The sequence below is a fragment of the Lacticaseibacillus sp. 866-1 genome (assembly GCF_016861825.1).
In the GTDB taxonomy this organism is placed as follows: Bacteria; Bacillota; Bacilli; order Lactobacillales; family Lactobacillaceae; genus Lacticaseibacillus.
This window is the reverse complement of record NZ_BOLU01000010.1, coordinates 1-55340: the sequence shown is the minus strand read 5'-3', so window position 1 is coordinate 55340 and position 55340 is coordinate 1. Positions and strand designations below refer to the sequence as shown.

61 protein-coding genes, 1 other RNA gene and 1 other annotated feature (1 of these 63 running past the window's edge) are annotated in these 55340 nt (G+C 56.8%); of the genes, 44 read left to right on the top strand and 18 right to left on the bottom strand.

Translation table 11 applies throughout. The features are described 5' to 3' along the window. Both JUE30_RS04600 and JUE30_RS04595 read right to left on the bottom strand, forming a co-directional pair. Positions 1-80, bottom strand: partial view of a M57 family metalloprotease gene (locus JUE30_RS04600; protein ID WP_203623827.1) — the start only. 652 nt of this gene lie to the left of the window's left edge; only the first 80 of its 732 coding nucleotides appear in the window; it begins with the start codon at positions 78-80; its stop codon lies beyond the left edge, outside the window. 150 nt (positions 81-230) lie between these two features. After that, complete coding sequence (locus tag JUE30_RS04595) at positions 231-842, bottom strand: sugar O-acetyltransferase (RefSeq protein ID WP_203623826.1); 612 nt, start codon at positions 840-842, stop codon at positions 231-233. Positions 843-1148: 306 nt separating this feature from the next. Between JUE30_RS04595 and spxB the strand changes: the two genes are divergently transcribed. Next, positions 1149-2936 (top strand): pyruvate oxidase, encoded by a 1788-nt coding sequence (gene spxB, locus JUE30_RS04590; RefSeq protein ID WP_125757269.1) that lies wholly within the window; start codon positions 1149-1151, stop codon positions 2934-2936. A 121-nt stretch (positions 2937-3057) separates the two neighbouring features. On the opposite strand, the gene JUE30_RS04585 is transcribed toward spxB, so the two are convergent. After that, positions 3058-3903, bottom strand: a complete 846-nt coding sequence (locus tag JUE30_RS04585; RefSeq protein WP_125757271.1) for a helix-turn-helix transcriptional regulator — start codon at positions 3901-3903, stop codon at positions 3058-3060. 64 nt (positions 3904-3967) lie between these two features. Between JUE30_RS04585 and JUE30_RS04580 the strand changes: the two genes are divergently transcribed. After that, on the top strand, positions 3968-4684 hold the full coding sequence (locus tag JUE30_RS04580; RefSeq protein WP_203623825.1) for a PAS domain-containing protein: 717 nt from the start codon (positions 3968-3970) through the stop codon (positions 4682-4684). A gap of 1 nt (position 4685) precedes the next feature. Next, positions 4686-5600 (top strand): FAD:protein FMN transferase, encoded by a 915-nt coding sequence (locus tag JUE30_RS04575; RefSeq protein WP_203623824.1) that lies wholly within the window; start codon positions 4686-4688, stop codon positions 5598-5600. A gap of 56 nt (positions 5601-5656) precedes the next feature. On the opposite strand, the gene JUE30_RS04570 is transcribed toward JUE30_RS04575, so the two are convergent. Beyond that, a complete protein-coding gene (locus tag JUE30_RS04570; RefSeq protein ID WP_203623823.1) occupies positions 5657-6097 on the bottom strand; it encodes a GNAT family N-acetyltransferase in 441 nt (146 codons plus the stop codon). A 168-nt stretch (positions 6098-6265) separates the two neighbouring features. Between JUE30_RS04570 and JUE30_RS04565 the strand changes: the two genes are divergently transcribed. The 7 genes from JUE30_RS04565 (at position 6266) to JUE30_RS04540 (ending at position 12463) form a co-directional block, all read left to right on the top strand. Beyond that, positions 6266-7048, top strand: a complete 783-nt coding sequence (locus JUE30_RS04565; protein WP_203623822.1) for a hypothetical protein — start codon at positions 6266-6268, stop codon at positions 7046-7048. Positions 7049-7185: 137 nt separating this feature from the next. Next, entirely contained in the window at positions 7186-8085 is a 900-nt protein-coding gene (locus JUE30_RS04560; RefSeq protein ID WP_203623821.1) for an ABC transporter ATP-binding protein, read from the top strand. Next, positions 8078-9313: an ABC transporter permease gene (locus JUE30_RS04555; protein ID WP_203623820.1), complete on the top strand. Its 1236-nt coding sequence runs from the start codon at positions 8078-8080 to the stop codon at positions 9311-9313. The genes JUE30_RS04560 and JUE30_RS04555 overlap by 8 nt, the downstream gene beginning before the upstream one ends. Positions 9314-9474: 161 nt before the next feature. Further along, the gene (locus JUE30_RS11285; protein WP_255533273.1) at positions 9475-9609 is read left to right on the top strand and encodes a hypothetical protein; all 135 of its coding nucleotides are present in this window, start codon (positions 9475-9477) and stop codon (positions 9607-9609) included. A 44-nt stretch (positions 9610-9653) separates the two neighbouring features. Beyond that, positions 9654-10169, top strand: coding sequence for a GNAT family N-acetyltransferase (locus JUE30_RS04550; RefSeq protein ID WP_203623819.1), 516 nt, complete (start codon positions 9654-9656; stop codon positions 10167-10169). A 243-nt stretch (positions 10170-10412) separates the two neighbouring features. Further along, complete coding sequence (gene proB, locus JUE30_RS04545; protein ID WP_203623818.1) at positions 10413-11225, top strand: glutamate 5-kinase; 813 nt, start codon at positions 10413-10415, stop codon at positions 11223-11225. Beyond that, positions 11222-12463: a glutamate-5-semialdehyde dehydrogenase gene (locus tag JUE30_RS04540; RefSeq protein WP_203623817.1), complete on the top strand. Its 1242-nt coding sequence runs from the start codon at positions 11222-11224 to the stop codon at positions 12461-12463. The genes proB and JUE30_RS04540 overlap by 4 nt, the downstream gene beginning before the upstream one ends. A 62-nt stretch (positions 12464-12525) precedes the next feature. On the opposite strand, the gene JUE30_RS04535 is transcribed toward JUE30_RS04540, so the two are convergent. Then, positions 12526-14175, bottom strand: coding sequence for a DNA mismatch repair protein MutS (locus JUE30_RS04535; protein WP_203623816.1), 1650 nt, complete (start codon positions 14173-14175; stop codon positions 12526-12528). Between the two features lie 188 nt (positions 14176-14363). Here JUE30_RS04535 and JUE30_RS04530 point away from each other — a divergent pair, with 188 nt between their 5' ends. From JUE30_RS04530 to JUE30_RS04515, 4 genes are all read left to right on the top strand, one after another. After that, a complete protein-coding gene (locus JUE30_RS04530; protein WP_203623815.1) occupies positions 14364-15371 on the top strand; it encodes a serine hydrolase in 1008 nt (335 codons plus the stop codon). A 212-nt stretch (positions 15372-15583) separates the two neighbouring features. Continuing rightward, positions 15584-15835: a hypothetical protein gene (locus JUE30_RS04525; RefSeq protein WP_125755873.1), complete on the top strand. Its 252-nt coding sequence runs from the start codon at positions 15584-15586 to the stop codon at positions 15833-15835. A 74-nt stretch (positions 15836-15909) separates the two neighbouring features. Beyond that, positions 15910-16188, top strand: coding sequence for a hypothetical protein (locus JUE30_RS04520; protein WP_125755871.1), 279 nt, complete (start codon positions 15910-15912; stop codon positions 16186-16188). Positions 16189-16283: 95 nt separating this feature from the next. Then, entirely contained in the window at positions 16284-16520 is a 237-nt protein-coding gene (locus tag JUE30_RS04515; RefSeq protein ID WP_125755869.1) for a CsbD family protein, read from the top strand. A 43-nt stretch (positions 16521-16563) separates the two neighbouring features. Here JUE30_RS04515 and JUE30_RS04510 read toward each other — a convergent pair whose 3' ends face one another. Continuing rightward, entirely contained in the window at positions 16564-17367 is an 804-nt protein-coding gene (locus JUE30_RS04510) for a hypothetical protein (RefSeq protein ID WP_203623814.1), read from the bottom strand. Between the two features lie 114 nt (positions 17368-17481). On the opposite strand from JUE30_RS04510, the gene JUE30_RS04505 reads away from it, so the two are divergent. Continuing rightward, on the top strand, positions 17482-18159 hold the full coding sequence (locus tag JUE30_RS04505) for a 2,3-diphosphoglycerate-dependent phosphoglycerate mutase (RefSeq protein WP_203623813.1): 678 nt from the start codon (positions 17482-17484) through the stop codon (positions 18157-18159). 65 nt (positions 18160-18224) lie between these two features. Here the strand turns inward: JUE30_RS04505 and JUE30_RS04500 are convergent, their stop codons facing one another. Both JUE30_RS04500 and JUE30_RS04495 read right to left on the bottom strand, forming a co-directional pair. Next, positions 18225-19571, bottom strand: a complete 1347-nt coding sequence (locus tag JUE30_RS04500) for an aminopeptidase C (RefSeq protein ID WP_203623812.1) — start codon at positions 19569-19571, stop codon at positions 18225-18227. Positions 19572-19701: 130 nt separating this feature from the next. Next, entirely contained in the window at positions 19702-19992 is a 291-nt protein-coding gene (locus tag JUE30_RS04495; protein ID WP_125755862.1) for a GNAT family N-acetyltransferase, read from the bottom strand. 129 nt (positions 19993-20121) lie between these two features. On the opposite strand from JUE30_RS04495, the gene JUE30_RS04490 reads away from it, so the two are divergent. From JUE30_RS04490 to JUE30_RS04450, 9 genes are all read left to right on the top strand, one after another. Continuing rightward, positions 20122-20661 carry a dUTP diphosphatase gene (locus tag JUE30_RS04490; RefSeq protein ID WP_125755860.1) on the top strand — a complete coding sequence of 180 codons (540 nt, stop codon included), beginning with the start codon at positions 20122-20124 and terminating at the stop codon, positions 20659-20661. 21 nt (positions 20662-20682) lie between these two features. Then, positions 20683-22062 (top strand): DNA repair protein RadA, encoded by a 1380-nt coding sequence (gene radA, locus JUE30_RS04485; protein WP_203623811.1) that lies wholly within the window; start codon positions 20683-20685, stop codon positions 22060-22062. A gap of 19 nt (positions 22063-22081) precedes the next feature. Further along, a complete protein-coding gene (locus JUE30_RS04480; protein ID WP_203623810.1) occupies positions 22082-23245 on the top strand; it encodes a PIN/TRAM domain-containing protein in 1164 nt (387 codons plus the stop codon). A gap of 139 nt (positions 23246-23384) precedes the next feature. Beyond that, a complete protein-coding gene (gene gltX / locus JUE30_RS04475; protein WP_203623809.1) occupies positions 23385-24875 on the top strand; it encodes a glutamate--tRNA ligase in 1491 nt (496 codons plus the stop codon). A gap of 119 nt (positions 24876-24994) precedes the next feature. Beyond that, positions 24995-26758, top strand: coding sequence for a DNA helicase RecQ (recQ, locus tag JUE30_RS04470; RefSeq protein WP_203623808.1), 1764 nt, complete (start codon positions 24995-24997; stop codon positions 26756-26758). A gap of 221 nt (positions 26759-26979) precedes the next feature. Then, complete coding sequence (cysS, locus tag JUE30_RS04465) at positions 26980-28383, top strand: cysteine--tRNA ligase (RefSeq protein ID WP_203623807.1); 1404 nt, start codon at positions 26980-26982, stop codon at positions 28381-28383. Continuing rightward, a complete protein-coding gene (locus tag JUE30_RS04460) occupies positions 28380-28808 on the top strand; it encodes a Mini-ribonuclease 3 (RefSeq protein WP_203623806.1) in 429 nt (142 codons plus the stop codon). Before cysS ends, JUE30_RS04460 begins: the two co-directional genes overlap by 4 nt. Beyond that, complete coding sequence (gene rlmB / locus JUE30_RS04455; RefSeq protein ID WP_203623805.1) at positions 28780-29577, top strand: 23S rRNA (guanosine(2251)-2'-O)-methyltransferase RlmB; 798 nt, start codon at positions 28780-28782, stop codon at positions 29575-29577. Before JUE30_RS04460 ends, rlmB begins: the two co-directional genes overlap by 29 nt. Beyond that, the gene (locus JUE30_RS04450) at positions 29578-30132 is read left to right on the top strand and encodes an NYN domain-containing protein (RefSeq protein ID WP_203623804.1); all 555 of its coding nucleotides are present in this window, start codon (positions 29578-29580) and stop codon (positions 30130-30132) included. Between the two features lie 57 nt (positions 30133-30189). On the opposite strand, the gene JUE30_RS04445 is transcribed toward JUE30_RS04450, so the two are convergent. Genes JUE30_RS04445 through JUE30_RS04425 form a run of 5 tightly spaced genes read right to left on the bottom strand, consistent with a single transcriptional unit; the run spans position 30190 to position 35396 of the window. Beyond that, positions 30190-31161, bottom strand: a complete 972-nt coding sequence (locus JUE30_RS04445) for an aliphatic sulfonate ABC transporter substrate-binding protein (protein WP_203623803.1) — start codon at positions 31159-31161, stop codon at positions 30190-30192. Then, positions 31151-32680, bottom strand: coding sequence for an AMP-binding protein (locus JUE30_RS04440; protein ID WP_203623802.1), 1530 nt, complete (start codon positions 32678-32680; stop codon positions 31151-31153). The genes JUE30_RS04445 and JUE30_RS04440 overlap by 11 nt, the downstream gene beginning before the upstream one ends. After that, the gene (locus JUE30_RS04435; RefSeq protein WP_239061359.1) at positions 32677-33861 is read right to left on the bottom strand and encodes an acyltransferase; all 1185 of its coding nucleotides are present in this window, start codon (positions 33859-33861) and stop codon (positions 32677-32679) included. The genes JUE30_RS04440 and JUE30_RS04435 overlap by 4 nt, the downstream gene beginning before the upstream one ends. Beyond that, a complete protein-coding gene (locus JUE30_RS04430) occupies positions 33854-34588 on the bottom strand; it encodes an ABC transporter ATP-binding protein (protein ID WP_203623800.1) in 735 nt (244 codons plus the stop codon). Before JUE30_RS04430 ends, JUE30_RS04435 begins: the two co-directional genes overlap by 8 nt. After that, positions 34581-35396: an ABC transporter permease subunit gene (locus JUE30_RS04425; protein WP_203623799.1), complete on the bottom strand. Its 816-nt coding sequence runs from the start codon at positions 35394-35396 to the stop codon at positions 34581-34583. The genes JUE30_RS04430 and JUE30_RS04425 overlap by 8 nt, the downstream gene beginning before the upstream one ends. Before the next feature lie 461 nt (positions 35397-35857). Between JUE30_RS04425 and JUE30_RS04420 the strand changes: the two genes are divergently transcribed. Next, positions 35858-36400 (top strand): sigma-70 family RNA polymerase sigma factor, encoded by a 543-nt coding sequence (locus JUE30_RS04420; protein ID WP_203623798.1) that lies wholly within the window; start codon positions 35858-35860, stop codon positions 36398-36400. A 78-nt stretch (positions 36401-36478) separates the two neighbouring features. On the opposite strand, the gene JUE30_RS04415 is transcribed toward JUE30_RS04420, so the two are convergent. The 4 genes from JUE30_RS04415 to JUE30_RS04400 form a co-directional block, all read right to left on the bottom strand. Then, the gene (locus JUE30_RS04415) at positions 36479-37456 is read right to left on the bottom strand and encodes a polyprenyl synthetase family protein (protein WP_203623797.1); all 978 of its coding nucleotides are present in this window, start codon (positions 37454-37456) and stop codon (positions 36479-36481) included. Then, positions 37453-38016: a Gx transporter family protein gene (locus JUE30_RS04410; RefSeq protein ID WP_203623796.1), complete on the bottom strand. Its 564-nt coding sequence runs from the start codon at positions 38014-38016 to the stop codon at positions 37453-37455. The genes JUE30_RS04415 and JUE30_RS04410 overlap by 4 nt, the downstream gene beginning before the upstream one ends. Then, on the bottom strand, positions 38013-38438 hold the full coding sequence (locus tag JUE30_RS04405) for a NusG domain II-containing protein (RefSeq protein WP_203623795.1): 426 nt from the start codon (positions 38436-38438) through the stop codon (positions 38013-38015). Before JUE30_RS04405 ends, JUE30_RS04410 begins: the two co-directional genes overlap by 4 nt. Positions 38439-38558: 120 nt before the next feature. After that, positions 38559-40457, bottom strand: a complete 1899-nt coding sequence (locus JUE30_RS04400; protein ID WP_203623794.1) for an NAD(P)/FAD-dependent oxidoreductase — start codon at positions 40455-40457, stop codon at positions 38559-38561. Between the two features lie 315 nt (positions 40458-40772). Between JUE30_RS04400 and pplA the strand changes: the two genes are divergently transcribed. From pplA to rplL, 16 genes are all read left to right on the top strand, one after another. After that, positions 40773-41696: an extracellular electron transfer flavoprotein PplA gene (pplA, locus tag JUE30_RS04395; protein WP_125755822.1), complete on the top strand. Its 924-nt coding sequence runs from the start codon at positions 40773-40775 to the stop codon at positions 41694-41696. 94 nt (positions 41697-41790) lie between these two features. Continuing rightward, complete coding sequence (locus JUE30_RS04390) at positions 41791-42864, top strand: FAD:protein FMN transferase (protein WP_203623793.1); 1074 nt, start codon at positions 41791-41793, stop codon at positions 42862-42864. A gap of 18 nt (positions 42865-42882) precedes the next feature. Continuing rightward, complete coding sequence (locus JUE30_RS04385) at positions 42883-43827, top strand: 1,4-dihydroxy-2-naphthoate polyprenyltransferase (RefSeq protein WP_203623792.1); 945 nt, start codon at positions 42883-42885, stop codon at positions 43825-43827. After that, positions 43824-44816, top strand: coding sequence for a UbiA family prenyltransferase (locus JUE30_RS04380; RefSeq protein WP_203623791.1), 993 nt, complete (start codon positions 43824-43826; stop codon positions 44814-44816). The genes JUE30_RS04385 and JUE30_RS04380 overlap by 4 nt, the downstream gene beginning before the upstream one ends. A gap of 30 nt (positions 44817-44846) precedes the next feature. Next, on the top strand, positions 44847-44996 hold the full coding sequence (gene rpmG, locus JUE30_RS04375; protein ID WP_125755814.1) for a 50S ribosomal protein L33: 150 nt from the start codon (positions 44847-44849) through the stop codon (positions 44994-44996). Positions 44997-45008: 12 nt separating this feature from the next. After that, positions 45009-45179 carry a preprotein translocase subunit SecE gene (gene secE / locus JUE30_RS04370; protein WP_203623790.1) on the top strand — a complete coding sequence of 57 codons (171 nt, stop codon included), beginning with the start codon at positions 45009-45011 and terminating at the stop codon, positions 45177-45179. Positions 45180-45279: 100 nt separating this feature from the next. Beyond that, a complete protein-coding gene (nusG, locus tag JUE30_RS04365; RefSeq protein ID WP_125755810.1) occupies positions 45280-45825 on the top strand; it encodes a transcription termination/antitermination protein NusG in 546 nt (181 codons plus the stop codon). Position 45826: 1 nt separating this feature from the next. Beyond that, positions 45827-46660 carry an alpha/beta hydrolase gene (locus JUE30_RS04360; protein ID WP_203623789.1) on the top strand — a complete coding sequence of 278 codons (834 nt, stop codon included), beginning with the start codon at positions 45827-45829 and terminating at the stop codon, positions 46658-46660. 119 nt (positions 46661-46779) lie between these two features. Next, a complete protein-coding gene (rplK, locus tag JUE30_RS04355; protein WP_125755805.1) occupies positions 46780-47205 on the top strand; it encodes a 50S ribosomal protein L11 in 426 nt (141 codons plus the stop codon). An 89-nt stretch (positions 47206-47294) separates the two neighbouring features. Beyond that, the gene (gene rplA / locus JUE30_RS04350; RefSeq protein WP_125755803.1) at positions 47295-47984 is read left to right on the top strand and encodes a 50S ribosomal protein L1; all 690 of its coding nucleotides are present in this window, start codon (positions 47295-47297) and stop codon (positions 47982-47984) included. A gap of 180 nt (positions 47985-48164) precedes the next feature. Next, a complete protein-coding gene (locus JUE30_RS04345) occupies positions 48165-49379 on the top strand; it encodes a betaine/proline/choline family ABC transporter ATP-binding protein (protein WP_203623788.1) in 1215 nt (404 codons plus the stop codon). Then, positions 49372-50007: an ABC transporter permease gene (locus tag JUE30_RS04340; protein WP_203623787.1), complete on the top strand. Its 636-nt coding sequence runs from the start codon at positions 49372-49374 to the stop codon at positions 50005-50007. The genes JUE30_RS04345 and JUE30_RS04340 overlap by 8 nt, the downstream gene beginning before the upstream one ends. A gap of 2 nt (positions 50008-50009) precedes the next feature. Next, positions 50010-50933: an osmoprotectant ABC transporter substrate-binding protein gene (locus JUE30_RS04335; protein ID WP_203623786.1), complete on the top strand. Its 924-nt coding sequence runs from the start codon at positions 50010-50012 to the stop codon at positions 50931-50933. Then, complete coding sequence (locus JUE30_RS04330; RefSeq protein ID WP_203623785.1) at positions 50933-51592, top strand: ABC transporter permease; 660 nt, start codon at positions 50933-50935, stop codon at positions 51590-51592. Before JUE30_RS04335 ends, JUE30_RS04330 begins: the two co-directional genes overlap by 1 nt. Positions 51593-51688: 96 nt before the next feature. Then, positions 51689-51808 (top strand) — a sequence feature (ribosomal protein L10 leader region). 32 nt (positions 51809-51840) lie between these two features. After that, positions 51841-52347 (top strand): 50S ribosomal protein L10, encoded by a 507-nt coding sequence (gene rplJ, locus JUE30_RS04325; protein ID WP_125755793.1) that lies wholly within the window; start codon positions 51841-51843, stop codon positions 52345-52347. Between the two features lie 61 nt (positions 52348-52408). Beyond that, entirely contained in the window at positions 52409-52780 is a 372-nt protein-coding gene (gene rplL / locus JUE30_RS04320; RefSeq protein WP_125755791.1) for a 50S ribosomal protein L7/L12, read from the top strand. An 87-nt stretch (positions 52781-52867) separates the two neighbouring features. Here rplL and JUE30_RS04315 read toward each other — a convergent pair whose 3' ends face one another. Beyond that, positions 52868-53674, bottom strand: a complete 807-nt coding sequence (locus tag JUE30_RS04315) for a hypothetical protein (RefSeq protein ID WP_203623784.1) — start codon at positions 53672-53674, stop codon at positions 52868-52870. A gap of 272 nt (positions 53675-53946) precedes the next feature. Between JUE30_RS04315 and JUE30_RS04310 the strand changes: the two genes are divergently transcribed. The 3 genes from JUE30_RS04310 (at position 53947) to ffs (ending at position 55167) form a co-directional block, all read left to right on the top strand. Next, on the top strand, positions 53947-54543 hold the full coding sequence (locus JUE30_RS04310; protein ID WP_203623783.1) for a class I SAM-dependent methyltransferase: 597 nt from the start codon (positions 53947-53949) through the stop codon (positions 54541-54543). Positions 54544-54552: 9 nt separating this feature from the next. Next, positions 54553-55059, top strand: a complete 507-nt coding sequence (tadA, locus tag JUE30_RS04305) for a tRNA adenosine(34) deaminase TadA (protein ID WP_203623782.1) — start codon at positions 54553-54555, stop codon at positions 55057-55059. A gap of 10 nt (positions 55060-55069) precedes the next feature. Continuing rightward, positions 55070-55167, top strand: an RNA gene (gene ffs / locus JUE30_RS04300) — signal recognition particle sRNA small type. Positions 55168-55340: the final 173 nt, after the last annotated feature.

Genomic DNA, 55340 nt, shown 5'->3' with positions numbered 1-55340 from the left:
GAAAGCGGACTGTCCTGACTGTACAGGCCGAAACCGGCTAAGGCGATGACGAGCAGGCTGATCAATCGTTTATGGCGCATGGCGCTACCCTCCTTTATCAGGGCTTTATCATAGCAGAAAACGGCCATCTTGCGCGCCGCCGCGGTGAAAATTTAAGATTGATATCGCTGTCAGGACAAGTTGTCAGTGATTGAAAAAGTGCCTCATGCCAGGCTGGCATGAGGCACCTTTTAGGCGCGTCCAGAGTCAATTTTTCGCTGCTTGAAGTAATACTCGCGGTCGTGCTCACTGATCGGGCGGGCGACTTTGCAGGGATCGCCGTAAGCAATGACGTTGGCCGGCAGGTCATGCGTGACGATGCTGCCGGCGCCGACGACTGTGTTGGCGCCAATCGTCACCCCAGACAACACGGTGACGCCCGCACCAAGCCAGCAGTTGTTCCCGATGTGGACTGGGGCACTGTACTGATAGCCATGCTGGCGCAGCGGCGGGTCAATCGGATGGCCGGTGGTGGCGATGGTGACGTTTGGCCCGAACATGGTGTGGGCCCCGACAAAAATGTGGGTGTCGTCAACTAGCGTCAGATTGAAGTTGGCGTACACGCCGTCGCCAAAGTGGACGAAGCGGCCGCCCCAGTTGGCGTGAAGAGGTGGCTCCACGTAACAGTCCTTGCCCAGCGCCGCAAACATTTGCGCGAGCAGCTGCTGGCGGCGCGCGGTTTCGTGCGGCCGGGTCTGGTTGAAGTCGTATAACAACTCAAGGGCCTGCTGTTGCTGGTACACTAGATCTGGGTCATTAGTCAAGTACAGCGACCCATCATGCAGTTCTGGATGATCAGTCATCGAAAGGGGGCTCCTTTTTCTCAGTCTAGGGGATGGTTTAGGTCTATTGTACGCCTCTTATCGCAGCGCCGGCGACCGACCCAGACCACTGAATAGGTCCTTGTGATACAGTTCACTATTTTTAAATATTACAGATGGTGCAAAATAAGCGACTAATCAAGATAGAATTGGGTATGGCCAACTCGAAGAAAAGGGTTACAATAAAGTTGTGCAACGCTTACAGAAGCGGAGACGTGATTGCTCCGACTTTTGAACGACGGTACAGATTGTAGAAATTAGGAATACAGACAAAGTGGAGGGATTCAAATGGTTCAAACCATTAGCGGTTCAGATGCAGTCCTCAAGGTCATCGAGTCTTGGGGCGTTGATCACGTTTACGGTTATCCTGGTGGTTCGTACGATTCCGGCATGAACGCCCTGTATAACCAGAAGGACAAGATCAAGTTTATTCAGGTGCGCCACGAGGAAGCTGGCGCTTTGGCGGCGTCGGCTGACGCCAAGTATTCTGGCAAGATCGGCGTTTGCTTCGGCTCCGCCGGCCCTGGTGCCATCCACCTGTTGAACGGCTTGTACGATGCTAAGATCGACCGGGTGCCGGTTTTGGCCATCGTTGCCCAGGTACCGTCCACCAACATGAATATCGACTACTTCCAGGCGATGAACGAAGAGCCAGCCTTCACTGACGTGGCGGTGTTCAACCGCACTGTCATGACGGCTAAGAGCCTGCCAAAGGTGATCGATGAAGCCATCCAGCAAGCTTACGAAAAGCGTGGTGTGGCTGTCGTCACCATTCCTAAGGACTTCGGTTGGGCACAGATTCCGGATACGTATGTGTCCAATGCAAACACGCAGATCGCCCCTTACGCAATCACCCCGGACCCGGTCAAGATCGACCAGGCGGTCAAGATGATTCAGGCCGCCAAAGGGCCGGTGATTTACTTTGGGATGGGCGCCAAGAATGCGCGCAAGCAGTTGATGAAGGTGTCTGAGAAGTTCAAGATGCCGCTGATTTCATCTGTGCTGGCCAAAGGCGTCCTGGATGAAGATTACCCGGCTTACATGGGGTCGACTGGCCGGGTCGCGCCAAAGCCTGGCGTCGAGGCCGCAATGGCCGCCGACCTGATCTTGTGGGTCGGCAATGATGTGCCGTTTGCCAGCATGTTGTTCTCGCCAAAAGCCAAAGTCATTCAAATTGATATTGAAAGCACGAAGCTGGGCAAGCGGCACCATGATGATATCGCGATCCTGGCCGACGCAAAGGAAGCCCTCAAGGCGCTTTATAAGGCTGGCAAAGAGCGCGCTAACACGCCGCTTTACGATGCCTGCATCGCCAACAAGAAAAACTGGACCGACTGGCAGGATTCCTTCAAGGATTCGACCGAAAGTCCAGTTCGCCCAGAACCGATTTTTGACGTGCTGAACAAAGAAGCCTCTGATCAGGCGGTCTTTGCAGTTGACGTCGGCAACACCAACATCAACTTTGAGCGGCTGATCGACATCAAGCACACGCAGAAGTGGAGCACCTCAGGTAAGTACGCGACCATGGGCTGGGGGCTGCCGGCGGCGATTTCCGCTAAGATCCTTTACCCGGAGCGCGATGTTTACGCCCTTTGCGGTGACGGTGCGTTTGCCATGATGATCGAAGAGGTACTGACCCAGTACAAGTACAAGTTGCACGTCATCAACATCGTCTTTTCAAACGAGACACTGGGCTTCATCGAAGCTGAGCAACGCGACGACAGTCACCAGCCGCTTTCTGGCGTTGATCTGCCGGATACCGACTGGGCCAAGGTCGCAGAAGGTATGGGCGCTAAGGGCTACACGGTGCGCACCAAGGCGGAGTTCCAGGCGGCCATTGAAGACGCGAAGAACACCGACCTGCCAGTCGTGATCGACGTCAAGTTTACGCACAAGATGCCATTCACCACGCAGCACATGTACCTGGATCCGGCTTATCAGGATCAGAAGAAGATTGCCGAGTTCGTCGAGCAGTACGACGCGCAGGCACTGCGGCCGCTGCGTGACTTCTTGAAGGAAGCCAAGGCGGCGCAGGCGAGCAAGCAGGCGAAAAAGGACGCAAAAAGCGCCAAGTAAGCTTGCCGGCCGTCCGGCGCAAAAGCACCGATTGCTTGGCCGTTGGCTGCGGGCGCTGAACCCGCTGACCAAGCACTTCGCGGTGAAGACAAGCAAAAAGCCCCGCCACGCGAGGCTTTGATCACGGCTTGAACGCTCGGCGATAGGCCGTTGGCGACTGGCCGAAGAAGGCTTTAAAGTGCCGGTCGAAGTTGGCCGGGTTCTTATAGCCGACTGCCAGCGCGATGTCCGCAATGCTTTGGGTCGTCAGCTCCAAGAGCTTTTTGGCCTGATTCATGCGGATGAAGCGGAGCTCTTCAGTGAATGACTTGGCATACAGCTGACGGGCCAGTCGCGAAAAGTAGTTGGGTTCGTAACCGAAGTGCGCGGCCGTGCTGGCCAGGGTGACCTTGGCCAAGTTAGTGGTCATATAGTTTAAAATGACCGCCGCCTGCCGGGTTTTCGGGGCATGGCGCAATGCCTCTTCCGGGAAAGCCGATTCGATGATCATCATCGCGTTGAAATTGCCTCGGGAGAGTTCGGTCAGCAGCAGATGACACAGCGTGCTTTTCTCGTAGCTCAGGACCGCGTCTTGCGGCTGCACTGCCTCAAGCCGCGCCAGTTGGTCGCAGTAGGCGTCGCACAGCGCGTGGTTGATGCGCCGAAAAACAATGTGTGCGTCCTCAGTGGTCGCCAGCATCGAGGCAATCAGCTCGTTGGGCCCGAAGTCCGAATCCTTTGCTAAGGCGATTTGAAAGACGCGCACGGCTAAGGCGGCTGGGGCAACTGGCAACAAGTCAGCCCCTTGACTGGCCCGGAGCAGCACAATGTCGCCCTCGCGCAGGTCAAGGGTCCGCGCAGTCAGTTTCAGCGCGCAGGCGCTTTGGCACTGCAGGATCGCAAACGGGATTCGTGTGGTCGCACTGACCGGCGTTGTTCGAATCAGCGTCAAATGTTGGGGCTCAGACCCCTGAAAAGTTTCTAACATGGCGTCCCTCCACCACTCAGAATAATGGAGTGCCGCAGAAGACGCAACTAAGGAGAAGATATCAATGGCAAAACCAGAATATGACGGTGCCTACATTAACATGGAAACAGGGCGACTGTCCCTGCTTGAGGTGCAACAGATTTTTAGCACCATTCCGTTTGAAATCGATCTGATCGATCACGACGATCACTTCAGCTGGTATTCAAACAAGCCGAACAGAGAGCACGTTCGTCACACGACGGAACTTGGCGAAAACGTGCAGGACTGCCATCCCGCTAAAGTGTGGCCGATCGTCAAAGGCATTATCGACAGCTTCAAGGACGGTTCTCGCGATTCCGTCGCCCGGCCGCTGGTCATGCACGGCCACCGCGTGCTGATCCGTTACTACGCCCTGCGTGATGAGGACGGCAACTACCTGGGGACAATCGAGTTCACGGGCAGCGTTGAATCGATTTTGCAGACGTACGAAAAGGGCGGCTGGTCTGACGCGTCGACTGGCGCTTCCAAGGCTGACGGGACCACCGGCCAAGACGCTGACGCTTCAACTGGCGCTTCCGAAGAAACCCCGGCCGCTGCCGACGCTTCAACTGGCGCCTCCGAAGAAACCGCAACACCGGATGCGTCAACTGGCGCCTCTGAAGAGACTGCGGCGCAACCTGACGCGTCGACCGGCGCCTCTGAAGAAACCGAAACACCGAAGGCTGATGCCTCGACTGGGGCTTCGGCAACCGGCCCTGTCGGCACAGATCCAAAGGCCGGCCCGTTCGATTACGACCTGTAACATGGACAAGCGAGTAAAAACGCTGCACGCCTTGGGGACACGCATCAATCTCACCGTTTTCGGTGAGGGGGATGATGCCCCCTTGCGCGCTGCGGCAACGTTAATCCAGCAGGAAGAAGACCGGTTGACTGTCAACCGGCCGGTTTCAGAAGTCATGGCGGTCAATCACGCCGCCGGCAGTCAGGCGGTGCCTGTCTCATCGGGGACGTATACCTTGATTGCCCAAGCCGTGGCCGCCAGTCGCGAGAATTTTGGCTTCAACGCTTTGATTGGCCCGCTGGTCAAGCTGTGGAAAATCGGTTTTCCAGGCGCCAATGTGCCAGCCGAAGCCGACATCAAGGCGCGGCTGAAGCTGATCGATCCCGCCGCAGTCACGCTTTCGCCGGCTGATCACACAGTGGCGCTTAAGCAGCCGGGGATGGAATTGGACCTCGGCGGCATCGCTAAGGGCTACATCGCCGATCAGATCAAAACGCTGTGGCAGGCGTATGGGGTTTCAGCCGGCATCATTGACCTCGGCGGTAATCTGCTGACGGTGGGCGGCTCGCCGCGGCGGGCTGATGGCCGCTGGGTGATCGGGGTGCAGGATCCGGCTAAACGCCGCAACGTCGACCTTGGGGTCACGGTGGTGCCGGCATGTTCGGCGGTGACGTCAGGCATCTACGAGCGCTTTTTGATCAAGGACGGCAAGCAGTATCATCACCTGCTCGATCCACGGACTGGCCACCCGCTGCAAACGCAATTGGCAGGAGTGACGGTGTTCACCAGCACCTCGCTGCAAGGCGAGGTCGAAGCCAAGCGCTTGTTCTTCCACGGCGGGGTGCCGAGCGGTTGGTTGGATGACCCGGCTCACCTTGGGGCAGTGTTTGCCTTCCAGGATGGCCACCACGAGTCGTTTGGGGTAACGCTTGCCTGAACTAAAGGTGCGGAAATTAAAATCAGGTCAGCTGCAAAAGCGGTTGGCCTGATTTTTTATTGTTTCAACATGTCGACATGGGGGATGCCGTCTTCCAGGTAGACACTCGAGGTGGCGGCAAAGCCGAATTCGGCGTAAAAACCGCGCAAATAGTTTTGCGCCTGAATCTTGATGGGCTTGCCCGAAGCGCGCCGGCTGATTTCTGCCAGTGTTGCTTGCAGCAGCTGGCGGGCTAATCCGCGGCCGCGCGCCGCTTTCACCACCAGCACCCGGCCAAAGCTGATCGCATTCGGATCGGCGCTTTCGACAATGCGCGCGTAAGCCACCAGTTGGCCGTTTTCGCGGAGCATAACGTGTACCGCCTGGCGGTCCTTGTCATCGACTTCCTGGTACGCGCAAGCCTGTTCGACGACGAAGACGCGGACGCGGGCCGCCAGAATTTCCAGCAGTTCGGCCGGCAGCAGCTCGTCTGTTGGTTTGATTTCGGTCGTCAGCAAGGCTTATCCCTCCTTTTGATGCGGCAAATGGGTTCCTGAGCATCCTAGCATATCAATGTCCGCGGGACAACAGTGTGAGGCTTAGCTCAAAAGGCCCGCACTTTGTTGAATAAGTTAATGACAGCGTTTTCTTTCGGGTGTATGTTTAAATTAGAAAGGGGTGGGGAGATGAGGAGAATTCACTTACTGCTGCCATTGGCGCTGCTGGTATTAGCCGCGGGCTGCGGTCAAAAGCAAAGTCAGTCTGCGGTCGAGACCACCACGGTCAAGGTCGCCAGTGCCGCCAAGCAAACCAACGCGCAAAAGCCCGCCGCGGCGGCGAAGATTGCGGGCGATGACGACGCCCAGGTGACCAAGCGGTTAACCGTGCTTCAAGCCTATACCGAAAAGCAGATCCCTGGCGTCAAGTTTCCGGCGTTCACTCCGTTTGCCGCGCGTGATGGCATTAATGCTGCCGCGAAAGGCGACGTCGGCGATTACACCGTTTACTTTAGCACCAGCTCGCAGGAGCTGACGCCTCACGCCGCGCCGCTTGCGCTGCACAAGCAAACGCCAACCAGCACCGCCGAAGCCGACAATGCCTATGCCGCACTGGCCTACCAGCCCGTTGGCAAGGCTCAAGGCCAAACTGGGCTCACCGGGGATGTGCGGGCCTTGCTGCGAACTGACGCCAAAGGCACCAGCCTGATCTGGGATCAGGGAAAGTACTCGCTCACTGTGCGGGCAGCCGCGCATGAAACCGCGGCGGCGAAGACGTTTGCCGAGAAAATCGAGGCCATCGTGGCGCAGAACCCGCTACCCAAAACCGAAACTCACGGGGCCATTGTGCTGAATCTCGAAAAGCACAGTGGGCGTCTGAACACCGTCAGCTGGCGGGAAGGCAGTGCCTATTACACCATCAGCGGTCAAGACGCGATGGCGACTTTAAAATTGGCGATTGCGGTGAGCTAGCAAACTTTGAGCGGCTGGTGCTGACTGGCTGCTTTTTTCGTGTTTCTAGATGTCTAAGGCGGCAATAGGGAGTTGACGGCGCTTTCTTAAACCATTATGTTCAAATAAGCGACGAATTAGTTCAGGGGAGGTACGGGATGTTAGAGTTAACAGGAATCACGAAGCGGTTCGGCCAGCAGCTTGCAGTTGCAGACGAATCGTTCACCGTTCAACCTGGGGAGATTTTTGGCCTGATTGGTCAAAACGGGGCGGGTAAAACCACCACGTTCCGGATGATTTTGGGGTTCATCCGACCGGACGAAGGTGACGTGCTGTGGGATCATCAGCCAATCGCGCAGATCAACCGCGACATCATCGGCTACTTGCCGGAAGAGCGGGGGCTCTATCCCAAACTGACGGTTGAAGCGCAGGTCCAGTTTTTTGGTCAGCTGCATGGTATGAGCAAAGCTGAGGTCAATGCGGCACTGCCAGACTGGATGGCCCGCTTTGAGGTCAAGGGTAAAAAAACCGACAAAGTCAAGGACTTGTCAAAAGGCAACCAGCAGAAGATTCAATTAATATGCGCACTGATTTTTCAGCCGCGACTGCTGATCTTGGACGAGCCGTTTTCCGGCCTGGATCCGGTCAATGCGGGCCTGCTGGAGGATGGCATCCGCGCGCTTCAGGCCAGCGGGGCGGCCATCATTTTTTCCAGTCACGATATGAGCAACGTCGAGGCGCTGTCGGATCATTTGGTGATGCTGAAAAATGGCCGCACGGTGCTGTCCGGCACGGTGGATGAGATTCGCGATTCATACGGCCGCACGCGTATTAGCTTGGAGCGGCCAGGCTTGGACGAGTCAGCGCTCAAGGCCCTGCCCGGCGTTTCGTCAGTGGCCAAGCACGGCGACCGCTATCTGCTTCACCTGACCGATCCGGGCGCGGGGCGGGCGATTTTTCAGGCGGTCAGCAAGGACGGCTACATTGCGGAGTTTTCCCAGCAGGCACCGGATCTGGACGAGATCTTCCGCATGAAAGTGGGTGAAGGCGATGCATAAAATGAATTTGATTGCCGGCCAGGTGCTGCGCAAGAACCTGCGCGGGTTCTCGTGGTGGCTGATGGTGCTGATGCCGCTGCTGGCCGTGGCGGTGGTCGCAGGCATTGTGTGGTACATGACCTCGACGAGCCAGGCTGCGCGGGTGGTCGTGGTCGCACCGCAGCCAGTCGCAGCTGCGCTGAAACAGCAGCGTTCCAGCACTCAGGAGTACGTGCCAGTCAAAAGCGAGGCGGCTGGGCGCCGGCAACTGAGCGACGAGGAAGCAGACGGAATGCTGGTGGTCAAAAGTACCGCCAGTGCCAAGCTGTACCGCCGCGATGACGGTCAAAGTATCTCGACTGGTGAAATTACCCAGGCGCTTGCCGGGTTGAACACGGCGGCGGTGGCTCAGTCGCTGGGGCTCTCCCAGGCTCAGCTGGGGCGGCTGCTGGCTTCGCCGAAGCTGGCGACGCGGTCGGTGGTGTTCACCGATAGCGGCAAAATGACCAGCACGGCGGGTAAAAGCGACGCGATGAAGCAGGGTCTGTCCACCGCGGTCGGCTTTTTGATGTACATGTTTTTGATGAGCTACGGCAGCATTATCGCCGCTGAAATTGCAACAGAAAAAGGGTCACGCATTGAGGAATCGATCCTCGTCGCCATCCGGCCTCAGACACAATTCTACGGCAAAATTCTGGGCGTTTCGGCACTGCTTGGCCTGCAGGTGGGGATCTATGCCATCCTGGCTGGGGCCGTTTGGCTGCTCCGCGACACCATCCCGCTGGTCAAGGACCTGCTTGCCAGCATTGATTTCTCGCAGATTGGCTGGGCCTTTGTCCTGATCTCTGTGATCTTTTTCCTGGTCGGGATATTAAGCTACACGGTGCTTGCCGCCATGTGCGGCTCGCTGGTCGCCAATCAGGAGCAGGCCGGCCAAGCACTGCAGCCGGTTATCCTACTGGCGATGGTCGGCTACTTTGCTTCACTCATGACGGCTAACGCGAACGGCTCGGTGATCGGGATTCTCAGCTACGTGCCGTTTCTCAGCCCCATGATCATGCCGGCCCGCTTTGGGATCGGCCAGGCGGCGCTGGGGCCGGCGCTTATCAGCCTGGCCATCAGCATCATCTTTCTTGGCGCTTTCACGGTGCTGGCCGAGCGGATATACGCCGGCAACGTGTTGACTTATAGTGAAGGGGGCATCTTCAAGGCCCTGCGCAAGAGCCTGACGCTGCTGCGAGCCAAATAATGGGTTTGACGCTGCCGTTAACGCTGCCTTTACATTGGCTACGTTAACGGTTGTTTTTTTTACTCAATTGATGCGTGACCCGCGTCATTTTTTTACGTTTGCGGCGGATACTGAAGGCGTTCTCAGATAGCCGGAAAATGAAGGAAAGCGGGCGAAGAAACATGGCGGCACTTGGTGGCTTATTGACGGGGCTCGGGCTGTGGCTATTGAGCTGGTGGGCGATGGGCGAACGCGCCACCCGGCTGATCGCGCAACATGAAGTCATTCGCCTATTTGCGGATGAAGTGGCCGAGTGAAAATGGTAGGATAGGGACAATCTGAACTCAAGGGAGTTTTGTCATTGTCTTCAATCACGATTCGGCCGGCTGCCGAGGCTGACCTATCAACTATTATGGGCATCATCGGAGATGCCAAGGCGCTGCTGAAGTTGCAAAAGATTCCCCAGTGGCAGGCAGTGTATCCTGCGTCGACTGACATCCAGCAGGACCTGCAGGCAAAAACCGGCCGGGTGCTGGTCGTTGCAGGTAAAATCGCGGCCTACGCCAGTTTGGAAAGCGCGCCGGAGCCGGTGTACGCACAAATTCAAGGCCACTGGCGCCGCAACGGCCCGTACAGCACCCTTCACCGGGTGGCGATGGCGGCGGCGTTTCAGGGCCAGCACCTCAGCGTGCCGTTTATGCAGGGACTGATTGATGAGGCGCGGCGCACTTATCCGGATGTGCGGGTCGATACCCAGATTGACAATCAGGCGATGCAGCACATTTTAGAAAAGCTCGGGTTTAAGCGGCGCGGGCTAGTGCGCTGGACGTTCGAAGTTCCGGTAGTCGAGTGCTTGGCGTATGAGTTGAACCGATGACGATCTCAGTTTGACAAGTCTGAGGCTGCCTGCTAAACTGACGACAACCCTGCGATACAAGTAGCGGCGCACAGGAAGTTGGCCCTTGACTGAAAGGCCAGCCTGGTCCGCGAATCCGGCTCGCAGTTCGCAATTTTTTAATAGACAGAGCAAAAGTGTGAAGCGCTGCTTCGAACGAGGATGGTACCGCCCAGTGATGGGTGCCTCGACGAAGCGGTGCTTTTTTGTTTAGGAGGGCTTCGAATGAGTGAAACACGAGCAACCGGCCGCCGGGTGGTGGTCAAAATCGGCACCAGCAGCTTGATCCACGACAGCGGGCGGGTCAATCTGCAGACGATTGACCGCTTGGCCTACGCGCTTTCGGCCATGAATAACGCCGGCACAGAAGTGATTCTGGTCACTTCCGGGGCGATCGGGGTCGGGCTGGCGGCCCAGCACCTGCAGACCCGGCCGGCCGCAATTGCGGAGCAGCAAGCCCTGGCGGCGATTGGTCAAAGCAGCCTGATGCGACTGTACGGCGAGCGCTTCACCGATTACGGGGCCAGTATTGCGCAGCTGCTGCTGACCCACGATGTGTTCGATTTTCCCGAGTCGCGCCGGCATGTGCTCGATACGATTGCCGCGCTGCTGGCCAAGAACGTGATTCCAATCATCAACGAAAATGACTCGGTGGCCACCGACGAGCTGGATCACAAAACCACGTTTGGCGATAACGATCAGCTCTCGGCGCTGGTGGCGACCTCGATCGATGCCGACATGCTGATCGTGCTGTCTGACATTGCCGGGCTGTATGCTCAAAACCCCAAGCAACACCCCGAAGCGATGCTGATCCCCGTGGTGGCCGACCCCGCAGCGTTGGGTCAGGCCCAGGCGAGCGGGGCGGGCTCGCGCTTTGGTACCGGCGGCATGGTGACTAAGCTGAACGCCGCGCGCACCATGATGGCCGCCGGCAAGCAGATGGTGCTGTGCTCGGGGGCGGACCCACGGATCGTGCTGAAGGTCCTCGAAGGAGCGCCAGTTGGCACTTGGTTTGGCATAAAGGAGGGACAATCATGACCGATTTAATTCAAATGGGGCAGGCGGCGCAGACCGCCGCGCAGCAGCTTTCACAGCTGACTGCCGCCGCGAAGAATGCCGCCCTGCTTAAAATGGCGACGGCTTTGGAGGCGGCCACGCCGGAGATTCTTGAGGCCAATGCCGCAGATTTGGCGGCGGCAAGCGAGCTGCCAGCCAAGTTCACCGACCGCTTGAACCTGACGCCGGCGCGCGTGGCAGACATGGCTTCCGGACTGCGTGCCGTTGCTGCGCTTGATGACCCGACGGAAAAAGCCGACAAGGGCTGGCGCACTGACGCAGGCCTGTTCATCGTCCAGCAGCGGGTCCCGCTCGGGGTGGTTGGCATGATCTACGAGGCGCGGCCAAACGTCACCGTCGATGCGGCCGGGTTGACGCTGAAAAGTGGCAACGCCGTGATCCTGCGCGGCGGCAAGGAGGCCCTGCACTCAAATATTGCCCTGGCCAAGGTGCTGCAGCAAGCGCTGCACGCGGCCGGCCTGCCGGCTGAGGCCGTGCAGGTGATCGCAGACCCGAGCCGGGCGCTGGCTTCGCAGATGATGCACCTGACAGACTACATCGACGTTCTGATTCCGCGCGGCGGGGCCGGCTTGATTCGGGCAGTGGTCCAAGAAGCAACGGTGCCGGTGATCGAAACCGGCGCTGGCAACTGCCACATCTACGTCGATCGGGCCGCGGATCTGGCCATGGCGACGGCCATTGTGGTCAACGCCAAGGTGCAGCGGCCGAGCGTCTGCAACGCCGCGGAAAAACTGCTGATCCACCGGGCGGTCGCTGAAGCTTACCTGCCGGTTTTGGCGCAGGAACTGCAGCGCCACGGGGTTGCGCTGCGCGGCGATGCGGCCTCTTGCGCAATCGTGCCCAGCATGACGCCAGCCACAGCTGAAGACTGGGACACCGAATACAACGACTTGATCATGGCAATCAAGGTGGTGGACTCTGAAGCCGTTGCTATAGCGCACATCAACGCGCACAACACCAAGCATTCCGAGACCATTGTGACCGGTGATTACGCGGCCGGGGAGCAGTTCTTAAACCAGGTGGACGCAGCCTGCGTGTACGTCAACGCCTCGACCCGCTTCACGGACGGCCAAGAATTTGGTTTTGGCGCCGAAATCGGCATCAGCACGCAAAAGCTGCACGCCCGGGGGCCGATGGGCCTCAGTGCACTCACCACAACCAAGTATCAGATCCGCGGCGCCGGGCAGATTCGAGAGTGACATACCCAAAAAGTCGCAGCAGGCCAATCGCCCATTGGGCGACGCGGCTCTGCTGCGACTTTTTAGAGAGTTGGCCAGGTGCGGGATTGTTCGAAAGCGTGGGCGAGGCGTTGCGCCTCCTCGGTGATACTAGCTGGATAATGCATGGCCTGCAGCAGGGCAATCGCGTTGTGCGAGGTGGCGGGGCCTTGGCGCAGTCGGTAGTCAAAGTGGACACCGGCCTGGTCTACGGTTTCCTGGAAGTGCCAGTCGACGACTTGTCCGGCTAAAATCCCAGAAAGCTCGCTGTCATGCGTGGCCACCATGGTCAGAGCATTGGTCTGGTTCAGCCACTGCACAACTGCAGCCGAGGCGGCGATGCGCTCCACCGTATTGGTGCCTTTGAGGATTTCGTCGATAAAGCCGTAAACGCGTTCACCCTTGGCCACCAAGTTGAGCAGGCGCTGAATGGCCTTGATCTCCGCGATGAAGTACGAATCCCCGGCGGCAATGTCGTCTTGCACCGCCATGGCCGTGACCACATGGCCGGGGGTGCAAGCAAACGTTTTGGCGGTGGCAGTGTTGATTGTTTGCGCAAGCAGCAGGTTGATCGCCACACTTTTGACGTAGGTCGATTTGCCCGAGGCATTGGAGCCGGTGATCAGTGCGGTTTGATGCCAGCTGACGTCATTGGGGACCGCCGCATCCAGCAGGGGATGGCGCAGCGCCGTGGCGGAAACGCCGCCATCTTTGAAGGTCGGCGTGCACGTACCGGGCATGGCCAGGCGGAAGTTTGCGATGGCGATGGCAACTTCCAAATCGCCCATTACCGCCCACAGGTCAAGGGCGGCCTGTTTGTTGAGGCGCAGTGTCCGCAGCACGTAGTTATAGGCGATAAACGGCAGCATGAACATGAAACTGATATAGTCGGTAATCAGGTCAGCCATCGAGCCGCTTTTGGCCCGGAAGGTGAAGGCGTGGCGAGAAATGCCGGCCAACGGGCGCAGCGCCTGCTGCAGGGCGGCCTGTTTGGGGGTGGTCACCTTGACCAGCGCCCCCGCCGTGGTAATGGTTTGGACCAGGTAACGCATTGCGTTGAGTTCCAGCGTCAGGGCCTCTTTCTTGAGCTCGTAGTAGATGACGTTAAAAATGAGGCTCCCGATTGTGACCAGCAGGCCGGCAAAGGGCAGGATGAGCGCCAGCAGCAGCCCGAACAGCGGCAGCAGGCCAAGCAGCCGGTAGCGCCACACGTTGGCCAACACGCCTGAAGTGGTGCTGAGCAGGTAGTTCTGGGACTGGTTATGATCCAGCTTGCCAAGCCTGGCAAACGCCGTGCGCACCTTCATGCGGGCAACCTGATCACCCGCAAAAAAAGCAATCAGCTGCTCGTCGACGTTCGGTTGGCCGAGGTCAAAGCCGCGCAGCTTGGCGTACAGCGCTTCGGCCCCGACACTGGACTCGGTTTGATTCAGCAGGCGAAACACGTGCATCAGGTCCAAGTCATGCCAGGTCAGGTCGTCCACGACGCTGGTGGTTGGTCGGAGTTTGGAAGAGGCCAGGTAGGCCTCCTTTAGGCTGTCTTCGCTATCGCGGCTGGTGCGTTCCGGGAGCTCGCCCCAACTGCGCAAAAGGCGGTTGCGCAGGGCGATGTGCGCGTGTACGGCGGAAATGACTGCCACGGCGATCAGCACCGCCACAAACGCAAGTACCCAAAGCCAGTTTTCCAATGTCATGGCACACCTCCCATTTTTCTGAGTATCGCGCATGGTGGAGGCGGTTGCAGGCGCATTAAACAGGTACTTCTGCAAAGAAAGGGGGTGCCGTTTCCCTGATTCTGTGAAAAATGTTTATTTAAGTCTAACAATATTCACAGACAAGCAGTATGATTTAAAAGATAAATGCGGGGAAAGTAGTGAAGTTAATGCGAGAATTCAAAGGACGCAAGCCGCGCTGGAATCGGCTCATTCCGTTCGCTTTGGCCTGTCTCCTGGCTCTGGGGCTGGTGATCAGCCTGACCGTGAACGCGCTAAATGATGATGGTGCCGATGCGGCCGGTCCGGCCACCAGGCAAAAGGCCAGTCCGAAGCGGACCGCCGCTACCGGCAAAGCCGCGGCCAAGGCACCAACCAAGACGGCAGCCCAAGCGGCGGCACCGCGCTTGAGTGCCGCTCAGATCGCCGCCAAAACCAGCCAACTCAAAAAACAACTCGCGCTGTATCTGAAGCAGGTCACGCAAAACGGGCACGTGGCGGTCAGTTTCTACAATCTGGCCCCAGTGGCCGGCAGTGCAGCGGCCAAAGCCAGTGACGCGGCAGTTTATCAGCCAGGAAACTTGGCGACTGCGGTCAATGGTAATCAGCGCATGGTGGCCGCTTCGACCTTCAAGCTGTTCATCACCGCGTGGCTGTTCCACGAGGTGGAAACGGGGGCTAAGACCTGGACCGCGACGGACGAGAACGGATTTCAGCGAATGATCGTGAATTCTGAAAACGACTACGCCGAAACTGTGCTGGCGCAAAGTGGGGCGGCGACCTTGAACAGTTACTTTGCCACGCTGGGCACGGGGTATGTCTTCCGACCCGGTACGGCCGCGAGCACGACAGCCAGTGACCTGATGACGATGCTCAAGGCGATTGCGCAAGGGACCGGGCCGTTCGCTGATGCGGCCCTGCGGCAAAAGCTGCTGACCGCGATGGGTAAGCAAATCTACCGAACCGGGATTCCCGCGGCTGCAAGCACGGTGGCCGCTGGCAGCGTGGTGCAGGACAAGGTCGGCTGGCTCGGCAGCACCGACAACGATGCCGGGATCGTCACGACGCCTGCCGGCGACCGGTACCTGCTGGTGATTATGACAGACAACGGCAGTTACCAGGACTTTTCTCAAATCGCCGAAATCGCCAAGCAGGTGCAGACAATCGTATACAGCTGAAAACAATTTTTTCGCCATCTGGGTTTGCGACCTGATGGCTTTTTTAGTCTGCACAGAGGGTCATCGAAGACTGCTAAGACAGGATTTATCAGGAAGGGTTCGAACCGTTCATGCATAACGGCAGTTTCTTTAAAATAATTAATCATTTATGTTGACTATAAGAAAATAAATAGTATATACTCACCTTATCAAAAACAAATGGAGGCGGTTACATGACGACGACCGTGACAAAGGGGGCAGTGGTGCGCTGCCAGGCCAACGGCAATATGGAGCATGAGTTTATCGGCACCGTGGTCAAGCGCTATGAGAATTCGGCATGGGTGACCATCGACGAGTTCGATCCGCGCGACCAGATGAATGCGCGCGACCTGTTATTTCAAAGCGTGATCGCCCTGAAAAGAATGACCATTCTCAAGGCTGGCGAGCCAGAGCCCGAACCGGAGGTGGAAGAGGCGGCGGGCTGACCGGACGCAGGCGGGCCAACTATGCTATAATAAGTAACGTTACCTAACGTTGCACGGCAGAAGGGGGAACTTTTTTGGCCCAAGTGATCACGGTCGGCGAGACAGTCGACGTTAAAAAAAGCAAACAAGTGCCACTGAGTTTCACAGGCACCGTGGAAAAGTTATATGCCAACGCGGCCTTGCTGACAATCGATTCGTTCAACAAGGCGGACAAAGAAGTCGTTGACGACCTCAAGAATCGTACCGTCGTTAACTACAAAGACATCAAAAAAGACGGCCAGGCCGTTGAACCGCCAGCTCCCGAGGAGCCGACGGGTCGCAACAACCGGTCATCCAAGACGACAAAGAAGTAGGCGTTAGGCCTATTTTTTTTGCCGTAAGTCGTCTGATTGGACGCACACAACCTAGTCTTGGTATACTTAATTTACACCAAGAAGGAGGGATAGTTATGGCAGATTTTGATGCAATGAAGGACAAAGTCGTCGGCAAGGTGAAAGAAACCGCCGGCAAGGCTACCGGCAACGAAAAGCTGGAGGCCAAGGGTAAGGCGCAAGGACTGAAGGGCGAGGCCAAAGACAAAATTGACGACGCCAAGCGCAAGGCAAAAGATACCACTGACGACCTCACCGAGAAGGCTGCGGATAAGTTTAACGATACCGTTGACGCCTACAAGGACAACCATTAGCAAACCGAAAGCCGGGCCTGAAAAAGGCCCGGCTTTTTGGTGGTCAGATGCGCGAGATCCCTTTGCGGGAAAGGTGGAACGGCGCGACACTGCCCGCGGTCAGCCGCCGCTGCAGCTGGGGGAAAAAGTCCGTCTGGCGCGTTTCGGCCAGGCACACCAGCGCCGGGCCGTTGGCGGAGACAAAGGTGGTGAAGCCGCCGGCCGCCCGCACGGCGCGGGCCACCATTTCGGCGTGTGGGAAATAGTCTTCGGTGACCTGCTCGCGCAGCGGAAAGTGCTGATCCAGCCAGTCGCCGTCTGCGCTCATCATTGCATTCATCACTGCCTGCGCGGTGGCCGAAGTTTTGGCGGGCTCTGGTGGCACAGGGGTGTCTACGACTTTGTCAGGGAGGTAGATGGCGCCTTGCACCAGCTCGGTGCCGAAGTTCAACACGTTTTTCGGGCCGTTAAACACCAGACAGCCGCCGTATAGCGTGGCCTCAATTGCGGCACGGTTGGGCTCAAAAAAGTCGGCCACCTCGAGCTTGCGACTGAGCGGCACCGGTTTGTCGCCCAGCGTCGCCGCCAGCTCGATTCCCAGCATGGTTGCCGCCAACGATGCCCCTAGACCAACGCCGGTTTTCACAGTGGTGTGCAGGGTGAGGTCGTGCGGTACCAGCAGCGGGTCGACGGTTTCGGCGACGCTGATGATCAGATTGGTTTGATCGGTTGGAAGAAGGTCATCGTTGCTGGTAATGTGCCACTCGAAACTTTCGTTGCCGATGTCCAGCGCGACGCCGCGATCGATCGCCAGTGCGAGATCAGGCTGAATGCGTGATGTGATCGTTCCCGGTACCCAGATTGCCATGGCCAAGCCCCCAAGTGAATTAGATACAAATAAGTATATCTAATTGTATTCTCATATACCAGTATTTTCGACTGTTTTCCGAAAATGGTATACTGGGAAAATACGGAGGTCACAATGGTTAAATTAGTGTTGATCCGCCACGGCGAAAGTGCCGCCAATTTTTCGAACACATACACCGGCTGGTCGGATGTCCCGCTGACTGCGCTGGGCGTTCAGCAGGCTCGGACGGCCGGTCAGGCGCTGGCCAAACTCTCCCTGCCGTTCGGCCACGTCCACACGTCGGTGCTGAAGCGGGCCATTCAAACCGCGTACCTGGTCCAGGAGGAAATCGACCAGAACTGGCTGCCGATCACCAAGTCCTGGCGGCTCAATGAACGGCATTACGGGGCGCTGCGCGGGCTGAACAAGGACAAGACCCGCGAGCTGTTCGGCAAGGCGCAGGTGGCCAGCTGGCGGCGGAGCTTTTCCAACCGGCCGCCGCTGCTCGCCCAGCCGCGGCGCAGTCGGGCTTACCAGAATTTTCCGGTGACGATCATTCCGCGCGGCGAAAGCCTGCAGGACGCCGAGCGCCGATTAATTCCATACTGGCTGGATGAAATTGCGCCCCGGTTGCTGGCGGGGAAAAACCAGCTGGTGGTCGCCCATGGGTCGACGCTGCGAGCCTTGATCAAGTACCTGGAGCAAATCTCAGACGCTGGGATCGATCAGGTCGAGGTCGCAAACGCGCAGCCGATCGTGTACACCATGGATGAACGGCTCGGCATTGTCAGCAAGGACATTTTGCCGGTTTAAGCGATTTTGAGGTAAAGAAAAGCTGCAAGCACGCGATGTGCTTGCAGCTTTTTGATGGCTAAGGCTTACTTGGAAGCCAGCGCACCCATTGGATCCCATGGCTTCAGGACGGTTGGGTTATCGTATTCAGCCTTGATTGTCGTCTGCTCGTCGGCGGACAGGTACTTCTTGTTCACGACGACTTGGTAAACAAATTCGGAGAACCACTCATCGGAAGCGACAAAGTAGCCATTTTGGCCGGCCTTTTCGCCCCAGGAGTTTTCGACCTTCCACTTGGTTGGCTTGCCGTCAACGATGTCAACGCCAGTCAGGACCATCGCGTGGGTCATCAAGCTTTCGCCGTAGTCCAGGCGCTCTGCTTTGGTCATGTCAAAGCTCGTGTTGAACAGGGCGTTCTTGTCGTACAGCTTTGGATCCATGATACCAAGTTTGCTATCGGAAGACTTGCCGACATCAGAGCCGAACCAGACTGTTTCGCCGGCTTCAAGCTGTTTGATGGCCAGCCGCTTCATCTCTTCAGAGGTGACGTTAAAGTGACGCACTTCACGGCCGCCGACCACATTGCCGAGCATCTCGACGGTGTACAGGTGGTTAAACGGCTTGTCGGCAGTCGGGCCATTGATCAGGGACTGGTAAGCGTCGGTGTCCCAGCCAACGTACTTGGCGAAGAAGGCCTTCGGGGTCAAGTCGCGGTCGATGTGGTAGTTCTTGTCATCGTCGCGGTACTCGAAATCGAACTTGGTCGGCGGCACGCCCAGCGTGTAAGCCAGGATCCGGTAGTCTTCGGACAACATCTTGTCCTTGGCTGATTCGATGTCGGCCTCTGAAGCTTTATCTGCAACCAGCTTGCGAAGGGTGACAGCGTCTTTGCGCAGCTTCAGGTTGAGCACCGAATTCATTTCGTTGGACTTGCTGGAGGAGTACGTTTCAGGCATCACAGACTTCGGCACGATCCCGTACTTGTCGATGAGGGCCGTCAGCATGTCCCACTGGCCGCCATCGCCTTGAGGGTTGGCCATCAGCCAGGCCACCTTGCGTGAATCGATGTCTTGATCTGCGGTCTTGATGACATTTTCATAGAAGTAGTTGGATTTTTCGAACTTGTCCCAGAAGAATGTGTAATTCTGGGAAAGTTCGAAGTCCTTGATCTTAAACTGCTTTTGAATGCTGTGGCGCATGGTGTTCAGCGCGGCAAACATCCAGCAGCGGCCGGACTGCTTCTGGTCGGCAACCTTGCCGGTGCTCAAATCGATGGAGAAGGTCTGAGTCATCGTGGTTTGGCTTTCAGTGTTCTCGGCACTCTTCAGCACCCCATTGTTCATGACCGCCTTTTGAATCGCGGCGGAAGCGGGGGCCTTTTCGAGATCCTGTTGGTACTTTGCGAGGTCTTCAGCAGTAACTGCCTTTGACATATGCACTTCACTCCTTTTTCATTAGAAAATGATGAAATATTAACAGACTTCCACATTTTAGCATAACCACCTCACAGATTGAACCCGTGGGGCCAAGAAAAAACCGACCACCGCGGTGGCCGGTCCAGATCTATTCGCTTGGAGTGGGCCGAAGCACGTCTGCGTACTCAGGCTTGGTGTCAAATTCGTGGCGGGCAAAGGTGCAAAGGGGCTCAATTTGTTTGCCGGTTGCGCGCGCTTCGTCGACGACCGCGCGGACCAGTTTGCCGGCAATGCCCTGGCCGCGCAGCACGGGATCGACAAAGGTGTGGTCGATGACCAGGTTTTGGCCGTCATCAATGGCCTGATAGGTGACTTCAGCGATCAGCTTACCAGTTTCGTCATTCATGAAATAGCGGCCTGGTTCGTGTTCAAAAGCCATGTTGTCACTCCTCTCGTCTTCGCTTAATTATAGCAATTCGTTAGGATTAAGCCAAGAAACCGCTTTAACGTCGGCGGCTAACGCCCAAGGTGTTATGATAAGAACACGTTCAACAAAATGGAGGTTACTATGCGCACGCGAGGATTTGAGATTGTTTCCGCCTATCGAAATGCCGGCGTCAAGCTGCCCGAGCGGCAGACCAAAAACGCGGCGGGCTACGATTTTTTTGCCCGGGAAGACTTTGTCCTGAAAAGCATCTGGCGGTATGACTTCATTCGCCTGTTCCGGCTGATCAAAAACGAACACCCCCTGACTGACGGCGACCTGCAGCGCGCCAGCAAGATCCTGAAGCCCTTGCTGGTGCCGACTGGCGTCAAGGCCTACATGCAGCCCAATGAAGTGCTGGTGTTGGCCAACCGCTCCAGCAACCCGCTCAAGCGCGGCTTGGTGATTCCCAACGGCATCGGCGTGATCGACGCGGACTACTACGGGAATCCGGCTAACGAAGGCGAAATTTTTATCCAGATGGTGAATTTTTCCCCGCGCGACGTCGTGATCGAACAAGGCGAGCGGATTGGTCAGGGCATCTTCATGCCGTACCTGCTGGCGGATGGAGACAACGGCACCGGTGCCAAGCGGACCGCGGGATTCGGTTCGACCGGGCGTTAAAGCACAGAAAGAAGGCGGCCTATGGCCAAAACCAAAACGCAATACGTGTGCCAGAACTGCGGTTACATCTCGGCCACGTTTCTCGGCCGCTGCCCGAACTGCGGGGCCTGGAACTCTTTAGTGGAAGAAACCCAAAGCGCGGCCCCGGCCAAGGCGACGCCGGCCCCGCGCCACACCAGCGCTGGCGGCCAGGTCAAGCCGATGCTGATGAGCAAGGTCTCCATGGAGCGCGAGCCGCGCACCTCGACGGACCTTGGCGAGCTTGACCGGGTCCTCGGCGGCGGCATCGTGCCCGGGTCATTGATCCTGATTGGTGGCGATCCCGGCATCGGCAAGTCCACGCTGCTGACGCAGGTCTCCGGCCGCCTTGCCAGCAAGGGCGCCAAAGTGCTGTACGTGTCAGGGGAGGAAAGCGCCGCCCAAATCAAAATGAGGGCGACCCGGCTGGGCGTCGGCGATTCCGGCATGTACCTGTACCCGGAAACCGACATGCCGAGTATTTCCCAGGCAATAGACGACATGCACCCGGATTACGTCGTCATCGACTCAGTGCAGACCATGAACGTGCCGGAAATGAGCTCGGCGGTCGGGTCGGTCAGCCAGATCCGCGAGGTGACGGCCGAGCTGATGAAGATTGCCAAGACGGAGCAGATCACGATTTTCATTGTTGGCCATGTCACCAAGGAAGGCGCCATCGCCGGCCCAAAGATTCTCGAACACATGGTGGACACCGTCTTGTACTTTGAAGGGGACATGCACCACACGTACCGGATGATTCGCTCGGTCAAGAACCGTTATGGCTCGACCAACGAGATTGGCATTTTCGAAATGCACCAGGACGGCCTGGCAGAGGTGGCCAACCCGTCGGAATTATTCTTGGACGAGCGGCTGCCAAACGCCACCGGCTCTGCGGTGGTCGTGTCGATGGAAGGAACCCGCCCGATATTGGTCGAAATCCAGGCGTTGATGACGCCCACCATGTACGGCAACGCCAAGCGGACAAGCAGTGGCCTTGACCACAACCGCGTGTCGTTGATCATTGCGGTGCTGGAAAAGCGAGCCAACCTGATGCTGCAAAACCAGGACGCTTACCTGAAGGCGACCGGTGGGGTCCGGCTGGACGAACCGGCTATCGACTTGGCCATGGCGATGGCAATCGCCAGCTCGTACCGCGACTCGGAGATTTCCCCGACCGATTGTTTTGTCGGCGAGGTTGGGCTGACCGGCGAAGTGCGCCGGGTTAATCGGATCGAGGACCGAATCAAGGAAGCAGCCAAACTCGGGTTCAAACGGATTTTTATTCCAAAGAATAATCTGCAGGGGCTGCCGGCACGTGATACAATTAAAGTGATTGGCGTGGCCAGCGTGTCCGAAGCGCTGGACCGAGTCTTTGTAAAATAACTTGGAAAGGAGGAACGAGATGAAAAAACGTGTAATCAACATTTTGTTTGCGTTAATTGGGATCGGCGTTGGGGCAAGCGTTATGCCGCTATTTTGGGCGCTGTTAAAGCTCGACCAAACCACGTGGCTGAACAACGTCATCGTCGACAGCCTGATCGGCATTGTGGTTTTCTTGATGCTTTCGGAACTGCTTTCCGGCTGGATCATCCGCAAGCTTGACCAGGTCGAAAAGGCCATGAACGCAAAGTCACCATCGTTCCTGTTGTTTGGCAGTTTGGGTACCATCATTGGCCTCGTGTTTGCAGCCATTATTTCGATTTTCTTTTCCAGACTTCCTGGGCCTTTAGGCACTATTCTGCCGCTGATTTTGATGCTGGTGTTCGGCTACTTCGGGTTCCGCATCGGCACCACGCGCCGCGAGGAGTGGCGTCGCCTGTTTGGGGTGCGCAACCGGGATAAAAAGCCAGAGGACGGCGGCCAGTCAGTGCTGGATCGCAAGGCTGGCGAAAACTTCCACAAATACAAGCTGCTGGACACGTCAGTCATTATTGACGGCCGAGTGCAGGCAATCGCCAAGACCGGTTTTCTGGAAGGTACGCTCCTAGTCCCGACCTTTGTGGTCCATGAGCTGCAGCTGATTTCTGACTCGGCAGACGCCTTGAAGCGCGGCCGCGGGCGGCGCGGCCTGGATATCATTAACTCGATGAAAGAGGACCCGGAAATCAACGTCGAAATGTACGACGGCGACTTCGAGGACATGACCGAGGTCGACTCCAAGCTCCTGAAGCTGGCGAAAATGCTGGACGGGGTGGTCGTCACCAACGACTTCAACCTGAACAAGGTCGCCCAGTTTCAGAACGTGCCGGTGTTCAACATTAACGAGCTGGCCAACGCCTTGAAGCCGGACCTGATCCCTGGCGAAGGCATGACCGTCACCGTCATCAAGTCTGGGACCGAGCGTCAGCAAGGGGTCGCGTACCTCGAGGACGGCACGATGGTCGTGGTTGAAGACGGCCAGTACTTCATGAACAAGCCGCTGGAGGTCATCGTGACGTCTGCGATTCAAACTGCCGCGGGCCGCATGATTTTCGCTAAACCGGCGCATCAGCAGCAGTCACTGAAAGCCGAGGATGAAAAGCACGAGCAAAAGCCGACTAGCAAGCCTGGTAAAGCCAAAAAGTAACCGGAAAGTCCGCTGAAAACGCGGGCTTTTTATTTTGGAGAAATGAAAGGCCAAGCGCCTTGTGGTACACTAGCAATGCATGTTCTGGGCGCAAACCCGGGACGGGTACACGACACACAAAAAATGGAGGCATCATATTTTGTCAGATCGACCAATTCGGGTGCGTTACGCACCAAGTCCAACCGGCCACTTGCACATCGGCAACGCCCGCACGGCGCTGTTCAACTACCTGTTTGCCCGTCACTACAACGGGACGATGGTGCTGCGGATCGAAGACACCGACACCAAGCGCAACATTGCAGATGGTGAAAAAAGCCAGATCGATAACCTGCACTGGCTCGGGATCGACTGGGATGAAGGCCCTGACAAGGGCGGCGACTTTGGCCCGTACCGCCAGTCTGAACGCAAGGACATTTATCACAAGTACATCCAAGAACTGGTGGCCAAAGGGGACGCTTACGAGTCCTACAAGACTGAAGAAGAGCTGCAGGCCGACCGCGACGCGCAAAAGGCTGCCCACGAAGCCCCGCATTATGTCTACGAGTATGAGGGCCTGACTGAAGACCAGAAGCAGGCCAAGATCGCCGAGGCCAAGGCCAAGGGGCTGAAACCGGTCATTCGCTTCCACATTCCAGCCGATCACACGTATGAGTGGAACGACATCGTTAAAGGCGACATCTCCATTGATGGCAACACCATCGGCGGCGACTTCGTCATTGAAAAAGCCGACGGGATGCCGACTTACAACTTTGCCGTGGTCATCGATGATCACCTGATGCAGATTTCCCACGTCCTGCGCGGGGATGACCACATCGCCAATACCCCAAAGCAAATGGCGATTTACGAGGCCTTTGGCTGGGAGCCGCCGGTCTTCGGTCACATGACCCTGATCATCAACGGGGCCACGGGCAAGAAGCTGTCTAAGCGCGACGAGTCCGTGCTGCAGTTCATCGAGCAGTACAAGGAGCTCGGCTATCTGCCAGACGCGATGTTTAACTTCATCACGCTGCTGGGCTGGTCCCCGAAGGGCGAAGACGAGATTTTCACCCGCAAGGAGTTCATCAAGCTCTTTGACGAAACGCGCCTGAGCAAGTCACCGGCGCGCTTTGACCAAAAGAAGCTCGAATGGGTCAACAACCAGTACATCAAAAAAACCGATCCCAACGAGCTGACCGCGCTGGCCGTGGACAACCTGATCGAGGCCGGCCGGATTGCCAAGGATCCGGATCCCTCGACCATTGAGTGGGCCCGCCAGCTGATTTCCCTGTACATCCCGCAAATGAGCTACACTGGGCAGATCAGCGACTTGGCCACCATCTTCTTCGAACAGCCGAAGGACTTGGATGAAACCGACATGAAGGAGCTGGCCGACGACAATGCGCTGACTGTGCTCAAGCTCACGCAAGAGAAGCTGCGCGCTTTGCCGACCTTCTCTGCATACTACATCAACCAGGCCGTTTACCAGGTGCGGCTTGAGACCGGCGTGAAGGGCCGCAAGTTGTACATGCCAGTTCGCATTGCTACCACGCGCGAGATGCACGGGCCGCAACTGGCTGAGACCATCGAGTTGATGGGCCGCGAGAAAGTTCTCGCCAACATGGATTACGTCATCAACGCGCTGGAAAAATAGTTTTTGCTTGGCCGCTTGCCTATCGGTGAGCGGTTTTTGCGTGCAACCACGAAATCTGTCAGGTGTACAGGGCTGCTTTTCACGGGTAAAATGGTTGGATACGAACAGGGGGATGGACCATGGCAGCGGCAACTCCGCAAAGCATTCTAAAAGAAAAATTCGGCTACGACGACTTTCGGCCTGGGCAAGACCAGGCGATCCAGCGCGTGCTGAATCACGAAAACACGCTGGTGATCATGCCAACCGGTGGTGGCAAGTCGCTGTGTTACCAGATTCCGGCGCTGCTGCAGGCCGGGCTGACGGTCGTGGTGTCGCCGCTCATCGCGCTGATGAAGGACCAAGTCGACGCGCTGAACGCCAACGGGATCCCGGCGACCTACATCAACTCAACTGTTGATTCCCGCGAGGCCGAGCACCGGCTGGACCTGTCGGCCCGCGGCGAGTACAAGCTGCTGTATGTCGCGCCTGAGCGGCTAGAGCTCGGCGGCTTTTTGCAGGAGCTGGGTGATTTGCGCATCGACCTGCTGGCGGTTGACGAGGCGCACTGCATTTCGCAGTGGGGCCACGATTTTCGTCCCAGTTACCTGGAGCTGACACGCAGTGCCCGGGAGCTGCCATCGCACCCAACGGTGATCGCCCTGACTGCGACGGCGACCACCCGGGTGGCCGACGACATTGGCCAGCGCCTCAGCATTCCGCAGGCCGGTTTCATCAATACCGGGTTTGCCCGGCCCAACCTCAGCTTTCAGGTAGTCAAGGGCCAGGATAAGGACGCTTACCTGCTCGACTATCTGAAGTTAAACCAGGATCAAAGCGGCATCGTGTACTGCGCCACCCGCAAAGAAGTCGAGCGGCTGTTTGGGCTGCTTGACCGCCACGGGGTTAGCGTGGCCAAGTACCACGCAGGAATGCCGGAAGTTGAGCGCAATGCCAACCAGGAGGACTTTCTGTTTGACCGCAAGCTGGTGATGGTCGCGACCAATGCGTTTGGGATGGGCATCGACAAGAGCAATGTGCGCTTTGTGATCCACGCGCAGGTGCCGGGCGACCTGGAATCCTATTATCAGGAAGCCGGCCGGGCAGGGCGTGACGGGCTCGATTCCGAGGCCATCCTGCTGTATGCGCCGAACGACTTGGGCATCCGCCGCTTTTTCATCGATCAAAGCGACGGTGATGAGGACTACAAGCAAAACGAGTATCGCAAGTTGCAGGTGATGAACCAATACGCCAATACGGGCGACTGCCTGCAGCAGTTCATTCTGCGGTACTTCGGGCAAACCTCCGAACCGTGCGGGCGCTGCTCAAACTGCCTGGACACGCGCGAGGCGGTGGACGTCACCGAGTCCGCACAGAAGGTCTTGTCCTGCGTGGTGCGGCTGCATGGCCGTTTTGGCAAGGGCATGGTTGCCGATGTGCTGGCCGGGTCCAACAATCAGCGCATCCGCCAGTTTGGCTTTGCGGAATTGTCCACTTACGGGCTGATGGCGAGTATGCGCAAGAAGGACATCAGCAGCTTTATCGATTTTCTGACCGCCGGCGGCTACCTGGAAGCGCAAGGCGGGCAGTACCCGACATTGGGCGTCACCCAGCTGGGCGCGGACGTGCTGCGCGGGGCGGCTAAGGTCTCACGCAAGCAGGCCGTCAAAGCTCACGCCAGCGTGGCGGTGGATGACGAGCTGTTCCAGAAGCTGCGCTCACTGCGCTATGAGCTCGCACAAAAGCAAAACGTGCCGCCTTACGTCATTTTCTCCGACGACACGCTGCGCCAACTGGCGCTATTGCAGCCGCAAGACGAGGCGCAAATGCTCAACGTCAAAGGCGTGGGCGAGGCCAAACTGAAAAAGTACGGCAAAGTCTTCCTGCAGGCGCTGGCGGCAAGCTAGTAACCCCAGACGTTATCGCGTAGAATAAAGAAGGCTGCGAAGGCAAGCGAGTTTAGCGAGTGGGCTAGCCTAGGTCAGCGGTTTGTCTGTAAGGCAGGCGAACCGCTGACCGTTGCTAGAACAGCTCGCGTTGCTTGCCTGAGCGCAACTAAGAAGGCTGCGAGGGCAAGCGGGTGAGCTAGCAGAGCTTGCCTTGGCACATCTAAGAAAGGGGCCATTTTATGCTTCAGCTATACAACACATTGACGCGGCAAAAAGAGCCGTTTAAGCCGCTCGTCCCTGGGGAAATCAAGATGTACGTCTGTGGCCCCACGGTGTACAACTACATTCATATCGGCAACGCCAGAAGCGCAATTGCGTTCGATACGATTCGTCGGTACTTTGAATATCGCGGCTACAAGGTGGATTACGTCTCGAACTTCACCGATGTTGACGACAAAATCATCAATGCGGCACACGAAACCGGCGAGGCGCCGCTAGCGCTTGCTCAGCGCTTCATTGACGCGTACATGGAAGACACAGCCAAGTTGAACATTGAGCCAGCCACGGCGCACCCGCGCGCCAGTGAAATGATCCCGGAGATCATCACGTTTGTCGCTGATCTGATCAAAAAGGGCTACGCCTACGAGGCCGATGGCGACGTATACTACCGCGCCCGCAAGTTTGCCCATTACGGCGAGTTATCAAACAAGAACGTTGACGAGCTAGAGCAAGGCGCTTCGCAGCACGTGGCCGACGCCGAAACCGCCCGCAAGGAGGATCCAATTGATTTTGCCTTGTGGAAAGCGGCAAAACCCGGTGAGATCTCCTGGGACTCCCCATGGGGCGCCGGGCGGCCCGGTTGGCACATTGAGTGCTCAGTCATGTCCACGACACTTCTGGGCAAGACCATTGATATTCACGGCGGCGGCCAGGACCTGGAATTTCCCCACCACGAAAACGAGATCGCCCAAAGCGAGGCCGAAACCGGTCAGAAGTTTGTCAACTACTGGCTGCACAACGGCTTTGTCACCATCGGCGAAGACGACGAGAAAATGAGCAAGTCGCTGGGCAACTTCATCACGGTGCACGACATTGTGAAGACGGTTGACCCGCAGGTGCTGCGCTTTTTGATGGCATCGACCCAGTATCGCCGGCCGATTCGCTACTCCGAGGCCGGCCTGAAGGAAGCTGGGCGCAACTTGGAACGCCTCAAGATCGCCCGCGACGCCATCAGCTACCGGCTTAAAGACGCGGCTGCTGGCACCGATTCGGCACTAGAGGCCAAGCTGGATGCGCTGGAGGCTGATTTTCTTGCCGCCATGGACGATGACATCAACGTGCAAAATGGTCTTGCCGTCGTGTACGAGCTGGCCAAGCTGATGAATGAAACCGCCGCTGCGCCGACTGTGGCGGCTGCGACCCTGCAGCGCATGCTGACCAAGCAGGCCGCTTGGCTTGTCATTTTTGGCGTGACCTTCAAGGAAGAACTGCTGGACGCCGACGTCGAGGCGTTGATCGCCGCCCGCAACGCCGCGCGCGCCGCCAAGGATTTTGCCAAAAGCGACCAGATCCGTGATGAGCTGCAGGCACAGGGGATTGTACTGGAAGATACCGCACAAGGAACGAGGTGGCGCCGCAAATGAGCGCAGATGCAAAACAATTGAACGGGATCGCCTTAGCTTACCTGGGAGATGCCGTGTGGGAAGTCTACGTGCGCCAGCATCTGCTGGACCGCGGTTTAGTGCGGCCGAACCAGCTGCAAAAGGCGGCCAAGTCGTTTGTGTCGGCGAAGGCCCAGGCAAAGCTGATTGACGGCATGGAGCGCCAATCGCTGCTGTCTGAGACCGAATGGGACTACTACAAGCGCGGCCGCAACGCCAAAAGTTACACCCACGCCAAGCACACCGATGTGGTGACTTACCGCATTTCGACCGGCTTTGAGGCGCTGTTCGGCTACCTGAAGCTGACGGACCAGGATGAGCGGATCGAGCAGCTGGCGCTTTGGGGCATTGATTACGTAGAAGAAGGAGGCACTGGCCATGGCCAAATCAAACCCGCGGAAAAATGATCCGCGCCGCGACCAACCGACGGATGAGACGCACCAGGACGAGTTTGTCTTCGGCCGCCACGCCGTTGAAGAAGCCCTGCGCGAAGGGTCGAACAAAACGATCAACAAGCTATTCGTGCAAAAGGATCTCAACTCCGATCCCGTGCGGGTGATTGTTGACAAGGCGAAAAAGCAAAAAATCCTCGTTTCGCAGGTGCCCAAGGTCAAGCTGGACCTGCTGACAGACGGCGGCAATCACCAAGGTGTGATGGTCGCCATGGCCCCGTATGCCTATGTGACCATTGATGACCTGTTTGACCACGCAGCCGGCCATGATCCGTTTTTCGTGATCCTCGATAATCTGGAGGATCCGCAAAACCTAGGCTCGATCTTGCGCACGGCCGACGCGGTCGGGGTCGACGGCATCATTATCCCCAAGCACCGCGCAGTCGGCCTGACCAGCACGGTCGCGAAGGTCTCGACTGGTGCGATCGAGCATGTTCCAGTCGCCCGGGTTACCAACCTGGCGCAGACCATCAAAACGCTCAAGGAGCGGGGGCTGTGGATCTTCGGCACCGCGATGGACGGCCAGGACTTTCGCCAGTGGAACGCCAAGGGTAAGGTCGCCTTGGTCATCGGCAACGAAGGCAAGGGCATCAGCCCCGGTCTGGCGAAGCTGATGGACGCGACCTTGACCATTCCGATGGTGGGTCATGTGCAGAGCCTGAACGCCTCGGTGGCGGCCGGGATCTTGATGTATCAAGGCTTCACCAGCCGCGGAGGCAAGTAGATGCGCCGGCACCTGCTGCTCGTGGACGGTTACAACGTGATCGGCAACTGGCCTGAGCTGGCCAAGCTTAAGGCCACCGGTCACTTTGCCGCCGCCCGGGACCGGCTGCTGGACATTCTGGCGGAATACCGCGCCCACGAAAATGCGGACATGATTGTGGTGTTTGACGCGATGTACGTGCCTGGCATCGGCGAGAACTACTCGAAATGGAACCTCAAAGTGGTGTTCACCCAGCAGGATGAAACCGCCGATTCCTATATCGAGCGGCTGGCTAACGACCTAAACGGGCCGTTGGTGCAGCTGTCTGTCGTGACCTCCGATCAGGCGGAGCAATGGACGGTGTTTTCTCGCGGGGCGCTGCGAATCTCGTCGCGCGAGTTTTATCAGGAGATTAAACGGTCAGAGCGCGAATTCAATCATTCCACGGATCCGTTTATCATGCGTGAGCCCAAGCGTAACCAAATCTGGAGCAAAGACCAGTTGAAAAAACTCGACCACGCCCGGCGCAAACTGACGCGCCGTGAGGCCGAGGACAAAAAGAATGGACACAAGTAAAAATGACGGCGCCTCGCAATCGCGAGGCGCCGTCATTTTGCTTCAATTTTGCGGGCGTTATTTCAGTAGCGCGTCTTTGACCTGAATCTTCTTTTTGATCAGGCCTTGTTCATAAAAGACATCGGCAATCTTCTGCTGCTCCTGGACGATGGCGTCGGTGACCGGCGTCATGGAGTAGGTGCGGCGCTCCACGTCAAGCTTGATGATTGCCTTGGAGAGCTTGAGCGTTTTGCTCAGCATATTGATCAGCTGGGTGTGGTGGGTGCGGGCCCAGGTCATATCTTGCCCCATGTACTTGATCAAGTCCTTCGAGATGGCCGTGTGCTTGGTGGCATAACTGCGCGTTGACACCACAAAGTCGCGGTTTTTCGCCAGGCCCTTGGCGTTGGTCAAAAGCTTGGCGTTTTGCTGGACCTGCGCGGTGGCGGTGTAGGGATCCCAGGTGACCCAGGCGTCGACACTGCCCTTGGCAAAGGCCACTGAGGCCGCGCCTTGATCCATGTTGACGAGCTTGACGTCGTTCAGCGACAGGCCGGCTTTGGCCAGGGTCTGGATGATGGCAAACTGAGCGGCTGTTCCCTTGGCGTAGGCGATACGCTTGCCCTTGAGATCAGCCAGTGAATTGATGCCGCTGTTCTTCTTGACCAGGACCCCGGTGCCGTACTCCTTGGATGCTCCAGCGCCGATGTAGACGAGGTCAAGCCCGTTGGCCTGGTTGACAACCGGCGGCGTGTCACCAAGGCGCGCGTAGTTGATGTTGCCGGACTTCAAGGCGGTCATCAGGGCGGCGCCATCTTGGAATTCTTTGAAGACGACCTGGTAGCCAGCCTTCTTCATTTTTTTGACCAGCTGGCCATGCTGGCGCGAAATGTCTGCCGGATCAGCCTTTTGATAGCCGATCACCACGCGCGTGAGCTGGTTCTTCTCGCTGCTGCTGGGCCGGGTCTGCGTGTAGCCGTAGCCGGCGATGGCCAGCCACGCCGCCAGCAGGACCAGCAGGACGCTGAGTTTGAGGCGTTTAGATTTCATGTTGTCCCTCCGCGATCCATTGCTTCAGCTGTGGGCGCAGGACCTTGCCGGTTTGGTTGCGGGGAAAATCGTCTAGGAAAATGACCCGCGTCGGGGCCTCAAACTTGGCCAAGTGAGTGCGCCCGTATTCAAGCAGAGCCTTGCGCTGAGCGTCTTCATTGGCGCCAGGCGTGGTGGAGACCACGACTGCGGTCACTTCTTCGCCGTAAAGCTTGTCCGGGGTCCCGATGACGCAGAGCTGGGCGATGAAGTCCAGTTCATCGAGGACGTTTTCGACATGTGCAGGAGCGACTTTTTCACCACCGTGGGAAATGATTTCCTTGGTGCGGCCCTTGACGAACAGGTAACCATCTTCGTCGAACTCACCCAGATCACCGGTCAAGAACCAGCCGCCTGTGAATGAGTCCGGGTGCGGATCAAGGTAAGCATCGATGACGTGATCACCGCGAATCGCGATTTCGCCCACCGTGCCCGGAGCGGCAGAAAAGCTGCCATCGGCGTGGTGGATCGCGACGTCGGTGCCGACCGGCTTGCCGGCTGAGCCAATTTTCGGCGCGTCAAACGGGTTGATGGTGCACTGACTGGAGGCCTCGGTCATGCCGTAGCCCTCAATAATGCGCGTGTTGAAGCGGTTTTGGAACTCCACCAGCTGATCTTCAGGCAGCGCGAACGAGGAGCAGCGCACAAATTCGAGCTTCACCTGGTCTTTCAGCTTCTGGTAGGCCGCGTTAGCCTTGTCGTTGAGCAGCAAAATCGAGATCATGGTCGGTACGACCGCCGTCCAGGTCACGCCGTCCTGGGCCATCCAGCCCCAGTAACGCGAGGCAGAAAATTTAGGGACGACGACAATTTTGGCATCGGCGTAACGCATCGCCAGGCCGACCATCACCTGTGAGTTGATGTGAAACAGCGGCATGGTGATCAACGCCACGGAATGATTGCTCATCCGGTTGCTTGGCGCGTCGTGGCTCGCGGCGTTGTACACAATACGCTGCGACAGGCCGACGCGCTTCGGCTTGCCGGTGGTGCCGGAAGTCGACATGATCAGGGCGATGTCTTCCTCACTTGGCGCACTGTGGTCCGGTTCGTCCTGCAGTTCCGCGGGCAGGGTGATCAGCACTAAGCTGGGAAAAGTCAGCAGCGACAGCGCCGTTTTGCGATAGCGCGCGCCGTGCAGCTGCTCGGCCATGGCCGGTTCAACGAGCATGGCCTGATAGTCGTGGCTGGTTTGGTCGGCCACCAGCTCAGACACTGGGGTGGTCGGTGACAAAGGGTGCACGGCGATGCCTTGTTGCCAGGCGGCTTGATCGATGGTGAAATAAGCAGCCGAGTTGGCCAGCGATACGGTCAGCACGTCGCCGCGGCCCAGGCCGGCAGCCAGCCAGGCCTGCTGCAGTGTTTGAACATCCTGATCCAAGTCCGCACCGGTGAACCAGCGGGCTAAGGAGAGGTCCTTCAGGATTGGGTCCTTGGCATGGCGCTGAGTTTGCTGTGCGAGTAAGTCATTGACACGAGTCATTTTGCGATTGCTCCTTTAGGTTTGCGATTCTTTTTCAAAATGTGCCACTGCGGCCGGCCAATCAGGATACCAAACGGCGGCACCTTGTAGAAGAACCAGGCCAGGGCGAAGGAAATGCCCAGCACCAGCGCGTAGCCGACCGGGATCAAGACCAGATACCCCCAATCAGGGAGGTGTAGGAACGGCATCAAATAACCCAGGATCGTCAGGCCAATGGTTTGATCCAGATAGATCCCAAAGGAGACTTTTGAGCCATTTTTGACGAAGGTTTCAACGCCCTTGGGAATGCCATGCCTGCGCCAGTCCGCATACTTCAACCCGATGAAGAACACCGTTAAGATCATGAAGGTGTCGTAAACAAACATGTAGGGTTGGTGCGGTGACACGGCATAGCTGTGTGCAAACCCCAGCACGTTGCGATTCCAGAAGTAGTACGGCACCGTGCCAAAGGACATGGCGATGGTGATGCCGATGACCCAGCGGTGCCACTTGCGCAGCCACGCGAGTACGGCGTTGTAGTGCAGGGAGACATACGTCCCGAAGATGAAGTAGAACTGATACGTGAAAACGTTGATGCCATAGGAGGCAATCCACCATGGCAGGTTTGAGCGGTCCATGAACTGGTAGCGGTACTTGATGAAGGTGACGATGGCCAGCTGCAGCAGTGCTGAAACGGCGAGAATCGCGTTGTGGTTTTTGACCTTCTTAAACAGCAGCACCATGAAGGGGAACAGGACATATAACTGCAAGGTAACCACAATGTAGTACAGATAGAACTGGTCGCCGTGCAGAATGGCTGAGGTCAATGTCGGCCAGAAGGTCTGCCAGGTAAATGGCGGCAGACCGAGCAGACAGCTGGCGACCAGCAGGATGATGTTCCACAGCAGGTATGGCCAGCCGGAGCCGGCGAAACGTTTTTTAAAAAACGTTGGCCAGTCGTTGCGGTGGTAGTAGTTGAGCGTCAGCACGAGCCCGGTGATGAACATGAAGCCCATTCGCGTGAAGTGGATCAGCAAGTGGGTCGCAAGCAGCGACATGTGCGCCCAGCCGTTCGCATCGGTCATCGCGTGGGTAAAGGCGGTCGTCGTGTGGTTGAGCAAGACCCCGAAGATGAAAATGATGCGCATGATATCAACTTCGTACAGGTATTTGCGTTTTTTCTTAGGGGCCGTTTCAGCCAAGCCGTTCACCTTCCTTTGCCTCGTCTGTCTCATCGTCGGGGGCCAGAATCACCCTGAGCACTTTGTCGGCCACGCGGGCCACGGTTTCCGGACTTTCACCCTTGGCGCCGGGCGTTTCGAACACGGCACGACCGTTTTTGACCACGATGACGCGGTTGGCCATACGGGCCGCCTCGTCAACGTCATGGGTGATGAGCAGGGTGGTCAAGTGACTGGCGTCGCAGATTTTGGTGATGAAACTCTGCATGTTGCGGCGCGTCAGGGCGTCCAAGGCGCCAAGCGGTTCGTCGAGCAGCAGCAGCTCCGGATCCGCCATCAGTGCACGGGCCAGCGCCAGGCGCTGCTTTTGGCCACCGGACAGTTCGGTGGGGTAGGTCTCTTCAAAGCCAGCCAAGCCGACCGCTGCGAGCGTTTTTTTCGCCCGGACCTGGACTTTGGCGTCATGGGCCGCGAATGACACGTTGTTCAGCGTGGTCATCCAGGGCAGCAGGCGGCCATCCTGAAACATCACGCGGGTCACCAGATTTGCGTCGGCGTACTCGATGGTGCCTGCGGTCGGCTGCTCAAGTTGGGCGATCAGGCGCAGCAGTGTACTTTTGCCGCCGCCGGACATCCCGACCAAGGCGACAAACTCGCCGGGTTGCAGGTCGAAAGACACGTCGCGCAGCGCATGATTATCGCCGTATTGTTTGTAAATGTGAGAAAGTTTGACGACGGCCTTAGTCATTTGCCGCACCGCCTTTCGTTTGCCAGTCCAGGCACAGATCTTCCAGCGCCTTGGCGATCAGATCCGAGACTTTGCCCAGCAGCGCGTAAATCACGATGCAGAGCAGGACGGTTTCCATGTCCATGAATTCCTGGGCGTTGCTGGCCATGTAGCCAATGCCTGAGTTAGACGAAATGGTTTCCGCCACGATCAATGTCGTCCACATCACCCCTAAGGCGTACCGCACCCCAACGAGGATGGTCGGCAGGGCCCCAGGAAAAATGATTTTGGTGAACAGCTGACGTTTGGTCAACCCGTACGACTTGCCCATTTCGATTAGGTTGGGATCGACGCTGGAAATGCCGTGGAAGGTGTTGATGTAAATCGGGAACATGACGCCGATGGTGACCAGCGAGATTTTGGCTGTTTCCCCGATGCCCAGCAGAATGATGACAAGTGGGATCAAGGACAGATGAGGAATGTTGCGCAGCATCTGGATGGTGGAATCAAACAGCAGCCGGCTGATCTTGGACAAGCCATTGGCGAGGCCCAAAACAAAGCCGGCCAGGCCCCCAATCACAAAGCCGGTGGTGGCGCGGTAAAGCGAGATGCTGATGTTTTTCGGCAGCTCGCCGGTTTGCCAGAGGCGTACACCGTCTTGCACCACCGCGAGCGGCGAAGGCAGGAGCTTGGAGTTGACCCAACCCGCCGTTGCGGCCAGCTGCCAGATCAAAATCAGGATGACTGGAATCAACCACGGCAGCAAATTATGCCAGTTAACATGAAAAGACCGCGGTTTTCCCGCGGACGACTCGGACGTTTGGTCCATGAGTGTATCCCCCTTAAGCCTGATGAAACAAGGCTACCGATGAAACTTGAATATTATGTGAAAATATTAAGAGTTAGCTAAGTAGGCACTGATAAAAATCATTTTAAGCCTTCCCAAAATGAATGTAAATGCTTTGGGCACGGCGTTTTAACAGCTGCCAGCCGGGTTAAGAAATAATGCCTTGTTCCCGTCTCGCGATGGCGCCGCGTGAAAACCTAGCCTGACGCCCTGTGTGGCTGGTCGCACTGGGACCTTATCGCAGGGGTCATGTAAAAATTGAAAATGTTTTTGTGAAATGCGCTCGCAAACTTGGCTAATTCAACCAGTAAAGTCTGTTGTGATGGGGCCCACACTTGCGCAACATTTTCTCACAATCTTTGCCAAACGCCTGTTTTATAGGCAATCAGTTAACGCCTTGATACAATGAAACCGCTTTTAAAAAATCAGGGGGAGGCGTCGATATGACACCTGAGGAGTTGGAAATGATCCGCGGTGCCGCCACGGATTCGGAAATGTTTAAGCAAGTCTTCGATCAGTACAAACCGATGGTGCTGCGGATCATCACGGCTTATTACATTCGCGATTACACCCGTGACGACTGGCTGCAAGAAGCCAGAATTGCGATGCTCAAGGCGATCTCGCATTACGACGGGACAGCCGGCTCGAAGTTTGGCCCGTTTTACCGGATGGTGCTGCTGTCACACATTCATTCGCTGCTGCGCAAGCATTTAGCCCAGAAGCGGTCGGCAGACACGAACGCCATGGTCATGGCCAATCCCGGGGCGATTTTGCCGCCCAGTTTTGCCTCTGGGCAGCGCATCGAAGATAACTTGGTCCTGCGCTCTCAGCTGGGCGAGTACGTGGCGCAGCTGAGTCCACTGGAGCGGCGCGGCCTGCAGATGGTGCTGGAAAATTCCGATGCGGCCACCAGACGCGCTTATCGGCGAGCCATCGAACGCAGTAAGCTGAAGTTGACCCAATATTTCTCGGCCCAGATGAACTGACACAAAAACACCCCTTCACGGCGATCTTACTGAATCGCAGTGAAGGGGTGTTTGGCTTGCGAGGGACTCAGACTGGCGTTAGCTTTGCCGAGTCAACAGTTGTTTGGTCAGGCGAATTAAAGTCGCCCGGGCCGGTTGATCCGGCAGGCTGGTCAGACCGGCCACTGCCTTGTCGGTATACTGCGCGGCCAAAGCCTGCGCCTTGGAGACCCCGTCATAGCGCGTGATCAGGTCTAGCACGCTTGTCACATCCGCGTCGGTCATTGCGGCACGTTTATTCAACAGCGGGGCGAACTCGGCCTGGTGGTCGGCCATCGCCATAATCAGCGGGGCCGAGTACACCCCTTGGCGGATGTCTTCGTGAACGGGTTTGCCCATGGCAGCGTCGGTACTGGTGTAATCCAGAATGTCGTCCATCAGCTGGAAGGCAATGCCAATGTTCAGGCCAATGGCTTCACATTTTTTGGCAAAGTGGAGGGACTGACCGCTTTCGTAGGCCCCGATGAAGGCCGCCAGCGCAAATAACTGTCCAGTTTTACCTGTGACTTGCTCGGTGTAGTCGGCAATGGTCATGTCCACGTTGAAGCGCCGCGCCATCTGGGCCATTTCACCATTGAGTATGCGTTCCATGGACGCAGAGTCCTGTTGAACTGAGCGCAGGTCAGAGGCGTAATGGGCAATCAGCTGAAAGCACACGACGAAGAGGTAGTCACCGGCGTAAACCGCGACGTCGTTGCCAAATTGCGCAGCAATCGTCTTTGTCCCGCGGCGCACCGGTGCTTTGTCGATCACATCATCGTGGATTAACGTGGCCGTGTGCAGCGTCTCGACGGCCGCAGCCAGGGCGATAATTTTCTCGTGATCCGTTTCGTGGAACTGACTGAACAGCAGGCAGTAGGCGGGGCGGAGCAGCTTGCCGCCGGCGTTGATCATTTGGACTAGGGCCTTGGCGACGGCCGGATTATCGGGATGAATGTTTTGATCGATCAAATCAAGCGTGGCGGTCAGGTCGGGGGCAAGTGCCGGGTAATCCTGCCACATGGCATGGATCTTCATGATTGACTCCTTTTTTTGGTGTGGTCAAAGCGCAGTCGTTTCAGCGTGTCAATGTGTTCAAAGAGGAAGTTTGCGGCAATGCCGACCGCCAGTCCGGCCAGGATGCCCATGAACGACAGCACTGGCAGGTAAAGCATCACGGTCCAGCTTTGGGCGATCAGACAGGCGACTAGCAGCTGGCCGACGTTGTGCAAAATGCCGCCAGCTGCCGAAATGCCGATCATTGACACCCGTTTGTCACCCAACTGTTTGATCAGCAGCATCCCCAGCCACGACAGCAGTGCACCAGCACCGCTGTACATGAAGGTCGAAAGCGTCCCCCCGAGCAGCGTGGTCAAAAGCAGGCGCAGCAGCATCAGCAAGAAGCTGTCAGACACGCTCATGGTGTACAGCGACACGATGGTGATCAGGTTGGCCAGGCCCAGCTTGGCGCCAGGGGCGAAGGCGAACGGAAACGGGATCATTCGCTCCAGCAGGCCAATAATGACGCCCTGGGCGCAAAGTAGTGCGATGTAAATGACTTGGCGGGTGCGCGCCGGCCGATACACGCGCGGCTTCATTCTGTCACCATCCCGCCGCCGCTATCGCCGGTGCTGGATTTGATCTCGACCAGCAGTTTGTGCGGTAGGCACACGATGGTCTGACCGGGCTTTGAAATCCTGCCTTTTTTCACACAGACTTGGTCTGGACAATTGGCGTCGATGATCTGGATCTGATCGCCGGTCGTCACGATGTCGTTGTATTCGTTGCCTGCTTGGTAGTGGTAACGGCTGGTGCCGTGGTGGCCAGTGAGCTGAATCTGATACACGCGCTTGCCATTGTGGGTGACGTAGGCGGTCAGCGTCCGGCCGCTGCCTGGTTGGCTCTGGGCGGCCTGCTGGCGGGCAAAGACCACATATGGGATGAAGGAGGCGGCCAGCAGAAGCACAATGATGATGATGTCGCCTGGGCGAATCATTTTGAGATACTTATTGTGCGTCATACCAGCTGCCTCCTTTGTCAGTTTTTCAAAAAGCAACGGAGTCGGCCGCAGTCGACTCCGCCAAATAAAAAGGTTCCGAGGCTTAGTCTACCCCAGAACCCTTAGGCCTGGCAACGTCGCCTATTTAGGCGTATCGCTGCCGTACAACGCCTTTGGTGTGCCGTACCACCACTTGCCGAAGGTCTTCTGCAGGTAAGGGACGACCCACTTGTCTAAGCCGAATGCACGGCCTGAGCCGTTCATCACGGCAATGGCCATTGGAATCATCCAGATGTTGACCCAGTAGAACATGCCGCTCAGGCAGAAGATGATGGTGAAGGCGACAGACACCGCGCCGCTCAGCCAGGTGAACAGGCCAGCAACCAGTGCCAGGCCAATCAGAATCTCAATAATCGTCATCGACTTTTGCATGAAGAAGGCGACGTCTTGGTTTGGAATCATCGCTTTGGTGATCGTGTACATCCAGTTTGGCATCTTGTCAAAAACCATCATTGGTTCCTTCCCATACTGGTAGGAAAGGGAGAAGACGGTTTTGGCGGCTGGCGCTGCGGCCTTGGCCGCACCACTAGCAGCAGAGGTGGCGTCGGCGCCGGCGGCAGAAGCACCGCTGGTCGTCGCCGGTTGCAGCCAGTCAAACGGCAGGCGCAGCTTGTCGAGGAACCAGGACTCTTTGCCTGAGACCTTGCCAGCGCAATCAACCAGCCACATCAGGCCCAGGAAAATGCGGGACGGAACCGCCCAGAGCACATTGCCTTGGCGGGAAAGGTGGCCGCGCATCAAGTTGCGGTCGTTCTTGGTGCGGAAGAACTCGTGCATCATGTACTGGAAGAAGTAATAGCCCGAGTAGTTCTGCAGGAAGTACAGCATATTGACCAGGTGCTTCATCAGCATCGCGAAGAACCCGGAGAGATGGAAGATGTTCATCAGGTTGGCCACGCCGTAGCGGGAACCCAAAGACACCATGAAGCCAGAGTAGGATGCCTTGTAATCCAAGTCGCCGGCCTTGCCGGCCATTTTGCTTTCAATGTTGGTCAGCGCGGTTTTGGCACCAGCTTCGGCACCTTGCACGATTTGCGGCTCGCCGCGATCCGAGTTGCCGCCGAAGAACGAAACATCCCCCACGACGTAGACATCCGGGTCATCCTGACTTTCCATGTGCGAGTTGACCACAATGCGGCCGGCACGCGCCTGGGTGAGGCCGAACTGGGCAGCTTCGTCAGTCGCCTTGACGCCGGCCGTCCAAATCAATGTTGAAGTCGGGTAGGTCGAGCCGTCTTTCAGGTCGACGTGATCCTCGTGAACGCCAACCACACCGGTGTTCTTCATGACCTTGACGCCTTTTTTAAGCAAATAGCGCTCCGCTTTGTTGGCATCCGAGCGGTCGAGCATGTTCATGATCGTCGGCGCCATTTCCATCAGCGTGAACGTGATCTCGCTAGGGTCAAGCTTGTTTTCCTTGGCCAAGCTGTCGCGCCAGTCGCGCAGTTCACCGATCGTTTCGGTCCCGGTGAAGCCAGAGCCGACAACGACGATGGAAAGCAACGCCTTGCGCTTTGCTGGATCGTGCTCCTCAGCACCGCGCCGGACCACGTCTTGGATATGCTTTTTCAACGCAATGGCGTGTTCCCAGGAGCCCAGGGTAAAGCCGTAATCTTTCACGCCCGGGGTGCCGAAGTCATTCGGTTGTGAGCCGATGCCCAGCATCACGTAGTCGTATGGGTAGGCCCCGTGCTTGGTCTTGACCAGTTTCTTCTCGCGGTCGATGGTGGTCGCCGTGTCCGTGACCAGCTTGACGTTCTTGCGCCGTGCAAACAAGCGCTGCAGGTCGTACTGGATCGCATCTTCCGGGACGCGATCGGCGGCGACTTCGTGCAGTTCCGTCATGTAAGTGAAGTAGGAGTGGCGGTCGATCAGGGTGATCGTCACGTCCTTGTCTTTCTTAAAATGCTTGGCTAATCGTTTCGTCGCGTAGACGCCCGCAAACCCGGCCCCCACGATGACGATATTTTTTTGCGCCATGGGTAACACTCCTTAGATGTGAATAATTCCGCAAATCAATTAAATTGCAATGCTAATTATACATTTAAAACCCGGTTGTTGTCCATGAATTCGCGCAAGGCTGGTAACCGGTTACCGAAGGTCATCAGGGTGGTGCCTAATTCATAGAGACAACGAAAGCGGTGGGGTAAGGACAATGGAAACGAATTCCTACAAAATGAGAAAGACCTGATAAATGTTCGGCTTTTGTTGATTTTTGCCACTCGGGTGTTTACACTTGGTTTGTGTGAAATGTAACACAAAGTTCCTAATATTTTTCAAAAGGGGTATCGGAAAATGAAATTATCTAAGACTTTGGCAAGCATCTCCATCATCGCAGTCTCTGCTTTGACGCTGGCCGCTTGCGGCAGCAACTCCAGCAGCAAGGATTCCTCGTCCAGCAAGACGACGACCTCCAAGACGGCCAAGAAGTCCTCATCCAGCGCGAAGGCGCAAAAGCAAACCGCTGGGGCGCCGCTTAAAGATGGGGATTACACGCTTGCCGAAACCGGGTACGACCACGGTTACAAAGTCGAGATGGGCATGACCGTTGCCGATGGCAAGATCACCAAGACCACCTATGACTACGTGGACAAGGACGGCAAGTCCAAGACCAAGGACACCGAATACGAAAAGACGATGAAGAAGCAAGCTGGTGTCGGTCCTAAGGAATACATTCCGGCCCTGAACAAGTCCTTTAAGAAGAACGGGACGAACACCAACGCCATTGACGTCGTTTCTGGTGCCACCGATTCCAGTTTGACCTTCAAGAACTACGCCCAGCAGCTGGTTCAGGCCGCGCAGGCGGGCAACACCAAGAAGATCGAAGTTCAAAACACGGCGAAGTTGCAGGATGGCACTTACACGCTGGAGCAGGAAAATTACTCTCACGGCTACCGTACTGTCTTCTCCATCGTCGTTTCTGGCGGCAAAATCACGCAAAGCAAGTACGACAATGTGGACAAGAACGGCAAGTCCAAGACTCAAGATGCCGAGTACGAGAAGAGCATGAAGAAGGTCAACAACGTCGGCCCTAAGGAATACACCGAAAAGCTCAACGCTGCCTTGGTCAAGACGCAAAAGCCTGCCGAAGTCGATGTGGTTTCCGGCGCGACTGAAAGTTCCGATACCTTCATCCTTTACGCTGAACAGCTGATCAACGCCGCTCAGGCCGGCAACACGACACCAATCAAGGTTTCTAACATCGTGTACGCCGAATAATTTTTCAATCAAGCGCGAAAGCAGTGTCCTCGCGGATGCTGCTTTTTTTATGGCTGGGCCGTTATAATAGAAGAAAACGTGAAGGGATATTAATATGAAAAAGAGAGTGAAGGCACTCATCGCCCTGCTGGCGCTGGCCCTGCCGCTTGCCGCCTGCGGACAGCAAGCGGCGCCCAAGCCAAAACCCGCCGCCGTGATCCAGACGCCGCATCAGGATACCGAATTTTTGATGGGCACTGTGGTTACGCTCAGCGTCTACAACAAGGGCAAGGCCGGCGCGGTCGATGATGGGTTTGCCCGGGTCAGGGCGCTGGCCAAGAAGATCACCGTCAACCAGAAGGGCTCTGAGGTCGACGCGGTCAACAACGCGGCCGGCGAAAAACCGGTCAGGGTGTCCGATGATGTGTTCCGCCTGATCCAGTACGCCAAAAGTTATAGTGAACGCTCTAACGGCGCATTCGACCTGGCGATCGGGCCGGTGACCAGCCTGTGGCACATCGGTTTTCCCGATGCCCGCAAGCCTGCGCAGGCGGAAATCGACCGGGTGCTGCCGCTGGTCCATTACCAGGATGTGGTGCTGAACGCCAGCAAACAGACCGTTTACCTGAAGCAAAAAGGCATGCAGCTGGATTTGGGCGGAATTGCCAAGGGCTTCATCACCGACGAGGTGGTCAAGGTGTTCAAAAAAGATGGCGTCAACACCGCCATCATCGACTTGGGTGGCAACATTTTCGTCATGGGTCACAGCCCGAAGGCCACCAACCGGCCGTGGACGGTGGGCATTCAAGACCCCAAGAAGCCGCGCGGCACTTCGATTGGCACAGTGCCGGGCGCAAACATCACCGTCGTGACCTCTGGAATCTACGAGCGGCACCTGGTGGTGGATGGCCACAACTACTCGCACCTGATGAACCCGCGTACTGGCTACCCGTTTGAAAACAACTTGATGGGCGTGTCAATCGTGACGAAAAAATCCGTCGATGGGGATGCGCTGTCCACTGCGACCTTTGACAAGGGCCTGCGCGGCGGCATGGCCTTCATCGAAAAGCAAAAGGATGCCGAGGCCATTTTCATCACCAAGGACAAGAAGGTTTACGTCTCCAGCGGCCTCAAGGGTAAATTTCAACTGCTAAAGAATTCGGGGTACCAGCTAGCCACACTGAAATAAACGATTTGGGGGAGTTTGATGTCAGTCCAAAACTTTTTTACGCTCGTTGAAGCTCGCACCAAGCTCGCCAGCATTTTGCCATTCGGCGTCGGCACGCTGTTTGCACTGGTGTATTTTCACCAGTTCAACGGCGTGAACACGGCGCTGTTTTTCGTCGCGATGCTGGCGTTTGACATGATGACCACGGCCCTGAACAACCTGATGGACTACCAAAAGGCCAAGGATGAACAGTACCGCCGCACGGTCAACATCATTGGCACTGCCCAACTTTCGGTCGGTTTGGTGCGCTGGGTGGTGATTGCGCTGCTGGCCGTCGCCGCCGGGCTGGGGCTGGTGTTGAGTGCCCGCACGGATTGGCTGTTGCTGCTGGTCGGGGCGGTGTGCTTTGCCATTGGCATTTTCTACACGTTCGGGCCGCTGCCGCTGTCTCGTCTGCCGTTGGGGGAGGTATTTTCCGGGCTCACCATGGGGCTGGGGATCCCGTTTATCGCCACTTATATCAACGTCGATGCCCAGGCACTGCTGAACCTGAAACTGGCTTGGCCGACGCTGAGTCTGACTGGCAACTGGCTGGCGCTGTTGACCCTGGGGCTGGTGTGCGTGACCCCGATGGCCACGATTGCAAATGTCATGCTGGCCAACAACATGTCCGATTTGGCCGAAGATGAGCGCAACCACCGCATCACACTGCCAATGTACTTGGGCAAAAAGTACGCCGCCTGGCTGTACACGTTTCTGGCGCTGGTCGGCTTTGCGGCAGTCATAGTGGCAGTTACCCTGCGCCTGCTGCCGTGGCCGCTGCTGCTGGCCCTGCTGCCGCTGCCGCTTGCGGTATGCGATGCACGCCGCTTCACCGCGCACCCGGACAAGCGCACCACCTTCAGCCTGGCCCTGCGCACCCTGACGCTCGCAAACCTGGCGCTGATGCTGGGGCTAGTCGCCAGTTTGGGGGTGAGCCGATGAAGGAGAGCACACACCAATCGTTTCGGCCACTGACCTGGCCGCTGTTCTTCGAGCTGATTCGCCTGCCGGCCAAGCTGTGCAGCTTCTTGCCGTACCTGTTCGGTATCTTGTACGCCTGGTGGGGGTTTCACCAGTTTAACTGGGTGAATTCGCTGGTGTACTTTGTCGGCCAGATGAGTATTGCCTTATTTGTGACCGGGTTTAACAACGTGCAGGACTATTACAAGGCGAAAGACGAGCACTACCGGCAGACGCAAAACATTATCGGCCGCGAGCATTTAGCTCCGCATCGCATTTTGGCCTTGATGGGGCTCTTCCTGACAATCGCGGTTGGCGCCGGCTTGGTGTTGGTTTGGCGGACTAATCTCAGCCTGCTTCTGATCGGTGGGGCCGCGATTTTCGTCGCGATCTTTTACACCTTCGGGCCGGTGCCACTGTCGCGCATCCCCTCGGGCGAGCTGCTGTCCGGTACCGTGGAAGGCTTTGGCGCGGTGTTCATCGCGGTGTTCGTTAACATTGTGCCTCAGCCAATCATGCTGACGCTGACTGGCAGCCGCTTTGTGTTAAGCGGCAACGTGCCGCTGGTGCTGGAGCTCTTTTTTCTGGCGCTGCCGATCGTCATTCTTGACGGCACCATCATGTTCGCAGACAACATTTGCGATTTGAAGCAGGATCAGCGCAATCAGCGCTTCACGCTACCGTACTACCTTGGGAAAAAGCGAGCGCTGGCCATTTACCCATGGCTGCCCGCCGCGGCCTACCTGGCCATCGTGCTGGCCGTCGGGTTGAGGATGCTGCCGGTGCCAGTGCTCTTGGTGGCGTTTATGTGGCCACGGGTGCGTCGCAACATTGACGCTTTTCTGGCCGTGCAGGACAAGGCGAAAACCTTCAACACCGCGGTGGCCAACCTGCTTTTGACCTTCGGCAGCGAAACAGCACTCTTGCTTCTGTGCATCCTGATCGACCTTGCAGTGCCTGGGCTTTTCTGATACCATAGTTGGAAGCTAGGAGGGCTCATTATGTCCGTAAAAAAAGTCGCCTTGGCCTGCAGTGTCTGCGGACACCGGAACTATTACGTCCCGGAAAACCCGCGCCGCACGCAGCGCCTGGTGTTAAATAAGTATTGTAAGTATTGCGGGCGCCAGACTGAGCACCGCGAGACGAAGTAGGAGGCAGCAGTTATGAAGTTTATCAAAAGTGTGATTCACGAGATGTCGCTGGTCACCTGGCCGACCGCCAAGGAAACTCGGCGCGACACCACCACCGTCATCATCACGTCGATTCTGTTTGCCGCTTACTTTGCCCTAGCAGACTGGGTCATCCTGTTGGTCCTGAAGGCGTTCATTTTTTAATCTTGATATCAAGACTTGCTCTGGCGTATACTGGGGTCAGCGCAAAAACCGAAGCCTCTTGGCGACGGTTTTTTATTTGTCATCAAAAAGGAGAAAAACAATGGCTGAATCAGCTGAAAAGCTCTGGTACGTGCTGCACACCTACTCTGGTTACGAAAACAAGGTCAAGGCGAACCTGGAGTCTCGGGTCACCTCAATGAACATGGAAGACTACATTTTCCAAGTGATTGTGCCCGAAGAGGAAGAACACGAGAAAAAGGACGGCAAGGACAAGGTCAAGATGGAGAAGGTTTTCCCTGGCTACGTGCTGGTCGAAATGGTCATGACCGACGAATCCTGGTTTGTTGTCCGTAACACCCCAGGGGTTACCGGCTTTGTCGGCTCGCACGGCGGCGGCTCCAAGCCAAACCCGCTGATGCCTGACGAAGTGGCGACCATTTTGCACTCACAGGGTATGGCCACCACACACTCCACGCTGTCCTTTGAAGTCGGCGAGACGATCACCATCATTGCCGGTGCGTTTGCCGGCATGAAGGGCAAGATCACCGCCAACGACCCGGACAAACAAAAGCTGAAGGCGACCATCAATATGTTTGAGCGTGAAGTCGCCGCCGACTTGGACTACGACCAGGTCGACAAACTTTAAGATGATCTGGCTCATTGTAATCGGGGGTGGGGCGTTAATCGCCTTCGCCCTCGATTTTTATGGTTTAGGGCACCCGGACAGGCAGCGCAAGGTTGACGTTGCCGATCGCGTACCCACGCTGTTTGTGCCCGGAGAATTTGGCACGCGTTACACGTTTGGCCACATGCTGCGGCGGCTGCCGGTGGACAAGCAGGTCGTCGCCCTGGTCCGGCAAAACGGCTCGGTGCACCTGCGTGGGCGCTTGGCGTTTGGCCCGCACGTGGCCGTTCAAGTGCTGTTTGCCGATAAACGGGTGCAGCCGGCAGCCCAGCTGATCGGGGTGAAGCGGGTGATTGCGGCGCTGCAGCAGCAGGCACCGTTTGCTGCAATCAACTTAGTGTCCCACTCGATGGGTGGAATCACGACGGTGCTTTACACCGTCAGCCGGCCAGCAGTGCCGGTCCGGGCGCTGGTCACACTGGCGGCGCCGTACAATGACACTGCGCTGGCCACTCCGGGTAAAGTCGTCAACTGGCCCCTTGGGCCGGCGGGGCCGAGTCAGACCACGCCGGTGTACGAATTTTTCCGCGCGCATGTGGCTGACCTGCCTGAAACTTTGCAATGGTTGAATGTGGCCGGCGATTTATTCAACGGGTCACAGCACGACGGGGCGGTGGGCATTAACTCGGCGCTTTCGATTCGCTATCTGGCGCAAGACCACGTCGCACGGTATGCCGAAGTCGTGATCCGCGGGCCGCGGGCGGCCCACAGTTTGCTGCACGAGAATCGCCTGGTCGACGCAGACGTCGCGACGTTCCTGTGGCCGCTGCAGCTCAAGGCCTTAGTGGTGCGATAGTCCTTGCTTTTGAGCCTGAATCATGGTAACTTAGTCGAGTATGTTTTGGCATACGCGTGGGAGGGCAAAATTACCTTGCCCATCATGACCACATCACGGACTTAAGGAGGTTATGTTTCGTGGCTAAAAAAGTAGCAAACATCGTTAAACTCCAGATCCCTGGGGGCAAAGCAACTCCAGCTCCGCCTGTTGGCCCTGCTCTGGGTCAAGCTGGGATCAATATTATGGGCTTCACCAAGGATTTCAACGCGCGGACCGCAGACCAAAATGGGATGCTGATTCCAGTTGTCATCACCGTGTACGAAGATCGTTCCTTTGACTTCGTCACCAAGACCCCGCCGGCAGCGGTTCTTCTGAAGAAGGCCGCTGGCGTAGAGCACGGCTCTGGCGAACCGAACACCAAAAAGGTTGCGAAGGTTACCAAGGACCAAGTGAAGCAGATCGCGGAAACGAAGATGCAAGACCTTAACGCCGCAGATGTAGAAGCTGCGATGCGCATGGTTGAAGGGACAGCACGTTCCATGGGCTTTGAAGTCGAAGGCTAATGCATGTCCGGATCTTCAGCGAAAGCTGAATGAATCAAGTGGAAGGGCTTCGGCCCGCTGACCACATTTGCAAGGAGGAAAATTCCAGTATGGCTAAGAAAGCAAAGAAGTACCAAGACGCTGCTAAGCAGGTCGACGCCACTAAGGCGTACACCCCTGAGGACGCAGTTGCTTTGGTCAAAAAGATCGATTTTGCCAAGTTCGACGCAACCGTTGAAGTGGCATACAACCTGAACATTGATGTTAAGCAGGCTGACCAGCAGATCCGTGGCGCTCTTGTGCTGCCTAACGGGACTGGTAAGACGCAGCGCGTCATCGTCTTCGCCGAAGGCCCGCAAGCGCAGGCTGCCCAAGACGCCGGTGCCGATGAAGTCGGTTCTGACGACTTGGTTAAAAAGGTTCAAGACGGCTGGCTCGACTTCGACGTTGCTGTTGCAACACCACCGATGATGGCCAAAGTTGGTCGTTTGGGCCGGGTCCTCGGGCCAAAAGGCTTGATGCCTAACCCGAAGACCGGCACCGTGACGATGGACACCGCGAAGGCGGTCAACGACGTCAAGGCTGGGCAGGTCGCATACCGTGCCGACAAGGCGGGTATCGTCCACGCCCCGATCGGTAAGGTTTCGTTTGACGACGCTAAGCTCATCGAGAACTTCAAGGCGCTTAACGACACCATCGTCAAGGCGCGGCCGGCATCAACCAAGGGTGTTTACATCCAAAGCTTGACGTTGACTTCAACCTTCGGCCCTGGGGTCAAGGTTGACGTTTCGGCATTCTAAACAAGCAATTCAATCAACACCGACTTCTTTTGGAGAAGCCGGTGTTTTTTTCTGAAAATTTTTCCTGTCAAATTTTGGCCAAAGGGTGTCACGCTGGGGGTTTTGTGCGCTGAAAACAGCAGATTTTAAATGTCCATGATATGGTGAGTGTGTATAAATCGGCAAAACGGGAGGTTTAAGATGACAACTGAACAAAAGCCAGGACCCATCGTCCAGTATCAGGACGTGAATAAGGTATACCGCGGCGGTAATGTGGCGGTTGAACACATCACTTTGACCATTGACCAAGGGGATTTTGTCTGCCTGATCGGCACCTCGGGCTCGGGGAAGACCACGACCATGCGAATGATCAACCGCATGCTGGAGCCGACCGGCGGCACCATTTTGTTTAAAGGCCAAGACATCCACAAGCAAGATCCGGTGGCTCTGCGCCGCCACATCGGCTACGTGATTCAAAACATCGGGCTCATGCCGCACATGACGCTGTACGAAAACATTACCTTAGTCCCGAAGCTCCTGAAGTGGCCGGAAGAGAAGCGGCGCGCCAAGGCGGAAGAGCTGATCAAAATGGTCGACCTGCCAGTCGATTACCTCGACCGCTACCCGGCTGAGCTTTCCGGCGGGCAGCAGCAGCGCATCGGCGTAATCCGCGCGCTGGCCGCTAATCAGGATCTGATCCTGATGGACGAGCCGTTTGGCGCTCTGGACCCGATCACGCGTGAAAGTTTGCAGGATCTGGTCAAAAATCTGCAGCAGAAGCTGGGTAAGACGGTCGTGTTTGTGACCCATGACATGGACGAGGCCCTGAAGCTCGCCACCAAGATTGTGGTCATGGATGGCGGCCACATTATCCAAACTGCGACGCCGACCGAGCTGCTCCAGCACCCTGCGACCCCGTTTGTCCGGGAACTGATCGGTGAGGAGCGGCTGATCCAGGCCCGCGCCGATGTCACCACGGTGGGCGCCATCATGCTCAAGAATCCGGTGTCGATCACCCCGGGTAAATCGCTGGTCGAGGCGATTCAGCTGATGCGCGACCGGCGCGTTGACACCCTGCTGGTGGTTGACGACAACGGCTACCTCAAAGGCTTTATCGACATCGAGTCGCTGACGCGCCAGTACGCCAAGTCGACCGCCGTGGCCGACATCATGCAGAAAAAACTGTTTTACGTGCAAGAATCCGCACTGTTGCGCGATTCCGTTGACCGGATCCTCAAGCGCGGCCTCAAGTACGTGCCGGTCGTCGATCAGGACAACAAGCTGAAGGGCATTGTCACGCGAGCCGCGCTGGTCGATATGGTTTATGACACCATCTGGGGCGAGAATGCTGACCACAGTGAGCAGGCACCAGCCTCTGATGCCGAACCGCAGGCGGGAGGCGACCAAAATGGGTGACTTTCTGGCGCAGCACGGCATGGAGCTGTTGGTCAAAACCTGGGAGCAGCTGTACATCTCTGGCATCTCCCTGGGCCTGGGGATTCTCGTCGCCGTGCCGCTGGGGGTGATCTTGACGCGCTTTCCACGCACGGCCAAGGTCGTCATCGCTATTGCCTCAATGCTGCAGACGGTGCCCAGCCTGGCGCTGCTGGCGCTGATGATTCCGCTGTTTGGGATCGGGCGGGTGCCGGCGATCGTCGCGCTGTTCATCTATTCGCTGCTGCCGATCCTGCGTAACACGTACATCGGCATGGAAGACGTCTCACCAGTCCTCAAGGATTCTGCCAAGGGGATGGGCATGACGGCCGTGCAATCGATTATGCAAGTTGAGCTGCCGATGGCGATGCCGGTGATCATGGCCGGTATCCGCCTGTCCGCGGTGTACGTGATCGCGTGGGCAACGCTGGCATCATACATTGGCGCCGGCGGCCTTGGTGATCTGATTTTCAGCGGGTTGAACCTGTTCCAGCCGTCGCTGATCATTGGCGGTACCATTCCCGTCACGATCCTGGCACTCGTGGTCGATTGGCTCCTGGGTAAACTGGAGAAGCGTCTGACTCCGCGGACCAGTCGGAAGGAGGCCTAGCCATGAAAAAGTTAGCCAAACTCTTTGTGGTGCTGGCCACGGCCGTTTTGACACTGGCCGGTTGCGGGTTCCCCGGGATTTCGGGCAGTGACCCAAAGACCATCAAAATTGCGGCACTTAGCACGACGGAAAGCTCAGTGATGGCCAACATGCTGGCCGAGCTGATCAACCACGAGCTGGGCTATCCGACCACGCTGGTGTCCAATCTTGGCTCCACCACGGTCACGCACCAGGCGATGCTGCGCGGGGATGCAGACATTTCAGCGACGCGCTACACCGGCACTGACCTGACTGGCACCTTGAACCTGCCGGTGGAAAAGAACCCGAAAAAAGCCGGCAGGATCGTCAAACGGGTCTTTAAGCAAAAGTACCACCAGACCTGGTTCCCGACTTATGGTTTTGCCGACACCTATGCCTTCATGGTGACCAAGCAGTTTGCCGCTCAACATCACGTCTCGACGATCAGTCAGTTGAAGCCGCTGGCCCCATCGATGGCAGCTGGCGTGGACTCATCCTGGATGAATCGCAAAGGCGACGGCTACGCGGACTTTAAAACCGGATACGGCTTTGACTTCAAGCGCGTCTACCCGATGCAGATTGGGCTAGTTTACGATGCGGTCGAGGCTGGTAAGATGCAGACGGTGCTGGGCTATTCGACAGACGGGCGAATTCGCTCGTATGACCTCACGGTGCTGAAAGACGACAAGCACTTTTTCCCGCCGTACGACGCGTCGATGGTGGTGAGTGACAGCCTGCTGAAGAAATACCCGAAGCTCGCACCGGTGCTGCACCGGCTGGACGGAAAAATCAGCATGAAAACCATGCAGGAACTCAATTACCAGGTGGACGACCAACTAAAGGAGCCATCGGTGGTCGCCCGGGAATTTCTGGTCAAGCATAATTATTTCCGGGGAGGCGATAACTGATGGCGAACATGAATACGTGGCAACAGTTCTTCTACTACATGACGACCAACGGCAGCTATGTGCTCAGCCAGTTTACGCGCCATTTCCTGATTTCGATTTATGGCGTGCTGATCGCGGCTGTGATCGGGATCCCGATCGGCCTGTTCATCGCCCACAACCGCAAGCTGTCTAGTACGATCATCGGCATCGCGAACGTGATCCAGACCATTCCCAGCTTGGCGATGCTTTCGATCATTATGCTGGGGCTGGGGCTGGGGGTGAACACGGTGATCGTCACCGTCTTCCTGTACTCGCTTTTGCCGATCATTAAAAATACCTACACCGGCATGGTCAGCGTCGACCCCACGGTGATTGACTCCGCCAAGGGCATGGGGATGACCTCGTTTCAGCGCCTGTACATGGTAGAGGTGCCGCTTTCGATGAGTGTGATCATGGCGGGCATCCGCAACGCACTGGTGGTGGCCATTGGCATCACGGCCATCGGGGCCTTTGTCGGCGCCGGCGGGCTTGGCGACATCATTGTTCGCGGGACAAACGCAACCAACGGTGGGGCCATCATCCTCGCCGGCGCGCTGCCAACAGCGCTGATGGCGATCATTGCCGACCTGGTGCTGGGCTTTGTCCAGCGGCGGCTCGAGCCCAAAGAATCGAGCCATTAGACAATCACCAGCGCCTGCTGTGAAAACGGCCGGCGCTTTTTGGTGCCTGCGTGAAGTATTTCTTGACGCTGTGGACGGTTCATGATACGCTTTTCGTTGTGATAATTCACTCTGCCTAAGACTCAGGTGGCGCAAGCCTTAATATCCTGCCGAGGTGGTATCAGTTCGTTAGATACCTCTATGTCTTGGTAGACATGGAGTTTTTTTATTGGAAAAAACTTCAACCAAACTATAGGAGGTGAAAATCTATGAGTGAATCAATTATCGCTGCGAAGGCTAAGGTGGTTGATGGCATCGTTGAGCAGTTCAAGGCTGCTAAAAGCGCTGTTGTTGTGAACTACCGTGGCTTGACTGTTGATGAAGTAACGCAGGTGCGTAAGGAATTGCGTGATAACGGGGTCAAGATGGAAGTCATCAAGAACACGTATCTTCGCCGTGCCGCTGACGCCACTGGTTACAAGGGCTTGGACGATCTGTTCAAGGGCCCGACCGCGATCGCCTTTTCTAACGACGACGCTGTTGCCCCTGCCCGCATCATGACGAAGTACGCGAAGCAGTTCGATGACCTCGTTGTTAAAGGCGGGATCATTGAAGGCAAGGTTGCCAGCCTGGAACAGATCACAGAACTGTCCAAGCTGCCAGACCGCGATGGGATGTTGTCAATGCTGCTGTCTGTTCTGCAGGCACCAGTCCGCAACGTCGCATACGCCGTCAAGGCCGTTGCCGACAGCAAGGACGCAGAACCAGCTGCATAATGTGGCTGAAGCTGCCTAGTCGATCCGTAATCAAACACAATACAAACTGGAGGATACAATCATGGCTTTAGATACAAAAGCTATTGTCGACCAGTTGAAGGATGCTTCCATCCTTGAACTGAACGATCTCGTTAAAGCAATTGAAGATGAATTTGGCGTTTCCGCAGCTGCTCCTGTAGCCGCTGCCGGTGCCGCTGGTGGCGACGATGCAGGCGCTGCTAAGGATTCCTTCACCGTTGAACTGACCGAAGCTGGCCAGGAAAAGGTTAAGGTTATCAAGGAAGTTCGCACGATCACAGGTCTTGGCCTGAAGGACGCGAAGGGCTTGGTTGACGCAGCACCTTCCAACATCAAGGAAGACGTTACTGAAGACGAAGCTAACAAGCTTAAGGAACAGCTCGAGGCTGTTGGCGCAACCGTTACCCTCAAGTAATGATTGCCCAAATACCGGGTGCCCATTGCGGGTGCCCGGTATTTTTTTGCAAAAAAATAGCCGACCGGAGAGGGTCGACCGTCATTCTTATTCCGTTGTAACGGCAAAGCTCAGTGGGTCGGTCAAGTTAGGCCCGCGGTAGTCCAGTTGTAAGTTGATGCCCTTGCCGACCACCACGCCGGCATTGCCAAAGTAGGCCCAGAAAGTCGTCCTCGCATAGCCGCCAGGCGCGAGCTTAGTCGTTCCTTGCTGGTTGGGCAGGACGGTTGCCGGCGCAAGAAATGGCCCCGTGATTTCAAACTGGTTTGGGGTCGGGACAAAGCCTGCCTGATTGGCGAAGTTGGCATACTCTGCCGTGATTTGGACGCTGAGATTCTTTGGCAGCTTACCGCTTGCCACGAGGTTTTGACCCTCAGCATTCAGTTGATGGGTAACCTGGGTGATGCGCAGGCCGTAGCTGTCGTCAGGCGCAAGCCCCAATTTGTTGAGGGGCAATACCCGCGAGCTCGGCCCGCTGCTCGGCACGACGCTGAGAGTTTTTGTCGCCGTTTTGCCGTGAAGGGTGGCCACTAAGTCAAGTTCGCCTTCGTCGATGGCACCGTTGATCGTGGTGGTCTTGCCGCTGCCTTCACCGCTGACCAACACCTTATTGTTGGCATCGCGGTCGCGCAGCGTGAATTTGGCGTTGTTGGTCAGCTTGAACTGTAGCTTGACCTTGCCGTCACTTGATTTAAAAAGGGTAGTGGGCACCGTGATTGCTGGCCCCGGCAGATTTTTACTGGTGGCGCTAGATTTGGTGTTACTTTGGTCGTTTGCCTGGGGGCTGCAGGCGGTGAGGCCGCCGGCAACCAGCAGGAGCGCCAGTCCCGGCAGCACTTTGTTGAATAATTTCATTGTTTTCCTCCGTATGGGTCTAATTGTACGGATTGGCGGCTGCGATGTAAACGGACTTAATGTTATTGTTAGCTTAAGGGCGAAGCCGCGATTAGTTTTTCTCAAGTCATGACGATGCGGGTTTGCGAATATGGGTATCGCTTTTATCGCGGCCAGGGGTTACGCTTTATATGAACAATACCGCCGCTAAGGTGCAGCCCGCACTGTAGGTGGACCTTGTGCCCAGATCAACCGGGCGAGCACCATTGGGGCGGCAATGAAGGAGAGACACCATGAGTCATTACTATACAAACGATCCCGATCTGCCGCATGATGAGCAGACCTTTTCTTACGATTTAGCCGGCAACCGGCTGGAGTTCACCTCCGACAACGGCGTTTTTTCCAAGCGCACGATTGATTTTGGCAGTCGCACGCTGATTGAGACGGTCGTCGATCAGGTGCTACCTGATGGGCCGCTGCTGGACGTCGGTTGCGGCTACGGGCCAATTGGCCTTGCCTTGGCCAAACACTATCCGAACCGGCAGGTGACCATGTCGGACGTGAACGAGCGCGCCCTTGCCTTGGCTAAACGCAACGCCGAGGCCAACAAAATCGCAAACGTGACGATTGTCGAGTCCTCGGTTTACGACCACATTACTGGGCAGTTTGGGGTGATTGTCACCAATCCCCCGATTCGAGCAGGCAAGGCCATTGTGTCTGCCATCCTTGCCGGCGCACATGAGCATTTGGTACCCGGCGGTCAGCTGTACTGCGTCATTCAAAAAAAGCAGGGCGCACCGTCGGCCTTGAAACTGATGCAGGCGACCTTTGCCAGCGCAGAAAAGGTCAAAATGGCTCATGGTTACTATATTTTGCGCGCAACCAAGTAAGGAGGAACTATGGTTGAACTAACTCCGGATGATTTCATGGCAGCTGCTTTGGCCGAGGCTAGGGCCGCCGGCGTGATCGGTGAGGTCCCAATTGGGGCCGTAGTGGTCAAAGATGGCCAAATTATCGGCCGCGGCCACAATTTGCGCGAACATGCGCAAGACAGCACACTTCATGCCGAAATCCTCGCGATTCAGGAGGCCTGCATGACGCTGCACACTTGGCGGCTTGAAGACTGCGACCTGTACGTGACACTGGAGCCTTGTCCGATGTGCGCGGGGGCGATGATCAACGCCCGAGTGCGGCGGTGTTTTTACGGCGCCAAGGACCCCAAGGCCGGGGCGGCCGGGTCACTGGTCGATCTGCTGAGTGATCCGCGGTTTAACCACCAGGTTCAAGTGGTCGGCGGGCTGCGCGCCCGCGACAGCGGTGAGCTGCTGGTCGCCTTTTTCCAAGGAATCCGGGCGAAGCGGAAAGCGGCCAAGCAGGCTGGCCAAAGCCCAGAGAAACAGGTATAATGAATCTTGCCGAAAGGCCTTGAGGCAATGGCAGCCTTTCGAATTGTGTCAGGTCCGGAAGGAAGCAGCACTAAGAATCGTTTGTCATGTGCCTTAAGTTTTTGAGCAAATAAACAAGGACGCACCCGTTGCGGGTTGCGTCCTTTTTATATGAAACAGAACTTGATTTTGAGTACACCAAATACACCTACTCGAAATCTCAAAAAAATACAGGTATACTAGCTTTGCTAGCTAGCCTATATACTTTGCGGCCAACGTAATCTCGATACGTTGGCTTTTTT

Excerpts from the sequence above, each read along its gene's own strand:
- JUE30_RS04460 (WP_203623806.1), top strand. The coding sequence starts at position 28,380 with ATGAGCGCAGATGCAAAACAATTGAACGGGATCGCCTTAGCTTACCTG.
- JUE30_RS11285 (WP_255533273.1), top strand. The coding sequence starts at position 9,475 with ATGGCGGCACTTGGTGGCTTATTGACGGGGCTCGGGCTGTGGCTATTG.
- JUE30_RS04385 (WP_203623792.1), top strand. The coding sequence starts at position 42,883 with ATGTCAGTCCAAAACTTTTTTACGCTCGTTGAAGCTCGCACCAAGCTC.
- JUE30_RS04560 (WP_203623821.1), top strand. The coding sequence starts at position 7,186 with ATGTTAGAGTTAACAGGAATCACGAAGCGGTTCGGCCAGCAGCTTGCA.
- JUE30_RS04430 (WP_203623800.1), bottom strand. The coding sequence starts at position 34,588 with ATGACTAAGGCCGTCGTCAAACTTTCTCACATTTACAAACAATACGGC.
- JUE30_RS04500 (WP_203623812.1), bottom strand. The coding sequence starts at position 19,571 with ATGTCAAAGGCAGTTACTGCTGAAGACCTCGCAAAGTACCAACAGGAT.
- JUE30_RS04510 (WP_203623814.1), bottom strand. The coding sequence starts at position 17,367 with ATGGCAATCTGGGTACCGGGAACGATCACATCACGCATTCAGCCTGAT.
- JUE30_RS04360 (WP_203623789.1), top strand. The coding sequence starts at position 45,827 with ATGATCTGGCTCATTGTAATCGGGGGTGGGGCGTTAATCGCCTTCGCC.
- JUE30_RS04505 (WP_203623813.1), top strand. The coding sequence starts at position 17,482 with ATGGTTAAATTAGTGTTGATCCGCCACGGCGAAAGTGCCGCCAATTTT.
- rlmB (WP_203623805.1), top strand. The coding sequence starts at position 28,780 with ATGGCCAAATCAAACCCGCGGAAAAATGATCCGCGCCGCGACCAACCG.
- rplJ (WP_125755793.1), top strand. The coding sequence starts at position 51,841 with ATGAGTGAATCAATTATCGCTGCGAAGGCTAAGGTGGTTGATGGCATC.
- JUE30_RS04555 (WP_203623820.1), top strand. The coding sequence starts at position 8,078 with ATGCATAAAATGAATTTGATTGCCGGCCAGGTGCTGCGCAAGAACCTG.
- JUE30_RS04420 (WP_203623798.1), top strand. The coding sequence starts at position 35,858 with ATGACACCTGAGGAGTTGGAAATGATCCGCGGTGCCGCCACGGATTCG.
- pplA (WP_125755822.1), top strand. The coding sequence starts at position 40,773 with ATGAAATTATCTAAGACTTTGGCAAGCATCTCCATCATCGCAGTCTCT.
- JUE30_RS04565 (WP_203623822.1), top strand. The coding sequence starts at position 6,266 with ATGAGGAGAATTCACTTACTGCTGCCATTGGCGCTGCTGGTATTAGCC.
- secE (WP_203623790.1), top strand. The coding sequence starts at position 45,009 with ATGAAGTTTATCAAAAGTGTGATTCACGAGATGTCGCTGGTCACCTGG.
- JUE30_RS04535 (WP_203623816.1), bottom strand. The coding sequence starts at position 14,175 with ATGACATTGGAAAACTGGCTTTGGGTACTTGCGTTTGTGGCGGTGCTG.
- rplL (WP_125755791.1), top strand. The coding sequence starts at position 52,409 with ATGGCTTTAGATACAAAAGCTATTGTCGACCAGTTGAAGGATGCTTCC.
- JUE30_RS04450 (WP_203623804.1), top strand. The coding sequence starts at position 29,578 with ATGCGCCGGCACCTGCTGCTCGTGGACGGTTACAACGTGATCGGCAAC.
- JUE30_RS04380 (WP_203623791.1), top strand. The coding sequence starts at position 43,824 with ATGAAGGAGAGCACACACCAATCGTTTCGGCCACTGACCTGGCCGCTG.
- JUE30_RS04585 (WP_125757271.1), bottom strand. The coding sequence starts at position 3,903 with ATGTTAGAAACTTTTCAGGGGTCTGAGCCCCAACATTTGACGCTGATT.
- JUE30_RS04490 (WP_125755860.1), top strand. The coding sequence starts at position 20,122 with ATGCGCACGCGAGGATTTGAGATTGTTTCCGCCTATCGAAATGCCGGC.
- JUE30_RS04515 (WP_125755869.1), top strand. The coding sequence starts at position 16,284 with ATGGCAGATTTTGATGCAATGAAGGACAAAGTCGTCGGCAAGGTGAAA.
- JUE30_RS04445 (WP_203623803.1), bottom strand. The coding sequence starts at position 31,161 with ATGAAATCTAAACGCCTCAAACTCAGCGTCCTGCTGGTCCTGCTGGCG.
- JUE30_RS04575 (WP_203623824.1), top strand. The coding sequence starts at position 4,686 with ATGGACAAGCGAGTAAAAACGCTGCACGCCTTGGGGACACGCATCAAT.
- JUE30_RS04530 (WP_203623815.1), top strand. The coding sequence starts at position 14,364 with ATGCGAGAATTCAAAGGACGCAAGCCGCGCTGGAATCGGCTCATTCCG.
- JUE30_RS04390 (WP_203623793.1), top strand. The coding sequence starts at position 41,791 with ATGAAAAAGAGAGTGAAGGCACTCATCGCCCTGCTGGCGCTGGCCCTG.
- JUE30_RS04495 (WP_125755862.1), bottom strand. The coding sequence starts at position 19,992 with ATGGCTTTTGAACACGAACCAGGCCGCTATTTCATGAATGACGAAACT.
- JUE30_RS04310 (WP_203623783.1), top strand. The coding sequence starts at position 53,947 with ATGAGTCATTACTATACAAACGATCCCGATCTGCCGCATGATGAGCAG.
- JUE30_RS04580 (WP_203623825.1), top strand. The coding sequence starts at position 3,968 with ATGGCAAAACCAGAATATGACGGTGCCTACATTAACATGGAAACAGGG.
- JUE30_RS04315 (WP_203623784.1), bottom strand. The coding sequence starts at position 53,674 with ATGAAATTATTCAACAAAGTGCTGCCGGGACTGGCGCTCCTGCTGGTT.
- tadA (WP_203623782.1), top strand. The coding sequence starts at position 54,553 with ATGGTTGAACTAACTCCGGATGATTTCATGGCAGCTGCTTTGGCCGAG.
- cysS (WP_203623807.1), top strand. The coding sequence starts at position 26,980 with ATGCTTCAGCTATACAACACATTGACGCGGCAAAAAGAGCCGTTTAAG.
- JUE30_RS04410 (WP_203623796.1), bottom strand. The coding sequence starts at position 38,016 with ATGAAGCCGCGCGTGTATCGGCCGGCGCGCACCCGCCAAGTCATTTAC.
- JUE30_RS04335 (WP_203623786.1), top strand. The coding sequence starts at position 50,010 with ATGAAAAAGTTAGCCAAACTCTTTGTGGTGCTGGCCACGGCCGTTTTG.
- JUE30_RS04330 (WP_203623785.1), top strand. The coding sequence starts at position 50,933 with ATGGCGAACATGAATACGTGGCAACAGTTCTTCTACTACATGACGACC.
- JUE30_RS04400 (WP_203623794.1), bottom strand. The coding sequence starts at position 40,457 with ATGGCGCAAAAAAATATCGTCATCGTGGGGGCCGGGTTTGCGGGCGTC.
- JUE30_RS04405 (WP_203623795.1), bottom strand. The coding sequence starts at position 38,438 with ATGACGCACAATAAGTATCTCAAAATGATTCGCCCAGGCGACATCATC.
- JUE30_RS04480 (WP_203623810.1), top strand. The coding sequence starts at position 22,082 with ATGAAAAAACGTGTAATCAACATTTTGTTTGCGTTAATTGGGATCGGC.
- recQ (WP_203623808.1), top strand. The coding sequence starts at position 24,995 with ATGGCAGCGGCAACTCCGCAAAGCATTCTAAAAGAAAAATTCGGCTAC.
- JUE30_RS04540 (WP_203623817.1), top strand. The coding sequence starts at position 11,222 with ATGACCGATTTAATTCAAATGGGGCAGGCGGCGCAGACCGCCGCGCAG.
- JUE30_RS04415 (WP_203623797.1), bottom strand. The coding sequence starts at position 37,456 with ATGAAGATCCATGCCATGTGGCAGGATTACCCGGCACTTGCCCCCGAC.
- JUE30_RS04525 (WP_125755873.1), top strand. The coding sequence starts at position 15,584 with ATGACGACGACCGTGACAAAGGGGGCAGTGGTGCGCTGCCAGGCCAAC.
- rpmG (WP_125755814.1), top strand. The coding sequence starts at position 44,847 with ATGTCCGTAAAAAAAGTCGCCTTGGCCTGCAGTGTCTGCGGACACCGG.
- JUE30_RS04425 (WP_203623799.1), bottom strand. The coding sequence starts at position 35,396 with ATGGACCAAACGTCCGAGTCGTCCGCGGGAAAACCGCGGTCTTTTCAT.
- radA (WP_203623811.1), top strand. The coding sequence starts at position 20,683 with ATGGCCAAAACCAAAACGCAATACGTGTGCCAGAACTGCGGTTACATC.
- JUE30_RS04345 (WP_203623788.1), top strand. The coding sequence starts at position 48,165 with ATGACAACTGAACAAAAGCCAGGACCCATCGTCCAGTATCAGGACGTG.
- rplA (WP_125755803.1), top strand. The coding sequence starts at position 47,295 with ATGGCTAAGAAAGCAAAGAAGTACCAAGACGCTGCTAAGCAGGTCGAC.
- JUE30_RS04595 (WP_203623826.1), bottom strand. The coding sequence starts at position 842 with ATGACTGATCATCCAGAACTGCATGATGGGTCGCTGTACTTGACTAAT.
- JUE30_RS04340 (WP_203623787.1), top strand. The coding sequence starts at position 49,372 with ATGGGTGACTTTCTGGCGCAGCACGGCATGGAGCTGTTGGTCAAAACC.
- nusG (WP_125755810.1), top strand. The coding sequence starts at position 45,280 with ATGGCTGAATCAGCTGAAAAGCTCTGGTACGTGCTGCACACCTACTCT.
- proB (WP_203623818.1), top strand. The coding sequence starts at position 10,413 with ATGAGTGAAACACGAGCAACCGGCCGCCGGGTGGTGGTCAAAATCGGC.
- spxB (WP_125757269.1), top strand. The coding sequence starts at position 1,149 with ATGGTTCAAACCATTAGCGGTTCAGATGCAGTCCTCAAGGTCATCGAG.
- JUE30_RS04440 (WP_203623802.1), bottom strand. The coding sequence starts at position 32,680 with ATGACTCGTGTCAATGACTTACTCGCACAGCAAACTCAGCGCCATGCC.